39 protein-coding genes and 4 pseudogenes are annotated in these 52552 nt (G+C 62.0%); 22 read left to right on the top strand and 21 right to left on the bottom strand.

Features of this window, described 5'->3' with window-relative positions:
* The coding region (locus tag NP534_RS04980) for an AAA family ATPase (RefSeq protein ID WP_274097975.1) at positions 1–3496 on the bottom strand (3496 nt) is incomplete at its 3' end.
* A 308-nt stretch (positions 3497–3804) separates the two neighbouring features.
* On the opposite strand from NP534_RS04980, the gene NP534_RS04975 reads away from it, so the two are divergent.
* Together NP534_RS04975 and NP534_RS04970 are read left to right on the top strand one after the other, a co-directional pair.
* Positions 3805–5187, top strand: a complete 1383-nt coding sequence (locus NP534_RS04975) for a hypothetical protein (RefSeq protein WP_274097974.1) — start codon at positions 3805–3807, stop codon at positions 5185–5187.
* The gene (locus NP534_RS04970) at positions 5187–6542 is read left to right on the top strand and encodes an aminotransferase class I/II-fold pyridoxal phosphate-dependent enzyme (RefSeq protein WP_274097973.1); all 1356 of its coding nucleotides are present in this window, start codon (positions 5187–5189) and stop codon (positions 6540–6542) included. The genes NP534_RS04975 and NP534_RS04970 overlap by 1 nt, the downstream gene beginning before the upstream one ends.
* Before the next feature lie 61 nt (positions 6543–6603).
* Here the strand turns inward: NP534_RS04970 and NP534_RS04965 are convergent, their stop codons facing one another.
* Together NP534_RS04965 and NP534_RS04960 are read right to left on the bottom strand one after the other, a co-directional pair.
* A complete protein-coding gene (locus tag NP534_RS04965; RefSeq protein WP_274097972.1) occupies positions 6604–7905 on the bottom strand; it encodes an MFS transporter in 1302 nt (433 codons plus the stop codon).
* A gap of 66 nt (positions 7906–7971) precedes the next feature.
* Positions 7972–9285: an L-fuconate dehydratase gene (locus NP534_RS04960; RefSeq protein WP_274097971.1), complete on the bottom strand. Its 1314-nt coding sequence runs from the start codon at positions 9283–9285 to the stop codon at positions 7972–7974.
* Between the two features lie 101 nt (positions 9286–9386).
* On the opposite strand from NP534_RS04960, the gene NP534_RS04955 reads away from it, so the two are divergent.
* The 9 genes from NP534_RS04955 to NP534_RS04915 all read left to right on the top strand — a co-directional run bounded on the left by NP534_RS04955 (position 9387) and on the right by NP534_RS04915 (position 22449).
* The gene (locus tag NP534_RS04955; protein WP_274097970.1) at positions 9387–10334 is read left to right on the top strand and encodes a LysR family transcriptional regulator; all 948 of its coding nucleotides are present in this window, start codon (positions 9387–9389) and stop codon (positions 10332–10334) included.
* A 34-nt stretch (positions 10335–10368) separates the two neighbouring features.
* Complete coding sequence (locus NP534_RS04950; RefSeq protein ID WP_274097969.1) at positions 10369–11334, top strand: LysR family transcriptional regulator; 966 nt, start codon at positions 10369–10371, stop codon at positions 11332–11334.
* A 164-nt stretch (positions 11335–11498) separates the two neighbouring features.
* Positions 11499–13040, top strand: a complete 1542-nt coding sequence (locus NP534_RS04945) for a UxaA family hydrolase (protein WP_274097968.1) — start codon at positions 11499–11501, stop codon at positions 13038–13040.
* A gap of 35 nt (positions 13041–13075) precedes the next feature.
* Positions 13076–14656, top strand: coding sequence for an aldehyde dehydrogenase (NADP(+)) (locus NP534_RS04940; protein WP_274097967.1), 1581 nt, complete (start codon positions 13076–13078; stop codon positions 14654–14656).
* Between the two features lie 16 nt (positions 14657–14672).
* Positions 14673–15743 carry an Ldh family oxidoreductase gene (locus NP534_RS04935; protein WP_274097966.1) on the top strand — a complete coding sequence of 357 codons (1071 nt, stop codon included), beginning with the start codon at positions 14673–14675 and terminating at the stop codon, positions 15741–15743.
* 26 nt (positions 15744–15769) lie between these two features.
* Entirely contained in the window at positions 15770–16987 is a 1218-nt protein-coding gene (locus NP534_RS04930) for a fumarylacetoacetate hydrolase family protein (protein ID WP_274097977.1), read from the top strand.
* Between the two features lie 99 nt (positions 16988–17086).
* Complete coding sequence (locus tag NP534_RS04925) at positions 17087–18394, top strand: MFS transporter (RefSeq protein ID WP_050506068.1); 1308 nt, start codon at positions 17087–17089, stop codon at positions 18392–18394.
* A 147-nt stretch (positions 18395–18541) separates the two neighbouring features.
* Positions 18542–20191 carry a VRR-NUC domain-containing protein gene (locus NP534_RS04920; protein ID WP_274097965.1) on the top strand — a complete coding sequence of 550 codons (1650 nt, stop codon included), beginning with the start codon at positions 18542–18544 and terminating at the stop codon, positions 20189–20191.
* A complete protein-coding gene (locus tag NP534_RS04915) occupies positions 20188–22449 on the top strand; it encodes an ATP-dependent DNA helicase (RefSeq protein ID WP_274097964.1) in 2262 nt (753 codons plus the stop codon). Before NP534_RS04920 ends, NP534_RS04915 begins: the two co-directional genes overlap by 4 nt.
* 35 nt (positions 22450–22484) lie before the next feature.
* Here the strand turns inward: NP534_RS04915 and NP534_RS04910 are convergent.
* Positions 22485–22697 (bottom strand): annotated as a pseudogene (locus NP534_RS04910) (transposase); the annotation flags it as partial.
* On the opposite strand from NP534_RS04910, the pseudogene NP534_RS04905 reads away from it, so the two are divergent.
* Positions 22623–22922 (top strand): annotated as a pseudogene (locus NP534_RS04905) (transposase); the annotation flags it as partial. The pseudogenes NP534_RS04910 and NP534_RS04905 overlap by 75 nt on opposite strands.
* Before the next feature lie 387 nt (positions 22923–23309).
* Positions 23310–23699: pseudogene (locus tag NP534_RS04900) on the top strand (IS3 family transposase); the annotation flags it as partial.
* On the opposite strand, the gene NP534_RS04895 reads toward NP534_RS04900, so the two are convergent.
* The 12 genes and pseudogenes from NP534_RS04895 to tssB form a co-directional block, all read right to left on the bottom strand.
* Entirely contained in the window at positions 23676–24434 is a 759-nt protein-coding gene (locus tag NP534_RS04895) for a DUF2169 domain-containing protein (RefSeq protein WP_274097976.1), read from the bottom strand. The pseudogene NP534_RS04900 and the gene NP534_RS04895 overlap by 24 nt on opposite strands.
* A gap of 47 nt (positions 24435–24481) precedes the next feature.
* Positions 24482–26452, bottom strand: coding sequence for a type VI secretion system Vgr family protein (locus NP534_RS04890; RefSeq protein ID WP_274097963.1), 1971 nt, complete (start codon positions 26450–26452; stop codon positions 24482–24484).
* Positions 26453–26525: 73 nt separating this feature from the next.
* Complete coding sequence (locus tag NP534_RS04885; protein WP_274097962.1) at positions 26526–27041, bottom strand: Hcp family type VI secretion system effector; 516 nt, start codon at positions 27039–27041, stop codon at positions 26526–26528.
* Positions 27042–27173: 132 nt separating this feature from the next.
* Positions 27174–27890: pseudogene (icmH, locus tag NP534_RS04880) on the bottom strand (type IVB secretion system protein IcmH/DotU); the annotation flags it as partial.
* Positions 27891–28063: 173 nt separating this feature from the next.
* Positions 28064–29407, bottom strand: coding sequence for a type VI secretion system baseplate subunit TssK (gene tssK / locus NP534_RS04875; RefSeq protein WP_274097961.1), 1344 nt, complete (start codon positions 29405–29407; stop codon positions 28064–28066).
* Between the two features lie 46 nt (positions 29408–29453).
* Complete coding sequence (gene tssJ, locus NP534_RS04870) at positions 29454–30248, bottom strand: type VI secretion system lipoprotein TssJ (RefSeq protein ID WP_274097960.1); 795 nt, start codon at positions 30246–30248, stop codon at positions 29454–29456.
* On the bottom strand, positions 30245–30802 hold the full coding sequence (locus tag NP534_RS04865) for an FHA domain-containing protein (RefSeq protein WP_274097959.1): 558 nt from the start codon (positions 30800–30802) through the stop codon (positions 30245–30247). The genes tssJ and NP534_RS04865 overlap by 4 nt, the downstream gene beginning before the upstream one ends.
* Positions 30799–31815 (bottom strand): type VI secretion system baseplate subunit TssG, encoded by a 1017-nt coding sequence (gene tssG, locus NP534_RS04860; protein WP_274097958.1) that lies wholly within the window; start codon positions 31813–31815, stop codon positions 30799–30801. Before tssG ends, NP534_RS04865 begins: the two co-directional genes overlap by 4 nt.
* On the bottom strand, positions 31779–33545 hold the full coding sequence (tssF, locus tag NP534_RS04855; RefSeq protein ID WP_274097957.1) for a type VI secretion system baseplate subunit TssF: 1767 nt from the start codon (positions 33543–33545) through the stop codon (positions 31779–31781). Before tssF ends, tssG begins: the two co-directional genes overlap by 37 nt.
* Positions 33546–33548: 3 nt before the next feature.
* On the bottom strand, positions 33549–33959 hold the full coding sequence (tssE, locus tag NP534_RS04850) for a type VI secretion system baseplate subunit TssE (protein ID WP_033697204.1): 411 nt from the start codon (positions 33957–33959) through the stop codon (positions 33549–33551).
* The gene (gene tssC / locus NP534_RS04845; RefSeq protein ID WP_274097956.1) at positions 33956–35446 is read right to left on the bottom strand and encodes a type VI secretion system contractile sheath large subunit; all 1491 of its coding nucleotides are present in this window, start codon (positions 35444–35446) and stop codon (positions 33956–33958) included. The genes tssE and tssC overlap by 4 nt, the downstream gene beginning before the upstream one ends.
* 17 nt (positions 35447–35463) lie before the next feature.
* The gene (gene tssB, locus NP534_RS04840; RefSeq protein ID WP_274097955.1) at positions 35464–35967 is read right to left on the bottom strand and encodes a type VI secretion system contractile sheath small subunit; all 504 of its coding nucleotides are present in this window, start codon (positions 35965–35967) and stop codon (positions 35464–35466) included.
* Positions 35968–36309: 342 nt separating this feature from the next.
* Here tssB and vasI point away from each other — a divergent pair, with 342 nt between their 5' ends.
* From vasI to tssM, 3 genes are read left to right on the top strand one after another with little or no spacing between them, the layout of a single operon-like run.
* Positions 36310–36960, top strand: a complete 651-nt coding sequence (vasI, locus tag NP534_RS04835) for a type VI secretion system-associated protein VasI (protein WP_274097954.1) — start codon at positions 36310–36312, stop codon at positions 36958–36960.
* Positions 36948–38417, top strand: a complete 1470-nt coding sequence (gene tssA, locus NP534_RS04830) for a type VI secretion system protein TssA (RefSeq protein WP_274097953.1) — start codon at positions 36948–36950, stop codon at positions 38415–38417. The genes vasI and tssA overlap by 13 nt, the downstream gene beginning before the upstream one ends.
* Positions 38414–42013, top strand: a complete 3600-nt coding sequence (gene tssM, locus NP534_RS04825; RefSeq protein WP_274097952.1) for a type VI secretion system membrane subunit TssM — start codon at positions 38414–38416, stop codon at positions 42011–42013. The genes tssA and tssM overlap by 4 nt, the downstream gene beginning before the upstream one ends.
* A gap of 7 nt (positions 42014–42020) precedes the next feature.
* Here the strand turns inward: tssM and NP534_RS04820 are convergent, their stop codons facing one another.
* Positions 42021–42791 carry an NAD(P)-binding domain-containing protein gene (locus NP534_RS04820; protein WP_274097951.1) on the bottom strand — a complete coding sequence of 257 codons (771 nt, stop codon included), beginning with the start codon at positions 42789–42791 and terminating at the stop codon, positions 42021–42023.
* A 12-nt stretch (positions 42792–42803) separates the two neighbouring features.
* Positions 42804–44123: an NAD(P)/FAD-dependent oxidoreductase gene (locus tag NP534_RS04815; protein ID WP_274097950.1), complete on the bottom strand. Its 1320-nt coding sequence runs from the start codon at positions 44121–44123 to the stop codon at positions 42804–42806.
* A 191-nt stretch (positions 44124–44314) separates the two neighbouring features.
* Here NP534_RS04815 and NP534_RS04810 point away from each other — a divergent pair, with 191 nt between their 5' ends.
* Positions 44315–44944 (top strand): glutathione S-transferase family protein, encoded by a 630-nt coding sequence (locus tag NP534_RS04810; protein ID WP_274097949.1) that lies wholly within the window; start codon positions 44315–44317, stop codon positions 44942–44944.
* A 258-nt stretch (positions 44945–45202) separates the two neighbouring features.
* Here the strand turns inward: NP534_RS04810 and NP534_RS26770 are convergent, their stop codons facing one another.
* From NP534_RS26770 to NP534_RS04795, 3 genes are all read right to left on the bottom strand, one after another.
* Positions 45203–45412, bottom strand: coding sequence for a hypothetical protein (locus NP534_RS26770; RefSeq protein ID WP_443201072.1), 210 nt, complete (start codon positions 45410–45412; stop codon positions 45203–45205).
* 27 nt (positions 45413–45439) lie between these two features.
* Complete coding sequence (locus NP534_RS04800) at positions 45440–45586, bottom strand: hypothetical protein (RefSeq protein ID WP_274097978.1); 147 nt, start codon at positions 45584–45586, stop codon at positions 45440–45442.
* 198 nt (positions 45587–45784) lie between these two features.
* Positions 45785–46393 (bottom strand): TetR/AcrR family transcriptional regulator, encoded by a 609-nt coding sequence (locus tag NP534_RS04795; protein ID WP_274097948.1) that lies wholly within the window; start codon positions 46391–46393, stop codon positions 45785–45787.
* 84 nt (positions 46394–46477) lie between these two features.
* Between NP534_RS04795 and NP534_RS04790 the strand changes: the two genes are divergently transcribed.
* The 5 genes from NP534_RS04790 to NP534_RS04770 form a co-directional block, all read left to right on the top strand.
* Positions 46478–47227: an SDR family NAD(P)-dependent oxidoreductase gene (locus NP534_RS04790; protein WP_274097947.1), complete on the top strand. Its 750-nt coding sequence runs from the start codon at positions 46478–46480 to the stop codon at positions 47225–47227.
* Positions 47220–47975 (top strand): SDR family oxidoreductase, encoded by a 756-nt coding sequence (locus NP534_RS04785; protein ID WP_274097946.1) that lies wholly within the window; start codon positions 47220–47222, stop codon positions 47973–47975. Before NP534_RS04790 ends, NP534_RS04785 begins: the two co-directional genes overlap by 8 nt.
* 187 nt (positions 47976–48162) lie before the next feature.
* Complete coding sequence (locus NP534_RS04780; RefSeq protein ID WP_274097945.1) at positions 48163–50238, top strand: hydantoinase/oxoprolinase family protein; 2076 nt, start codon at positions 48163–48165, stop codon at positions 50236–50238.
* A 24-nt stretch (positions 50239–50262) separates the two neighbouring features.
* Complete coding sequence (locus NP534_RS04775) at positions 50263–51927, top strand: hydantoinase B/oxoprolinase family protein (RefSeq protein WP_274097944.1); 1665 nt, start codon at positions 50263–50265, stop codon at positions 51925–51927.
* Between the two features lie 3 nt (positions 51928–51930).
* Positions 51931–52552, top strand: a 622-nt coding sequence (locus NP534_RS04770; protein ID WP_274097943.1) for an aminotransferase class I/II-fold pyridoxal phosphate-dependent enzyme, incomplete at its 3' end; no start/stop codon positions are given.

Raw genomic sequence — 52552 nt, 5'->3', positions numbered from 1 at the left:
ACAAGCGCTGTCCTCGACAGCACCCATGTAGCCAGAACCTTTGAGTGTAAGAAATCTTCGTCAACCCGGTTGGGGTCAGTTCTTCTCGATAGTTTTCGCTACACCCTTGCCCTGCCCACTGGACGGCTGAATCTCTCAGCCGCGCAGCAGCATGTGCGTCTGTAGCATCTTCCTCAAATTCAAAAGGTAGATTCTTAGGGAAAGTGGAAAGCGCAGCCCGAAAACGAGCGCCTAACGGATCATTGCTGGTCATAGCAAACTCGAGAGCAAGTTGCCGTACATTGCGTTTGCGACTCTTACGTGTTTTCAAAAACGAAAAAGCTTGATCCTGATCGTCTGTCAATCGAGACTCCAGACGACTTCCGAAAAGGTCGATATCCAACGTGGGAAGTTGCACCACGCGCTTCAGGTCGTGATGCCAGAGCCGTTGACAGCAGACCAAAGGCAATGTGGTCTCGGATACATGGAGCGTTTCAAGTGCGATTGTCAAGGCTAAGCCAAGCGAAGCAACGCAATCAGAATCCTCTACGATCCTGCGGATGATATCGTCAGTCGGCTGACCAAGTTCAATTTGCTGGAATGCCCAGTAGCTGAGGGTGAGCAATGCGCCTTTCAGTGGTGCAGGACCCAGCTGGCCCTGAGACCAGCTGTAAACTGACCAGTCCCCCCAGAAGGTTTGTGAGCCCCAAGGGAATTTCACGATGATTGGAAGTGGCGTTTTGTGGTCGCCCCGTAATGCACAAACTTGTCGCCATCCCATCACGGCATGGTTAGCCATGTCATTTATCAGATTCAGCGCAAGCTCGGGGGTATTTACAAGCAGACTGGCAAAAGGCTCATGCTGCGGTGAAGAATCAGCGTAGTAGCGGTGGAATTTGACTACGCCTGTAGCGTCAAACTCCGGAAGCTGCTGGCCTAGTGGAAAGAAAAAATCGTTTAGCAGATGCTTTTGCTTGGCGGTGCGTTCTGATTCAGGAATTGCCCGAATGGCTTCTCTCCGTTCGGCGCTCAATCGACTTTCCTCCGCCTCACGTGCAAATCGATCACCGGGAAGTTCTTCCATAAGTTCAGATTTGGCCAACTGTACGAGACTCTCTGGTGCTACGGTCGCCATGAAGCGAGCGTAATCCATCAGGGTGGCGTAAACATCATCCTGAAGGTGCTCCGCGGCAGCCGCACGCCGAAAGAGCTCAATAGCAGGCTCAGAAAATGCGTTTGCACTGCGCAGAATCGTGCGCCGAAGGGTAGCGCCGAGCTGTTCCATGGCGTTCCAGCCAAGGCCCTCCCATTTGCGCTCGCTCTCACTATCAAGACTAGCGTTGTGATTTTCCAGCTGCAGCAGCCAAGAACTGCTTTGAGCAACGATTCCCCCTGTGTGTTTGTTCGCGTGGTTCGCCCACATGTTCATCCATACTTCAAAGACATCCATGACGTATGGAACCACTCGCCCTGGCACACTTTCCGCAACTGAGAGCAACCAATCAATCAAACGCCCCCAGCTTCTGATATCTGAGGGCCAGCCAATTAGGTGAGCTATACGGATAGAGTCCCCACCGTCCTGGGTACCACCCGCCTGCTCCAGAACTCGGGGATTGGGAATTGTGTGCTCCGCTTGAAACCACACCAGCAGCTTCTCCAACTGCTGGAAATCAAATCTTTGCATGGCAGAGGTAAACTCTGCCTGCGTGCTGGCTGCGGTAAAGGCTGTTGTGAAAGGGGGGGCAGTCAGCCAAGCTCTGCGCCACTGGGGGCGCAATGGTTGATTCTCTAGCCTTTCGTACTCTTGAGCCCATCGCCCTGGGCTATTCAGGCTTCGTTGGGCCAAAAGGCCTACAACACGGCCCAGTAATGGTGGCTCGCCGGCCTCGATCATTGCCGTGTGCCAATCCGCTCCAAGATCGATCAACAGCCGATAAAATGCCCACTCAAAGAAAATGTCGTGGGTGAAGGAAACAGCAGATCCATCGTCATGGTCACGGACGATGAGATCCCGCTTGAGCGAGGCCAGCTGGGAGGTGGTATTAGATTCCAGCCTGCGAAGCCTAATGCTTTTGCCTAACTCGCTAACTCCTTTTTCCGCCAAGTCGATGATGGCGCGTCGTCGCAGCTCGGCAGACTCAGGCGCAGCATCGTATCCAGCACGTGACCACCAGGCCCCGATTAAATCGATTTCTGTCTGTAGTGCAGAGCCATCCGTCCTCGCACTGTCATGTGCCAGAACCGCAGCAAAAAACGGCCGGCGGACAATTTCCTTTACTGCGGAGGTATTGCTAAGCAACGAGCGCAGTACAGGGATTTGAGCAGCAAGCTTATCGGCTTCCTCATCAGTGAATGGTCCGACAGTGACATCACCTATTCCATCACCGCGGTAGAAGCTACTCGGAAACCAAGCTCGGTAGGGTTCTAGGCCTTGGTCGCGCGAAGTTGCCAAGACTTTCCAATTACCGAGGCTTTCATTGCCTTCAATGACTCTCAACAGATCTATGATGAGTCCCTTGCGATCTGACGAGACACGGTCGATACCATCAATGAACAGAATTGGCGTTCCTACGCCGCCTATCTCCGCGAGGATGTCTTCTGCAGTGTGTTGAAGACCCAGTGTTGCAGAGAATGCTGACCAGCTGTTACCAATCAGTCTATCTGCCTTGAGAAAGAGGCATGGCCCCTTAGCTAACGCTGCTTTGGCACATTGTTTTAACGCTACCGACTTACCACAGCCAGGCAACCCCGTGATATTGACCAGTCGAAATTTCTCCAGATGCTCTGCGATCTGCTCGGTGATACCGCATCGTTCGACGTGGCAACCGCAAATTTCTTCTAGGATGTCTTCTAGGTTACTCTCGGAATATTGTTGGATTACCTTGAGATCCTCAGCGTAAGTGGGCGCGCAAGATAGGCGGACCACGCCTCGCAACTGTCGCACCAGCGTAGCACGTGTCCATTTTCTAGCATGGGCGGCTCCATCACTTGCGATCTGACATAGCCGATTGAACAGGAGCTCTGCCAAGCCCTTCTGACCGCTAGGGATCAGTCCCTGCAGCTGAGTGATGATGGCTCCCCTCATAATGCCGCCTTCGCTGAGCCCATCAATACGTAGCGCCACAAAATGTTGGTAGAACTCCATCTCGCTGTCGTCCGACGTCGTCTCAGTCAGTGGAAGCAACTCAAGGCGGAGATTGCGTTCAGGAGCTGCAACAGTACCCCCAGACTCGAAACGCTGTACGAAATCCTTTCCACAGACATCGGAACGAGCCCAGTCGATCAAGCGATTGATCGAGCGATAACTCGCCATGGCGACATGTTCAGTGACAAAACCATAGGCATCCCGCCCAACCTGGAAAGAGTGGAGTCGCCGAGTGGCGGCTGCAGCCGCCATCGTGCTGAGAAAATCAGAGTTGCTGGCCGCCGCTGTGAGACGCAGCGCGCGTTTAACTTGAAGGCCAAGTACCCGTCTGTGAAGAGATTTGAAGTTGAGCGCTTGCAGTGTTCCCTTCATTGTGTATTGACGCACTGGCTGAATGGTTTTTTTACCCTTATCTGTATCTTCTATTCGATGTGCAACTCTCGATAATGGCCTAGTGATAGTTTGCGCAAGGAGCGTGGAATGAGCATGGCTATGCCCGAGCCAGGGCAGTGTATGGCGGCAGCCGGTCATCAGTGCGGGGCATTTTTTTCGATGGCTTGGCGACAGAGCATGTCACATCGTTACTTCCCAAGACTTGTAGGAAAATTCTTCAGGATCGATGCACTACACGGTGTGCAGTTTGCCGTGTAATGGATGCATGAAGTTGATGAGGTGATTACGTGAGCGCTATTCACGAACAGGCTATGCACTATATCTACCAGCAAGTGCTGGAACGCTTGTTGAGCCATATGTCCCAGGCGCAGCGCGCGTCCGTGCAGTTGCTGATACAGCGGCTGCTGGTGGCTGCCGGTGGCCCCGAATACATCGGCACATTCCGTTTGCTGGTACTGCAGGGCAATGACCGCCGAAGTGCCCACCTGTTGGCCATTCTGCGCGCCGCCCAGTTGAGTATCGCCTTGCGCGCCCCGGTGACCTTCCAGTTGCGGGTACTGGTGGTCAACCTGCCGACTGCCGGCAATGCCGCGCTGGACAACCATGAGCGCAGCTTCAACGCCTTGTTCATGCAGGACGACCCGCGGGTACAACTGCAGATGACCGAAGGCTGCGAGGTGGTGCCGTTCAATCGTCGGCCCTCGGCGTCCACCGAGCGCTGGGCCCTGGCACGCAATGCCATGCTGATGTTCGGGCACGGGGTCGATGCCCGGCCCGAAGCCCTGCTGGGCAGCCGGCTGCATCTGGAACTGGCGGGTGCCGTGGGTGTTGCGCTGCAGGCGCAGTCGCGTGCGGATGTGCTGATTACCGCCGTACCTGCCCGGCAGCGACGCCGTTACCTGGCCTGGGCCCGGCGTAGCCTGTGCCAGGCAGGGGAGCGCGGGCCCCATCTGCTGCATCAGTGCCTGGCGACATTGGCCAGCGGGCTGGGCAGGTTGCAGGGGGTTGCCGGGTCACCCCTGGAGCCTGTGGGCGACCCCAGCCGCGTGGTCGCGGAGGATGCCACGTTGCGGGTCATCGCTATCGATGACTTGCTGCCGCATCTGCTTGAGCAAGAGCAGCTCGACCTCATGCTCGGCTGCCGCCTTGACCCTGACCAGGACGCCTGGCCGCTGGCGGCATTCATCGACCCTAGGGCCCTGGCACAGCTGCACGAACTGCGCGCCCGTTGCAGCGAGCCAATGGGCCATCGACAGGCGTTGCGGCTGGCCGGCCCTTGCGCTTTCGATGGGCAGCGCGAGCCAGCTTCGGGGCATCCGGGCAAAGCCTACGGCATCAGCCAGACCCAGCTGGTATGCCTGTTGTTCAGCCCCTTTGCCAGGCAGGGCAAGGGCCTTGAACGTTTTCTGCAATGCCGTCATCCCGACATGCAGGTGGCGTTGCCCTACCTGCATCGGGCCTTGCAAGGTAAACCGTGCCCCGATGCGGTGAAGGACTGGCTGGTGAATACCAGTGGCTTGGCACTTGTGCAACTGCGCGCGATTTATGAGGGGCGTCTGCAACCTGCGTCCAGGCGCTTGATGGCGAACCTGGCCCGGCGTGATGTGCACCTGAAATTGTTGCCGGCGCCGTTCGTAGCGGGACGACCTGGCCTAGAGGGCTTGCCCTGATGGGGCGATCGCTGCCGGGCGACTACGCCTATCGCAAGGTGTATCACTACCTCGAATCGCTGATCGACGAGGCCCAGGGGCTTGAGCCATGGCGCCTGCCCTCGTTGCGCACGCTGTCCCGGCGCTTGCGCGTATCGCTGGCCACTGTGCAGAGCGCCTACAGCTTGCTTGAAGAGGAGGGGCGGGTGCATTGCGTGCCGAGGTCGGGCTACTTCGTGCGCGTGGATGTGCAGGCGGGTGGCCCGCCGTTGCCAGCACCGAGCGGGCTAAGCAACGTACCGACGCAGCCCATGCTGGAACGTTCATTGTTTACCCACGAGCGGCGCCTGGCACGCCAGCGGGCTTGGGCGGCTGCCCCGCTGGAGGAGGTCGGCAGCGCGCGGCTGCGTAACGCGCTGGCCGAACGCTATACCCGCTCATCCAGCCATTACTGGCGTGCCGAAGAGGTGCATCTTGCCCCCGATGTACAGGCGTTGCTTGAGGTTGTGCTGGCGGCGCTGGCCCTGCGCGGGGGCACCGTGCTGGTGTACTCGCCGTGCTGCTGGCAAGTGCTGCGCGCGTTGCAGCGTTGCGGCATGCGCGTGCTTGAGGTGCCACTGAACGCGTGCGGCGCTGCAGACCTGCAGGCGCTGGCGCGTTTGCTCAGCGCGGAGCCGGTGGGCATGCTGATCATGCCGTCCTGCCTGAGCATGCCCCAGGGCCGGCTGATGTCGCAGCACGACCAGCAGCAGATAGGCCAACTGCTGGGCGACTACCCGGTGTGGTTGCTGGAGAACGACCTGGACAGCGAGTTGTGCTTCAGCGGGCCGCCGGCTGCGCGCTTGCGCGATTGGGTCGACCCGCGCTGGCTGTTGATGATGGGCTCGTTCGAGGCTGCGGTGGGCGGCGAAGCGCCCTACGCCTATGTGCTGGGGCGGCATGCAACGCTGACCGAGGCCTTCTCCCAGCGTGCGTTTCAGCTTGCGCCCTTGCGGTTGCAGGCGCTGGCGCTGATGCTCGGCAAAGGCGAAATCGAACGCCAGTCAGAAAAGCTGCGCGCAGAACTGCAATGGCGCATGGAGTGCCTAGGCCAACAACTCAGGTTGCAACTGGGTGAGCAAGTCTCCTTCCAGATGCCCGAGGGTGGCTGGACCCTGTGGCTGCGGTTACGCCGGCCAGTGCCGTTGGATGGCATCGTGGCGGCGCTGTCAGGCACCGCCTTGCGTGTGGTCCCGGGCGGGCAGCACAGCCTGCAGGTGCGTCATCAGCAATACCTGGCGCTGCGGTGGGTGGGGGAAGGGCTCGATGCGCTGCAACAGGCTCTGGAGAAGCTGGCGCAGGCGCTGGAGCTGCGTTGCGGCCGGCCAGTGGGATAGCAGTCGAGGGTGACTGGTAACAGGGGCCACTTTGCGGCCCCTGTTGCGGGTGCCCGTCTGCCTACTGTTCCTGCCCCTGGCGCAAGCGGGTGCTGATCAATGCCGCCAGTACCAGCATCGAGGCGATGATCCACAAGCCGTTGCGGGTGCTGCCGGTTGCCTGCTCGATCAGGCCCATCACCGACGGCCCGACGAAGCCGCCAAACAGGCCGCACGTGGTGACGAAGGCCAGGCCCGCCGCCAGCGCGTTGCCGCTCAAGCGGCTGGAGGGGAAGACGAAGATGATCGACTGCACCACGAACAGCATCAGCGCGGTCAGCGAAAACCCGATCAGGCCGATGAACGAACTGGACAGCGAGGCGAGCAGCAGCCCGGCCGACATGGTCAGCAACCCGAAGAACAGCAGGGTGCGGCAACGATTGGGCGAGGTCGCCAGGCGGGGGAATGTCGCAGCGCCAATGGCGGCGGCAATCCACGGCACGGAGGTCAGTAACCCGACCTGGAAGGGCGACAGCGCGGCATAGGTGCCGATGATGCCAGGCAAGAAGAAGATCACCGTGTAGATGGTGATCTGGTGCACGAAATACACCGCGATCGCCAACCAGATCTGCTTGTCGCGAAACATCTGCCCCAGCTTGCTGTGTTGCGGCGCCGCAGCCCGTTCGGCGTTCAGGCGGCGCTCGATGTCCTGGGCATCGGCGGCTGACAGCCAGGGCGCCGATGCCGGGCCATCGGGCAGTTTTTTCCACACCACGTAGGCCAGGGCCACCGCAGGCAGGCCTTCGAGCACGAACAGCCATTGCCAGCCGTGCCAGCCCAGCACGCCGTCCATTTCCAGCAGGGCGCCGCCCAGCGGCCCGCTGAGGATGTTGGCCACGCATACCCCCAGCAGGAAGTAGCCGGTGGCACGGGCACGCTGTTCGCGGTCGAACCAGTACGTCAGGTACAGCATGACACCAGGGAACAGGCCGGCCTCGGCCACCCCCAGCAGCAGGCGCATGATGTAGAACGAGGTTTCGCCCTGGACGAACGCCATGCCCGCCGAGAGCAGGCCCCAGGTAATCATGATGCGGGTGATCCAGAAGCGCGCGCCGACCCGGTGCATGATCAGGTTGCTCGGCACTTCGGCCAAGGCATAGGTCAGGAAGAACAAGCCCGCGCCCAGCCCGTAGGCCGCCGCCGACAGGCCCAGGTCGATGCCCATGCTGGCCTTGGCCAGGGCGATGTTGGTGCGGTCGAGAAAGCTCATCACGTAGACGACGATAAGCAGCGGCATCAGTTTGCGCAGCAACAGGCCGTTAAGGCGCTGTTCGGTAGCGACGGCAGGCGCGGCGGCCGCTGTCGTGCCAGTGAGGATTGTCATTGTTTTTTCCCCGTGAAAAGTGCTGGTGGTGTGCCGCGACAATGGCGGCACACCAAGGTGGGTAGGTCAGGAACGGTGGATGTCGAGCCACACCGCGCCATTGGGGTACTGGTAGCGCTCCAGGGTCTCAGCGTGCATTTCGATGCTGTAGCCCGGGCGCTGCGGTGGCATGTAGCGACCGCGACGGATCACCACCGGGTCGAGGAAGTGTTCGTGCAGGTGATCGACGTATTCCAGCACCCGGTTGTGCAGCGAGGCCGACACGGCGATGTAGTCGAACAAGGCAATGTTCTGCACATATTCGCACAGCCCGACCCCGCCGCCATGCGGGCAGACCGGCACATCGTACTTGGCGGCCATCAGCAGCACGATCAGCACCTCGTTGAGGCCACCCAGGCGGGCTGCGTCCAGCTGGCAGAAGTCCAGCGCGCCGGCCTGGAACATCTGCTTGAACATCACCCGGTTGTGGCAGTGCTCACCGGTAGCCACGCCAATCGGTGCGATGCGCTGGCGGATGGCGGCGTGGCCGAGGATGTCGTCCGGGCTGGTGGGTTCTTCGATCCACAGTGGCTCGAACGCCGCCAGGCGGCGCATGTTGGCCACCGACTCATCGACGCTCCAGACCTGGTTGGCGTCCATCATCAGGGTGCGTTCCCAGCCAATTTCGTCGCGCAGGATGCTGGCGCGGCGGATGTCTTCTTCAAGGTCAGCGCCGATTTTCTGCTTGATGTGGGTCCAGCCGTCCGCCACCGCCTCACGTGCCAGTTGGCGCATCTTCTCTTCGCTGTAGCCGAGCCAGCCGGGTGCGGTGGTGTAGCCGGGGTAGCCTTCGCGCAGCATTTGCGCTTCGCGCTGGGCCTTGCCTGGCGCCTGGCGGCGGAGCAGGGCGATGGCCTCTTCGGGGGTCAGCACGTCGGTCACGTAGCTGAAGTCCAGGCAACGTACCAGTTGCTCAGGGGTCATGTCGGCCAGCAGTTTCCACACCGGTTTGCCTTCGTGCTTGGCCCACAGGTCCCAAATGGCGTTGATGATGGCCGCCGTGGCCAGGTGGATCACGCCTTTTTCCGGGCCCAGCCAGCGCAGCTGGCTGTCGCCGACGGTGAAGCGGTGCCAGAACGCGCCCATGTCGGCGGTGATGTCTTCCAGGGTCTGGCCAACGATCATAGGTGCCAGCGACTGCACCGCCGCCGCGCAGATCTCGTTGCCGCGGCCGATGGTGAAGGTCAGGCCGTGGCCTTCCAGGGCAGCGGCGTCGGTGTGCAGCACGACGTAGGCGGCCGAGTAGTCAGGGGCGCTGTTCATGGCGTCGGAGCCGTCCAGCGACAGCGACGTCGGGAAGCGGATGTCACGAACGCTCAGGTGGGTAATGCGTATGCTCATGGCGGACTCTTGTTCTGGTCGGGCAGTGGGAGACCTGACTGTAGGTTGTCGAGCGATACAGGCATAATCGCCAATTCCTAAGTAGGGATATCGAAATTGATATGTCTCAGATGCCCCCGAACACGCCGCCGCTGACGCAATCTCTCGGCACATTGAAGATTTCCAGCCGCCAGATCACCTTGCTCAACGCACTGGGCGAATTTGGCAATCTGCGCCGCGCCGCTGCGGCCATGCACACCACGCAACCGGCGGCCAGCCTTCTGTTGCAGCAACTGGAAGAACGCCTGGGCGTGCGCCTGTTCGAGCGCCTGCCGCGCGGCATGCAGCCGACGCTGTATGGCGAGGTGATGATTCGCTATGCGCAGAACGCGCTGCACGAGTTCGAGCATGCCCAGGCCCAGATCGCCGAGCTGGCCCGCGGTGCCTCGGGCCTGGTCCGGGTGGGCAGTGTCATGGGGCCGGTGCCCGGCCTGCTGACCAAGGCGGTGCTGGCCTACAAGCGCGACCACCCAAAGGTGCGGATCTCCCTTGAAGTCGGGACCAGCGACACCTTGCTGCCGGCGCTGTTGCGCGGTGATTTCGACATGGTGGTCGGGCGCCTGCCAGACCAGAGCGACAGCCAGGACCTGAACATCGAACTGTTCGAAGGCGGTGAGCAGATGCGCGTGATCGCTCGCGCCGGGCACCCGTTGGCCAATGCCAAGGCATTGCAGCTGGCAGACCTGGTGGCCCTGACCTGGATCCTGCACCCCATCGGCAGCCCCATGCGCCGGCGGGTCGAGAGCGCCTTGCAGGCGGGCGGCATGGTGCAATCGCTGGACATCGTCGAAACCGCCTCGATCCTGGCCACCACCGCCATGCTCGAAGCCTCCGAAATGATTGCCGTGGTGCCCAACGATGTGGCCCAGCACTACGCGCGCTACGGCATGGTCGCCATCCTGCCGGTGGAGTTGCCGATCAGCATGGCCAACCTGGGCTTGCTGACCCTGCGCTCGCGGCCCAATTCCGTGGCCCTGGACCGCTTGCTGCAGTACCTGCGGGCGCAATAGCCATGCCTTCACACCTTTTCGAGGTTGCCCTCTGATGCCGTCGGACATTACCCATTCCAGCTTCTGCAACTGGGTCCGCTTCAAGCACCTGGTGCTGATCGACACCCTGGCACGCACCCGCAACATGCACGCCACCGCCACCCGCATGAACCTCAGCCAACCGGCCCTGAGCAAGATGCTGCGGGACCTGGAAGAGCAGTTCGGCTTCGCTTTGTTCGAGCGCCTGCCACGCAGCATGCCGCCTACCGAGCTTGGCGAGTACGTGGTGCGCTACGCCCAGGGGGTGCTGGCCGACTCGCAGCAGTTCGTCGACCAGGTCAACCGGCTGCGCAAAGGCGGGCATGGGTTTATCCGGGTTGGCGGTATCTTCGCGGCTACCCCCGTGGTGCTGCCCCAGGCGATTGCCGCCATCAAGGCGCGCAGCCCGTTGCTGTCGATCGAAGTGGTGGAGCACTCCAGTGACCATCTGCTGGCCATGCTGGAGCAGAACAAGCTCGACATCATGATCGGCCGCTTCACCGAGGAGCGCTTCAGCCAGTTGTTCGATTATCAGCCCCTGGAGCCCGAGCCCTTCAGCCTGGTGGTCAACAGCCACCACCCACTCAATGCCCTTGCCAGCACCCCGTTGGAGGCCCTGGGTGACTGGCCTTGGGTGCTGTACCCCGTGGGTACGCCGATCCGCAACCGCCTGGAGCAGGCGTTCAGGGTTGCCGGCATTGCCACGCCGGCGGACAGCGTCGAGACCATTTCGATGCCGATGTTCCTGCAGTTGCTGCAGTCCGGCCCGATGATCGCCATGCTGCCCAGGTCGATGGTCGCCGCGCAACTCAACAGCGGCCAGTTCAAGGAGTTGCAAAGCCCCTTGCACTTGCCGGCACTGGAATACGGCATCGTCACCCGCAAGGACGAGCCGCTGACCCCGTCGGCCCGGGAGTTCGTCGACATTCTGCTCGACTTCGCGCAGCAACGGCGTGACGCGCCAGGTGCGCCAAGCGATTGATAAATGACCGCTGAGAGGCGTTATCGATAACCCAGGGTTATCGCGTGATCGGATCATCTCATTGGGAATGTTGCGCAAGGCTTCTTACAGTGGTCGCAGATTCGCCCGGCATCGAACGGGCGTCGCCATAACAAGAAGTCAGCCGCACCGCCCTGAGAGGTCCCATGCAACTGATTGCCCGATCCGGTGACCTTGCCGTCATCCGCCTCAACCCGCTGGACAACGTCCTTATCGCCCGCCAGGCCTTGCCTGAAGGCCTGCACCTGGACGCCGAGGCGATCACCGTGCGCCAGGCGATCCCCTCGGGGCACAAAGTGGCCACGCAGCGTGTGGAACAGGGCCAGCCCCTGCGCCGCTATGGCCAGATCATCGGTTTTGCGTCCCAGCCCATCGACGCTGGCGACCATGTACACGTCCACAACGTGCAGATGGGCGATTTCGCCCGTGACTATGCCTTTGGCGTCGATGCCCGCAGCACGCCGAGCCGTGAGGCGGTGTTCGAGGGCATCGTGCGTGCCGACGGGCGGGTGGCCACCCGCAACTACATCGGCATTCTCACCTCGGTGAACTGCTCGGCGACCGTGGCACGGGCCGTGGCCGACCACTTTCGCCGCGATATTCACCCCGAAGCCCTGGCCGACTACCCCAATATCGATGGCGTGGTGGCATTGACCCACGGCGCCGGCTGCGCGGTCGACCCCTCTGGCGAGGCGCTGGGCTTGTTGCGTCGCACCCTGGCGGGTTACGCCGTACACGCCAATTTCGCTGCCGTGCTGATCATCGGCCTTGGCTGCGAAACCAACCAGATCGAAAGCCTGCTCGAAACTCAGGGGCTGACCACCAGCACCCAGTTGCGCGCCTTTACCATCCAAGGCATCGGTGGCACCTCGAAGACCATCGCCGCCGGCATCGAGCAGGTCAAGGGGCTACTGGCCGAGGCCAACCAGGTGGAGCGCGAGGCGGTCAGTGCGCGCCACCTGATCGTCGGCCTGCAATGTGGTGGGTCCGATGGCTACTCGGGGATCACCGCCAACCCGGCGTTGGGCAATGCCGTCGACCGCCTGGTGGCCGCCGGTGGTACGGCGATCCTTTCCGAAACACCTGAAATCTATGGCGCGGAGCACCTGTTGACCCGTCGCGCGGTCAGCCGTGAGGTGGGCGAGAAGCTGGTCGCCCGCATCCACTGGTGGGAAGACTACTGCCAGCGCATGAATGCCGAACTGAACAACAACCCTTCGGCCGGCAACAAGGCCGGTGGCCTCACCACCATCCTCGAGAAGTCGCTGGGCGCGGTGGCCAAGGCCGGTTCCAGCAACCTGGTCGATGTCTACCAGTACGCAGAAGCGGTGCGGGCCCAGGGCCTGGTGTTCATGGACACGCCAGGCTACGACCCGGTCTCGGCCACTGGCCAAGTCGCTGGCGGCGCCAACCTGATCGCCTTCACCACCGGCCGCGGCTCGGCCTACGGCTGCGCGCCGGCACCGTCCATCAAGCTGGCGACCAACAACCGGGTGTTCGAGCACCAGGAAGAAGACATGGACGTCAACTGCGGTGGCATCGCCGATGGCTCCACCAGCATCGAAGAACGCGGCGCGTACATCTTCGAACAGATGCTGCGCATCGCGTCCGGCGCGCGCAGCAAAAGCGAACAGCACGGCTACGGGCAGAACGAGTTCGTGCCCTGGCAGATCGGCGCCGTGACCTGATCGACAGCCCATTCCTGATTTTTGAGGCAACCCCTATGCACGTTAGCGGATACAACTTCATTGCCGGCCAGCGCAGCGCTCGGGGCCAGACCCTGGTCTACAGCGTCGATGCCCACACCGGTGAACGCCTGCCGGTCGCTTTCCACCAGGCTACCCTGGCCGAGGTCGATAACGCCGTGAATGCTGCCACTGCGGCCTTCCCGCTGTTTCGCAACCTGGCATCCGTGCGCCGCGCCGAGTTCCTGGAGGCCATTGCCGACGAGCTCGACGCCCTCGGCGAAGACTTCATCGCCTTGACCTGCCAGGAAACGGCCCTGCCAACGGCCCGTATCCTCGGCGAGCGCGGCCGTACCAGCGGGCAGATGCGCCTGTTCGCCCAGGTGCTGCGCCGGGGTGACTTCTATGGCGCCCGCATCGACCAGGCGCTGCCTGCCCGTACGCCTCTGCCACGCCCTGACTTGCGCCAGTACCGCATTGGCGTAGGCCCGGTGGCGGTATTTGGGGCCAGCAACTTCCCCCTGGCGTTCTCCACGGCGGGGGGGGACACCGCAGCGGCCCTGGCGGCCGGTTGCCCGGTCGTTTTCAAGGCCCACAGCGGCCATATGGCCACCGCCGAGCGGGTCGCCGAGGCCGTGACCCGGGCCGCTGAACGCACCGGCATGCCGGCCGGTGTGTTCAACATGATCTTCGGTGGCGGCGTTGGCGAGGCACTGGTCAAGCACCCTGGCATCCAGGCAGTGGGCTTCACCGGTTCGCTCAAGGGCGGGCGTGCGCTGTGCGACATGGCGGCGGCAAGGCCCCAGCCGATCCCGGTGTTCGCCGAAATGTCGAGTATCAACCCGGTGCTGGTACTGCCTCAGGCCTTGGCCAAACGTGGCGCGCAACTGGCCAAGGAACTCACCGCTTCGGTGGTGCAGGGCTGTGGCCAGTTCTGCACCAACCCGGGCCTGGTCCTGGGCATTCGCTCACCGGCGTTCAATGCTTTCATCGAGCAGTTGGCCGGGCACATGGCTGACCAAGCGCCACAGACCATGCTCAACGCCGGCACCTTGAACAGCTACGGCAAAGGCCTGCAGGCCTTGGCTGCCCACCCGGGGGTGAAGCGGTTGAGTGGCCTGGCGCAACAGGGTAACCAGGCCCAGCCGCACCTGTTCGAGGCCGCTGTCAGCCTGCTACTGGAGCAGGACGAGCTGCTTCAGGAAGAAGTGTTCGGCCCTTGCACGGTAGTGGTTCAGGTAGCCGACGACGCCGAGCTGCTGCGTGCGGTCGCGGCCTTGCGCGGGCAATTGACCGCCACGCTGCTGGCGGACGATGCGGACCTCGCGGGCTACGGCCATCTGCTCGGTGCGTTGGAAGAGAAAGTCGGTCGCGTTCTGCTCAACGGCTACCCCACCGGGGTCGAGGTGAGCGATGCGATGGTGCACGGTGGCCCGTATCCGGCCACTTCGGACGCCCGTGGTACCTCGGTCGGCACCCTGGCCATCGACCGCTTCCTGCGCCCGGTGTGCTACCAGAACGTGCCGGATGCCTTGCTGCCCGCCGCCTTGCAGAACGCCAACCCGCTGGGCATCCAGCGCCTGGTCGATGGCAAGCCAAGCCGCGCGGCCCTGAACTGATCGTGGAGTGCCAGGCATGACTCAAACCAGACGCTACGACGTGCAGGCAATCACTGCATTCGTCGAGCAACTGTTCGAAAAAGCAGGTGCCGATGCCGAGGTCGCCCAGGTGGTGACCCAGGTGCTGCTCGAAGGCGAATTGCTGGGCCATCGCACCCATGGCCTGAACCTGGTCAGCCGCTATATCGGCGGCATGCTCAGCGGGCAGGTCAAGGCGCAAGCCCAGGCGCTGGAGCAGGTGTCGGACAGCGGGGTCTCCAGCCTGTTCGACGGCCATTACCTGCTCGGCCCGTACTGCGTCAGCCGCGCCCTCGACTGCGCGGCCACAGGGGCCAGTGCACAGGGCATCGGCATTGCTGTGGTGCGCCGGGCCGCGCACATCGGCTGCCTGGCAGCGTACCTGAAACCCTACACCGACCGTGGCCTGGTGGCCCTGGTGTATTCGTCGGACCCGTCGGTGGGGCTGGTCTGTGCCCATGGCGGGGTCGACCCGGTGTTCACGCCCAACCCGATTGCCGCCGGCATACCGACCCAGGGCGAGCCGATCCTGCTGGATGTGAGCATGTCCACCGTGACCCTGGGCCTGGTCGGCCAGTGCCGTGATGCCGGCAGCAAGCTGCCGCAACCGGTGCTGATGAGTAACGACGGCCAACTGAGCGATGACCCGCGCGACTTCTTCAGCCAGCCGCAGGGCAGCATCCTGCCGCTGGGCGGCCAGGCCTTTGGTCACAAGGGCTTTGCCTTGGCGATTCTGGTCGAGGCGCTGACCTCGGGGCTGGCCGGCCATGGCCGCAAGGACGCCCCGGACCAGTGGGGCGCGTCGGCCACCGCCGTGGTCATCGACCCGCGCTTTTTCGGCGGCCTGCAAGCATTCACCGACGAAACCAGCTTCCTCGGCCAATTGGTCCTCGCCAGCCGCCCGGTAGACCCCGAACGCCCGGTACGCCTGCCAGGGCAGGCCGGCCTGGCCTTGCGCCGACACGCGCTGGAGGAGGGGGTGAGCCTGTCGGCGCACGTGCTCGATGACCTCGACCAGTTGGCTGGGCAGTTGCAACTGGCGCCACTTTCGCAGGCGCTGGCTCAATGAATGACAATGACAACAAGGGTACCCACATGACCGACCAATCGAATGCAACGCCACCGCTGCAACTAAGCCACGACATCGCCGTGTTCGACAGCGGCACCTGGGTCGGCCGGGTCTGGCTGCCCGATCAGGGCCCCGCCGTGGTGCTGGCCAAGGCGGGCGCCGTGCACGATATCAGCGCCCATGTAGCGACCGTTTCGGCCTTGCTCGAAGTGGCCGACCCGGTTGCTTATCTGCGCGCGCTGCCGTTGCCCGAGGCGTTGATCGCTCTGCCGGCGTTGCTGCGCAACAGCGACCCCAACCAGCGTGACGCACGTTTGCCCTGGCTGCTGGCGCCGATCGACCTGCAAGCGGTCAAGGCCGCCGGTGTGACCTTTGCCGCCAGCCTGCTGGAGCGGGTGGTGGAAGAGCAGGCCAAGGGCGACCCGGCCAAGGCCGATGCCATCCGCGACACCCTGGCCAGCCGCATCGGTGCGGACCTCTCGCAGATCATACCGGGTTCTGCCCAGGCCGAAGCGCTGCGCAAGGTGCTGGTGGAGCAGGGCCTGTGGTCGCAATACCTGGAAGTGGGCATTGGCCCGGACGCCGAAGTGTTCACCAAGGCGCAGCCGCTGTCGGCGGTCGGGCATGGCGCCGACATCGGCATCCACCCCAAGTCCAGCTGGAACAACCCGGAGCCGGAAGTGGTGCTGGCGGTATCGAGCGACGGCAGCATCAAGGGCGCCATGCTGGGTAACGATGTCAACCTGCGCGACTTCGAGGGGCGCAGTGCCTTGCTGCTGTCCAAGGCCAAGGACAACAACGCCTCCACCGCGCTGGGGCCATTGCTGCGCCTGTTTGATGAAAGCTTTGGCCTGGACGATGTGCGTAACGCCGAAGTGGACTTGCGTGTCGAAGGCCAGGACGGCTTCATCCTTTCTGGCCGCAGCTCCATGCGCCAGATCAGCCGTGACCCGCAAGACCTGGTGCAGCAGACCCTCAACGAAAACCACCAGTATCCCGACGGGCTGGTGCTGTTTCTCGGTACTCTGTTCGCCCCCAAGCAGGACCGCGACCAGCCCGGCAACGGCTTCACCCACAAGCCAGGCGACCTGGTCGCCATCAGCAACGCGCAACTGGGTACCTTGTGCAACCGTGTGACCACCAGCGACCAGGCGCCGCAATGGGGCTTCGGCCTGCGCGCGCTGATCGACAGCCTGAGCCGGCGCGGCCTGCTCGAAGCAGCGGTGACGGCACGCCAGCCTTGACGGCTGCCGTGCCCCAGGGATGAACGCAACAGGATAGATGGACCGCCAAGGCGCTGAAGGCGCTGCAACAATAATAATAAAGGCCACCCAATGAACCCTATGAAGAAGTATCAGCGCCTCACCGTTGTGTTCCTGCTGTTGATCGGCATCGTCAACTACCTGGACCGCAGCGCGCTGTCGATCGCCAACACCTCGATCCAGAAAGACATGATGATCAGCCCCTCGCAGATGGGCATTCTGTTGTCGGCGTTTTCCATCGCCTACGCCTTTGCCCAGTTGCCGATGGGCATGATCATCGACCGCCTGGGCAGCAAGATCGCCCTGGGCGCCTCGTTGCTGGCCTGGTCGGTGGCCCAGGCCACTTTCGGCATGGTCAACAGCTTTGCCGGCTTCATGGGCCTGCGTGTGTTGCTGGGGATTGGCGAGGCGCCGATGTTCCCGTCGGCGGCCAAGGCCTTGTCCGAATGGTTCGATGCCAATGAACGCGGTACCCCGACTGGCATCGTCTGGTCCTCGACCTGCCTGGGCCCATGCCTGGCGCCGCCCTTGCTGACCCTGTTCATGGTCAATTTCGGCTGGCGTGGCATGTTCATCATTACCGGCCTGATCGGCGTGGTGCTGGCGCTGTGCTGGCTGACCTTCTACAAGAGCAAGGCGCAGTACCTGGCTGAACTCGCCGCCGAAGGCAAACCGCTGCCGAACGCGCACAAGCAATCGCCAGCCACGGCCATCCCGCAGGCGGCGAAGCCTTCGTACTTCGCGGGCTGGCTCGACCTGTTCAAGCACCGCAGCACCTGGGGTGCGGTACTGGGCTTCATGGGCGTGATCTACATGCTCTGGTTGCACCTGACCTGGTTGCCCGGTTACTTCGAACGTGAGCACGGGCTGGACCTGTACAAGACTGCCTGGGTGGTGTCGCTGGCCTATGGCTTCGGCGCGGCGGGCACGATCGTAGCCGGGCGCTTCTGCGACCTGCTGGTCAAGCGGGGCATGAGCATCCTTGGCAGCCGCAAGTTCAGCGTCATCACCGGCCTGGTGCTGGCCGCGCTGTTCACCCTGCCGTTGTCCTACGTCAGCGGCCTGACCGGCTGCGTGATCCTGCTGTGCCTGGCGCTGTTCAGCATCAACATGGCCAGTGCCACCGCCTGGATGATCGTCAACACCATCGTCGACAGCCCACGGGTGGCGTCATTCGGCTCGATCCAGAACTTCGGCGGCTACATTGCAGGCTCCGTGGCACCGATCGTCACCGGCTTCAGCATTCAGTACTCGGGCTCGTTCAACACGGCGTTCATGATCAGCGCGATCGTGGCGCTGTGCTCGGCGGTGGCCTACTTCCTGCTGCTGAAGGCGCCGATCGGCAGTGCCAAGGTCGAGTCGGGGACGCTGGCGGGTGTGACCGAGTAATCGATCGGGCGTGCGCAGATCCCTGTGGGGCGGCCTTTCGCGACGCAAGTCCGCCCCCCATACAACATAACGGACCTACGGCTATTGCCAGGTCCGGCTATCTGTATGTATAACCAGTATCCATTCTCCACTGCCCGACCTCGCCCCGTGATTGCCCATTCCGTCGACGACCCGTTCTATTACCTGCACAACTTCCGCCAGGTGCTGTCATGGGTCGAACAGCGCTATGACGACCTGCTCGACGAGCAGGAGCTGGCGTTCATCCAGGCCTTTGCCCAATTGGACAGCTGCGCCCAGGCCCTGATGGTGCGTATGGTCATGCGCAAGGGCGAGCTGTTTCGCAGTGACAAGCTCGTGTACGCCGAAGTCGGCGATACCGAGCAGGCCTTGCAGCCGCTGCAGGCCTTGGGGTGGGTGCGGGAGCCTGCACAATTGGCGCTGGAACAGCTGTTCACCATGCTGCGCAAGGACGAGTTGGCGCAGTGCTTCGCCGGGCAGTTGAGCCGCCCACGGGCCGCCAAGCACGACCTGCTCGCACAGCTGCAACCCCTGGGGCTCGCGCCCCGGCCGTTGTCACAGTGGTTTGCCGACAGCGACGTGCGCGTCTTCCAGTGGTGCCTGCAACCGTTGTGTGACCGCATGCGCCTGTTGTTCTTCGGCAACCTGTACCAGGACTGGTCGGACTTCGTACTCGCCGACCTTGGCCTGTTGCGCTACGAGCGCGTGCCTTTCAGCAGCGATTCGCGGGCCCTGCGCCATCGCGCCGAGGTCGACCTGGCCATGGCCTTGCACCAGTGCGCCGAGCGGCTGGAGCAAGGTGACGAGCCGCTGTCGATCCTCAACGCGATGACAGGGCTGCACAGTGTCAACCCCTGGTTGGCCCGGCGCCATGCCCGCCTGCTGTTCGCCCTGGGCCAGCAATGCGAACGCCAGGGTGACTGGGACCAGGCCATGGCCGTGTATGGCCAGTGCAGCCATGCCCAGGCGCGTATCCGCCAGGTACGCGTGCTGGAGCGCAGCGAACAGTGGCCACAGGCACATGCGCTTGCCCTGCAACTGGCTGCGGCCCCGGCCAACGCGCTGGAGGTGCAGGCGCTCGAACGCATGCTGCCGCGCCTGGCGCGCAAGCTCGGCGGGCCGCCGCAACGGCGCCAGCGCGCTGCGCAACTGCAACTGATCGAGCTGGTGCTGCCCCGCGAGCACGCCGCCCTGGGCGTCGAGGAGGCCGTTCGCCAACACTTGGCCGAGGCCGGAGGGCAGGTTCATTACGTGGAAAACACGTTGTTCAACAGCCTGTTCGGCCTGTTGTGCTGGGAAGCGATTTTCGCGCCGGTACCGGGCGCGTTCTTCAACCCGTTTCAGGCCGCCCCCCAGGACTTGCACGACAGCGACTTCCAGCAACGGCGCAGTGCCCAGTTCGAGCGCTGCCTGGGGCGGTTAGACGATGGCAGCCATCGCCAGGCTATTCTCGACTGCTATGCCGCCAAGCAAGGCCTGCAGTCGCCGTTCGTGTTCTGGCCCATGCTCAGCGAAACCTTGCTTGAACAGGCGCTGGCCTGCCTGCCGCCCGCCCATCTGAAGCAATGCTTTCTGCGGCTGTTGCAGGACATCCGCAACAACCGCGCCGGCATGCCCGACCTGATCCAGTTCTGGCCCGAGCAGGGCGGTTATCGCATGGTCGAGGTCAAGGGGCCGGGCGACCGCCTGCAAGACAACCAGTCGCGCTGGCTGGAGTTCTGCCGTGCGCAGGGCCTGCCCGTTGCGGTGTGCCATGTGCGCTGGAGCGAGGCGGCGTGAGCTACAGCGTAGCCGTGCGCGCCTTGTGCGAGTTCAGTGCCAAGGTCGGCGACCTGGACCTGCGCTTCACCCCATCGCCCACCGCCCAGGAAGGCATGGAAGGGCATCGGCGGGTGGTGGCGCGGCGCGCCGCCGACTATGAGTCGGAAGTTGCCCTCGAAGGCCAGTTCGAAAGCCTCAGGGTGCGAGGCCGCGCCGACGGTTACGACCCCAGCTGCAATCGCCTGGAAGAGATCAAGACCTACCGCGGCGACCTCGCGCGCCAGCCGGCCAACCATCGTCAGCTGCACTGGGCGCAGGCCAAGGTCTATGCCTGGCTGATGTGCCAGGCGCGGCAATTGCCGGCCATCGATGTGGCTTTGGTGTACCTGGACGTGGACAGTGACGGCCAGACGCTGATCAGCCAGCACCACAGTGCTGCCGAGCTGCAAGCCTTCTTCGAGACCCAGTGCCGGCGCTTTCTGCGCTGGGCCGAGCATCAGCAACAGCGCCTGGCCGAGCGCGACCGCAGTCTGCAGGCCCTGGGCTTCCCCTATGCACAGTTTCGCCAGGGCCAGCGCCAGTTGGCCGAGACCCTGTACAAGGCGGTGAGCACAGGCCGCTGCCTGATGGCGCAGGCCAGTACCGGCATCGGCAAGACGCTGGGTACCTTGTTCCCGTTGCTCAAGGCGATGGTGCCGCAGCAACTCGACAAAGTGTTCTTCCTCACCGCCAAGACACCGGGCCGGGCGCTGGCGCTCGATGCCATGCGCCAGATTACCGATGCCACGCCGCAACCGGCCTTGCGCACCCTGGAGCTGATTGCCCGTGACAAGGCCTGCGAGCACCCCGACAAGGCCTGCCATGGCGAGTCCTGCCCCTTGGCGCAGGGTTTCTACGACCGCCTGCCCGCTGCCCGCGAGGCGGCGGCAGGGTTGCCCTTGCTGGACCGTGCCCAGCTGCGCGAAGTGGCCTTGGCGCATCAGGTATGCCCGTACTACTTAGGCCAGGAAATGGCCCGCTGGGTGGACCTGGTGGTGGCCGATTACAACTATTACTTCGATGCCCATGCCTTGCTGTTCAGCCTGGCCCAGGCCAACCAATGGCGGGTGGCGGTGCTGGTGGACGAAGCGCACAACCTGGTCGAGCGCGGTCGAGGCATGTACAGCGCCAGCCTGGATCAAGGCCAGTTGCTTGCCTTGCGCCAGAGCAAGCCACAAGGGTTGAGCAGTGCGCTGGACCGCCTCAACCGGCAGTGGAACGCGTTGTACAAAGAGCAGCGGGCGCCGTATCAGGCCAGCGAGCAGTTGCCGGATGCCTTCTTGCGTGCCTTGCAGCAATGCATCGGGCTGATTCAGGAGCGCTTGAATCAGGCACCTGCCGAGGTGGATGCGCAGGTGCTGCAGTTTTTCTACCAGGCGTTGCAATTCAGTCGGGTCGCTGAACTGTTCGACGAGTATTTCATCTTCGACATTACCGTGCGCGACAGCCTGCGCAAGCGGCGGCTGGCGACCCTGTGCCTGCGCAATATCACCCCGGCGCGGCTGTTGGCGCCTCGCATGCAGGCGGCGCGCAGCGTAACGCTGTTTTCCGCCACGCTGAGCCCACGGCATTTCTACAGTGACCTGCTCGGCATGCCGGCCGACACGGCCTGGCTGGAAGTGGCGGCGCCGTTCCGCGCCGAGCAGCTCGAAGTGCGCATCGCCAGCCAGGTGTCGACCCGTTATCGTGAGCGCCACGCCTCGCTGGCACCGATTGTCGAACTGATCGCCGAGCAGTATCAGCGCAAGCCCGGCAACTACCTGGCGTTTTTCAGCAGCTTCGAATACTTGCAGCAAGTGGCCGCTTTGTTGGCTGAGCGTTACGGCCACATTCCGCACTGGGCCCAAGCGGCGGGCATGGATGAAGCGGCGCGTCAGTCATTTCTCGATCGTTTTGTACTGGACGGCTGCGGCGTTGGCTTTGCGGTGCTGGGCGGGGCGTTTGGGGAAGGGGTGGATTTACCCGGCACACGGTTGATCGGGGCGTTTGTCGCCACGCTCGGCCTGCCTCAGGTCAACCCCGTCAACGAACAGTTCAAGCAGCGCCTGGGGCGCCAGTTTGGCGCCGGTTTTGACTATGCCTATCTGTACCCAGGCGTGCGCAAGGTCATTCAGGCGGCGGGCAGGGTCATACGCGGGGATCAGGACCAAGGCGTGCTGGTGCTGATCGACGAACGCTTCGCCGAGGCGCGGGTGCAGCAGATGTTTCCCGGATGGTGGCAGACGGCTATTAACTAGTGTGGTGTTTCAGAAATAACGCTCATAATTTCCATCCGCTTGATCCATTTCTCACTCAACGTAGAGAAAAAGCGCTCAACCCTATTCAACCAAGACGCCGACGTCGGTGTGAAATGGACCTGGTAGCGCGGGTGTGCTGCCAGCCAAGCTTTGATCTTGTCGGTCTTGTGAGTCGCATACTCGAGAAACACGAACTGGCTGCTGGCATCCTGGCCGTGATCAATGGCTATGTGGGTGATCAAGGCCTGTCGTTGCGCCAAGGTACCATCGTCGATGCCACGCTGATCAATGTGCCGAGTTCGACCAAGAACAAGGACGGCAAACGCGACCCAGAAATGCACCAGACCAAGAAGGGTAACCAGTACTACTTCGGCATGAAGGCGCACATCGGTGTCGATGATGAGTCGGGTCTGGTGCACAGCGTGGTGGGCACGGCGGCCAATGTGGCCTATATCACCCAGGTCGACAAACTTCCTGCGGAGGTTTCGAGATTGTAATTCTTCACTTCAATGCTACTTCCGGGTTTATATTGCTCTGGTCGAACACTTCCCTTTGTTCCGTAAGGGACTTCCATTCTATCTTTGAATGAAATTTGGGTGCGATAGTTGTCTCCCTCAAGTTTATTGGCTACATCGGTTTCTGAATCACGCCAGCTTGGACGTTCAGGTGGTGAAGGCTTGTTGTCGGCGGATCCTTTAATTTTCGCCCCGTCTCGGTAGGGGCCGTTTGGCTTGGCAGCGGGAGGGGAGGGTACCCTCTGTATTGATTTTTCCGCTGTCGTTAGCGTACTAGCGCTTCTCTTTATTGCTTTTCCCCGCCACCAATATCGCTCTAGGGGCGTCGAGGCATTTGTGGCCAAGAACCTGCTCGAACGCAACTTCGAGCCAACGGCCATCAATCAGGTTTGGTGCGGCGACGTTACCAGCCTGATGGTCGGGAAGCGTTGGTATCACTTGGCCGTAGTCATTGACCTGTTTGCCCGTCGGGTCGTTGGCTGGGCATTTTCTCTGGTCAATGATGCCAACCTGGTCACCAAGGCTCTGAGAATGGCAGTGGAAGTTCGGGGCGCCCCTGCGGGTTTGATGTTTCATTCGGATCAAGGCTGCCAATACACCAGTCAACGCTTCCAGTCTGAGCTGCTTGGACATGGCATAACCCAAAGCATGAGCCGCAGAGGCCAATGCTGGGACAACGCACCAATGGAGCGATTTTTCGGCACGCTCAAGTCAGAATGGGTGCCTGCCAAGGGCCGCCCCGGCACTTTCTCTGCTTTCAGCATGCAGCTGCACAACCTTTGCCCTGAGCGCATCACGCTCGGTATTAGGTTTTGAGCGGCGATACGCCCAGTCATAAAATGCGCTGCGGGAAACACCCAGAGCACTGCAAAGCAAGCTGGTATAGATAAGGCTGCTTCCGCCGAACGCATACTCCCACTGCAGCGGTACGGATAGAGCTGGCTCTGGATCGGTGAGGGACCAACCGAAGAACCTTTTTTCAAATCGACGTGGGCCACAGAAGCGAAGGTGCTTATCCAGGAAGACCTGTCGGCGCGGAGCAGTCGCCATGCGGTGCTCGGCTTCCCGCTTTGCGTCACGCCAGGCGTACAGCTGCTCTTGTGTCAGCGGAGCGCCCGGGCGCCATGGTTTTGGAGGGTCCACGTGCAGCACCGGCCGCAGTGCAGGGGCGGTCAGGCGGACCCCCGCCTCCCAGAATTCGGTCGGGTTGCCTCCGGGCGCATGCGCATGCCCATTGATGATTACATCGCAGCGAGGCTTGAACGGGGCGAGGTCACTTTCCTCACGAACGCTGCTGTGGCCCTCTTCACCCCAGTAGCGGTCGGCCCGGCAAAGCGGCAAGGGGTCTCGATCCATGACCGCAGCAGAGAATTGCCCTAGTGTCTCTCCTACCGGCTGAAGGCGATAGCCAACTTTCATGGCGATGACGGGATGTTCGGCGTGCTGCAGATCCAGTGCACTGAAGCACATGACGTCAAAGGGCGTCAGGTTGCGAAATTCCATCTTGGGTTACCCCTTCAGTTGAGATCGACATCCTTGCCGCTGATTTGCACAGGCCCTGTGGCACTGAAGTCAAAGTTGCTGCCGTTGATCAGCACGGTGCCGTCGGCCTTCATCACCAGCGTGGATTTGCCCACCGTGATGCTCAGTTCATCGCCGGCCGTGATGCTGAACCGGTTGCCGACTATCACCGACTTGTGAATGCCCACCTGCTCGCTTTGGCTGAGCCCGACGGTGGTATTCATTGCCGCGCCGACGCTGGTCTGGTACCCGGCCCCAATGGTCAGGGCCTTGGCCAGCGTGATGGTTTCCGTCTTGTTGGCGCCGATACTGATGGACTCGTTGTGGTCGACCCGTTCGCTGCGGTCATTGCCGACGAAGGTGGTCTCGTTATGCTTGACGACGTTGTTCTGGTCTTTCTCGGCGTGGATGAACACCTCTTGCCGCCCCAGCTCATCCTCAAACCGCAGCTCGTTGAACCCATCCCCCTTGTGGGTCTGGCTTTTGATGGTCATCCGGGTCTTGTGGTCGGGCAGGTCGTAGGGCGGCAGCTGGTTGCCGCAGTAGGTTCGCCCGGTGATCATCGGTTGGTCGGGGTCTCCGTTGACGTACTGGATGATCACGTCCTGGCCGATCCGCGGGATGGCCATCGCGCCCCAGCTGCCACCCGCCCAGGCTTGTGAAACCCTCACCCAGCAAGAGCTGAACTCGTTGTTCAGGCTTTCGCGGTCCCAGGGAAAGCTGACTTTCACCCGGCCCCACTCATCGCAATAGATCTCTTCTCCTTTCGGGCCGACCACGGTAGCCATGTGTGGGCCGTCAACGCGTGGTTTTGGCAGTGGGGTAGGGCGCCATTCAGTGCGACCGGGGATCAGCACTGCGGTCTGTTCGTAGCGCGTGCTTACATCGGAGCCGGTAGCTTCTTCCTGCAGGCTGGTGAACTGGCTCCCTTTATGGGTAACGGTGTTCACCCGCCAATGCGCATTGAGGTCGTCTCGGGGGTGTCCGGTCAGCGTGAAGCTCAGCCCTGGTTGTAGGCGAACATCGTCACCCTCAACTTCGGCGACTCGCACATCGTGGCGCAGCGCGGTGATGCGGTTTTCAGTGAACGGTTTGCCCACGGCATCGCGCTTGTAGCGGCCGGGGTAATCGAAATATTCGTACTCTTTGGACTGATGTTCCAGGAAGGGCCCGGCGGCTCTGTGCTCCTGGCGGTAGGCGGGGTTGGTAAAGGTGTAGTCACGCTGCACCTGGCGAGCGGTGCGCACCTGCTCGCTGTAGCGCAAGCGACGAAGGCAGGGTATGGGTTGATCGCCACCGCTGTTGGCTTGGTAAAGCACGCTATTTGGGTCTACAGGCTCGTCGCCATCAAAGAAGCCCTCGTCTTCCTCCTCGCCCTTGATGGTCCCATGGCTGATCAGCCCGAATGATTGCAGCCGATCGGTAATGATCAGCTTGTGCAGCTTTTCACTGTGCGCAAAGCGGTAGACGAAGCCTTCTTCAGCAGCCAGGCGGGCGATGAACGCCAGGTCCGTCTCACCGGCCTGAACGCAGAACTCGCGGACCTGATGGTCCATGCTGGCGCGCAGTTCGTACTGGTTGATGCCCTGGCGCTGGAGCATCAATTCAAGAATTTGCGGGACGGTCTTTTGTTGGAAGATGCGCCAGTTTGAGCGCAGATTGGCACGGGCCAGTTGAGGCTCGACCAGCGCGTCATAGTAGGTGCGGTAGAAGCCACTTTCAGCCTGGCTGAAACGACTGACCAGACCGTGCACGTAGCGCACTGGGCGTGCCCCTTCCCAGATGGTGAAGAGCACGGGTTTGTCGAGCAGGTGGCCGAAGTCGATATCGTTTTCAAAGCTGATCAATTTCAGCTCCAACTCGAAGGGCGTGCTGATCCCCTCACGGAGTTCGAACGACACCACTTCGAATTCAGCTTGGCCAACCAGGGGTTGGAAGCTGTAACGCAAGTCAGATTGGCTAGGCATGAGAAGTCCTTGTCCGCCGTCTGAGGTGACACAAAGTCCGGGCAGGTAACCCCGCCCGGAGCATTCGCAACTGTCAGGCGGCTGGTGCGCGCCAGTCATCCGAGCCAGCGGTACCGGCTACACCGTGTTCCCACATGATCTTCCTGTAGGCCAGTGCCACCTCGATCAGCTGCGTATAGTTTTCGTTCTCCTTGTCTTGAGCGTGGGGCAGGACGGTATTGATGCTAACGATGGTTGCATCCTCAAGCTTTGTCGTGAAAAAGTGCTCTTGTTTGCCTTCCGTCGAGGTGCGGTACCAATTGACTTCGACGGTCGGCAGCATTTCGCCGGTGGCCAGCGCTTGATACATCAGCGGCGTGGCTTTGTTGAGCGAACTGGTGAACTTGAACGGCTTGTGTACGCGCTGACCGCTGGGTTGGCCGCTTTGTGGATCCGTGGGCGTAGTGACCTCATGATTGATTTCCTGCACAAGGATTTCATCCTCATGGCCTTGTTGGTAAACATTACCAACGGAGTCGGCGGTGAATGCGCCAGCGGTAATGTTGCCTTGAGTTTGGCCAATGATCTTGATGTAAGCGGGTGTTGGCATGGCAGTCTCTCCTGCGTCCATGTGGATAAACACGCGCACTCGGGGTGGCGTGGCCATCGGGAACGATGGGCTTGTCAACGAAGCAAATGCCTCGTCAATTCGTTGAATTCAATTGCATCGGTTGCCGGCTGTTTACTGCTGCAAAATGCCGTTGAGCGACTCCAGCACTTCGGTGGTAATCAGGTGCAGGCGGTAGCTGTAGATGCCGTAGGCCACCGCCAGGGCAATGGCGGAAATCACCAGCGGGCTCCACCACGGCCATTGCCGGTTCATGCGGAAATTGCGTGGGGCGACGTTGGTGTAGGGATCGCCGACCGATTCCGGCACTGGGCCGCGCAGTTCGCGGATGATCCCGTGAAGTTGGTGAATAAGCCCATTCAGTGACTCTTCGCCTTTCGGCGCGATGGCGTACTTGCCCTTCAGGCCCAGGCATAACGCGAAGTACATGAACTCCAGCACGTCCTGGTAACGCTTGGGCTCCTGCATCAGGCGCGAGAGCACCGTGAAGATCTTCTCCCCACCCCAGGTTTCGTCGTGGAAGATGCTGAGCAGCGGTACCTGGCTCCAGCAGCTGGCCTTGCCCCAGGGCCTGTCCATGACTGCTTCATCGATGAACAGACACAGGCCGTAGGAATAGGCCAGCAACTGAGTGGGTTCGTAACCGTGCTGGCGTATCTCCTCGCGAATGTTGTCGATCTGGTTGCGTACCTGTTGGTGCACGTCCTTGATGTTGGGCAACGCGTCCAGGGTACGCAGGCGCATCACCAGGCCGAACAAAGGGGCTGCAGCATCCAGCATCAGGTTTGCAAAGCCGCCTCGCAGCTGGAAGTCTGGGTCGGCCGCATACCCTAGAAATTCGTTCTTTCCATTGCTGGCATTCTCATTGGCTTCCTCGTTTCTCCTCCCACTTTCTTCTGACTCAGAATGAGTGCGTGCTTGCGCTTCCTGAGCCTTGCTCTTGGCTCGTCGAATCGACGCCACGATGTTTTGACTGATATCGTCCTCATTGGCGTGGCCCTCTATCATTTTTGTTCCCCTCTAATTGCCCAGAACTGCAGCTCAAGCCCAGGGAACTCACCCGCAACATGGATACCGAAGCCATTGGAGGTCTTCATGCCTGCCCAGGTCGGGTCACGACGGTCCAGCTCGAAGTAGATGAAGCCTGCATGGAAAGGCAGGTCCCGCGGCGCCACAGGCAGCGGCACCAGCGGAATACCTGGCAGTTGCAGCGGCACGGCCTCGTTCAACGATTCCAGCGCAACGATCTTGCCCTTCTGCACGAACATCTGGCGCAACGTTTGCGGTGGCAGATTGGCGCGCACGGCCAGGATGAAATCGGCTTGGTCGATCAGGCGACGGTCTTCCAGTGTGGTCGTCATCACCCCGTACTCCAGCGTCTCCAGTGGCAGCGAAACGGCGCGGGGTTGCAGGACCGTGCTCAGTGCCCGGCGCAGGGTGTCTTCCAACGGCTTGAACGACGTGCGCAACGCCGTGTGGTGATAGGCAGGGTATTCCTGCGCCAGCCGGCTTTCGTCGGTAAACGTCACGAACTCGCCACAGGCTTGACTCATGCACAGATAAAGCTGCTCGGGGTGCGTTTGCCCCTGCCTGGCCAGGTGCTGGAAGCACGGCCACCAGCGGTTCATGGCCTGCAGCAGGTTGAAGTCGCGGATGTCGGCGATGCCGGATTGTCCTGAGGCGCCAATCCGGGCGGCGAGGTTGCGCGCCCGCTCGCGCAGGGAGTTGGTGATCTCCTCCAGAAAGCGTTGCAGCGCCGGCACGGCACGCACTGAAACACTGGTGGGATAAAACCCTTCATCCAGCTGCAAGCTGCCATCGGGGCGGCGCTCCAATATGCGTGCCATGGCCAGCCGTGTGTAAGCGCTGCTATCGTCAGCCTTGCGTTTGAGCTGCAGGTTTGGCACTGCCAAGTCAACCTGCACCAGGTCGCCGTCGGCGCTGTGAGTGTCCTTGATTTCCTCTGCGTGTGCGCGGTAACGGAAGTTGGCGGCATTGTCGGGCCAGCTCACCTCGCGGCCACCTTCGGTACGCAGCGGCAGGCACAGGAAAATCTCGCTGTCTTTGGCGCCGTCGTCCTCGATTTCCAGCGGTGGAGGGGGCGGCAGGTCAGCAGGAATATCAAACACCGTGCCGTCCGGCATGATGCCCCGCGCACGGGTGATGGCGATCTTGCCCAGGCTCAGGTACTCGTCATTCAACTGCAGTTCGCTGAAACCGTAAAAGGCGGCATTCAGGCTACCGAGGCGTTGGTGCAGGGCCGCTTCGCTGGCTCTGGCTGCTTGTTGGAAATGCTGCGGTTTGACGAACAGGCCTTCAGGCCACAAAACGGGATTACGTGAACTCATGAGCGCTCCGTGTCAGCGTGAGTAAGTGAGAAGGACTGGGTTGCCATCAGTCTTCTTCCTTGAGCAGGACCTGCGTGTCGTTGAGCAACACCGACAGGATGATCTGGTGGCCGCGAGGTGGTATGCGCAGCACCTGGCTCCAGGTGGCGTTTTCCTGGGTGCGGTAGTCGGCGATCACCGCAACGAAGCGCGTTTCGGGCTCGAGGGGCGCAAAGGGGATGAACTTGAACTGGCCAGGCCGCAGCAGGTAGTCGTCATCGCGGATGTAGGTGCTGCGCAGCGCCTTCGCCGGGTCCTTGTCCAGCAGTGCGTAGACGCTGTTGCGCAGCAGGGAGTCGTCGCGCAGCTGCAGGATCTTGATGGCCATGGGCGTAGCGACAGGCTCGCTGGCTACAGTGGTGGTATGGGGTAGGGTCAACACCACGGTCGGGTCTTCGTAGCGGCCGGGCGTACTTTCCTCCATGGGCGAACGCGCCAGCTCAGTGTCCTCGTCCACTGGCATTGCGACGGGCGACATTGCCGGGAACTGTTCCTGGAGGTATTCGAGCAGCGTCCCGACTTTCTCGGTCAAAGCGTAAGGGTCGCCAGCGCTTAAGCTGACGGCGTAGGGACTGGGTTCCAGAACGCCAGGCTGCTCAACTGGCACTTCGACGCTGTGAGGGTTGCCGTTGAGCGTCGGGCTGGCGTTGATGCTGAACGCGACTTGGGTGGGATGCTCTTTGATCGCCCCGACGGGCACCGAGGGATCCTTGATCACTTGGCCGATTTTGCTCAGAGCAGTGCAGCCCGAGAGTCCGATCAGTGCCGTCAGTAGAACGACCACGAATGAATGACGCATCATGGGCGTTCTCCTGCAATCAGCTGTTCCAGCGGGTCTTCCTGGGCAGGTCCTGTCACTGTGTTCAGTGCCGCCAAGGGATCGTTGCCGATACCTGGCGCGAAGGCCGAGCAGATGTCTGCGACAACCTGCGTGGCGCCTGAAGTCGGTTGCCGGGCGTTGGCTGGAACCTCTACTAGCCAGTGATCAAGGGTTCGCTGTTCAGGACTGAACAGGTCCTCCAGAGAGCGTGCATCGGCCTGCGCAAGTTGAACCTGTAGTCGATAGGCGCCAACGCGCAGTTGGTCACCCTCCAGCAGTCGCCTGGGGGCGAGCGCTCCCAAGCTGTCGTGGCTGTCGTTCAGGTAGGTCCGCTGACAGCGGTCAATGACGCAGAAGCTGCCCTCGATCCAGCGAATCTCGCAGTGAATCGCTGCAACGGTCTGCTCCCGATCGTTGATCCGCCAAGTGGCGCTGGCGCTGCCGATGGTGCCGCCTGTGCAATCGAACTGGTGTCGGCCAGTGACGTTGTGTTGCAACTGATCAAGGTTGGTGATGCTCAAGGTCAATGTGCTCATGAGCGCCCCCGGAATCGCACGACAGGGCTGATCTGGCCGTGGCGATCATCGACAAAGCTGGTCCAGCCCAAGTAGGCGCCTTTGGTAGGGTGCAGGCAGAAGGGCGACAATGCGTTCTGCTTCAGGCGCAGTTCCAGGTCGTAGGCCAGACCATCACGCAATAGGAAGTCGATCAGAGCACGCAAGCGATTGAAGTTGATGCCGCTGGGCAACAGGTCACGCAACTGTTCCTGATCAAGCTCGCTGATCACGATGGTGAACTTGCTGCTGCGGGTTCGCGTGCGGCTGCCGACCATGAACGAGCTGCCCAGTTCGCCGTTGCTGCGGCCAAGGCTCACCCGTTGCGTGACCATGGTAGGGACGGAGCGTGTTTCGAACTCGCGGATGTGCACCTGCTTCAAGTCGAAACAGTGGGCAATGATGCCGGCGACCGTGCCCGGTGCACGGCTGCGGCTGGCGATGACCCCAGCGAAACTGAGCAACCGGCTCCAGGGCAGCGGGGTGTCGCCGCGCAGCTGTTTGTCGTTCAAGCCGAGCAGGGCAAAGATGTACTGCGAGAAGCCATCGGTCGCGCCCGGCTGGAAGCGGATGTAATAGCGGTACTTGCGCCAGATGCGGTGCAACAGGCTCAGCAGGTAGTGGTTGAAGAAGTCGAAGAAGGCTGGCCGCACACCGATGCCGTGGGCATGCTCGTACGACACTTCTTCCAGGTAATAGGTTGGCAAGGGCGAGTCTGTGCCGTGCAGCCCCATGAACGTGGTGCACACGCGGTAGCGGTCTTCTGCTCCAGGCATGCGTTCGGCCTTGTACACGTCGGACACGGGAAAGGTCAGCCGCGGGTCGCTGGCAAGCCGCACGCGCCGGCGTACGGTGGGGGCTGGCCAACGCGGTTCCAGGTCATCCCCGTGCAAGCCGTGCAGGCGTTCCAGCAACTGGAAGAAGTTGTACTGGTGCGCCTCGGCGAGCAGCTTGTCGGCTAGATCAGCGGTTGTTTGCCGGTCTGGATGGGCCATGTGTAGTGCTCGTTATTGGTGGTGTTGATCACTTCCAGTTGGTGGAAGGAGTTGATGCTGGCGTACAGGGCAAAAAAGTGTGCGAGCACGCAACCGAACAGGTACAGGTCGCCTTCGCAGAGGAATGCGCTTTGATCCAGCTTCAGCCGTGTGCGCAAGCCGCGAATGGGCTGGCCCTTGATCAGCCAATCCAGGGGTTCTGTTTGAACATCGCGGATGCCATCGAGGCGTTTGCGGGTGGTGCGGGTTTGCTGAATGTCATGCAGGGCAGCGAAGTCATAGGCGTTGATGACCGCTTTCAGCGGCTCGGCCGAGAGCAGCGACAGGTAGTTGAGCGACATGTTGGAAATCAGGGCCCACTGCAACTGGCCGTCCAGTACCGGCCGGTAGGGGCGGGTGGGAGGACAGAGGTTGGTGTAGGTGGCCAAGGGCGGCGTGACCTCGGAAGTCACATTGATGTCGTCGACGGTTAACGCCAGCGGCAGGTCGCGGTTAGTACAGGTCAGGTCGATGGACGCAGTTTCCAGCTCGCCGATGTAGGCATTGGCGTCGGCACGTACAAATGCGATGCGGTGCGTGACGCTATCGCCCCGCAATGAGTCTTCGATGCTGTAGCGGTAGTACAGCGCGGTGCGACCTTGCACATGCTCGATTTCATGGGCGAACGACTCGAACGGGCGGAAGGTTCGCAGGTGCTGGCCGGTGCTGCCGTCGGTCGTGGAGCGGGTGCTGATGACCTGATCGACACTGAAGATTTCATAGGCGTGCGGCTGCTCGCCTCGGGGTATAAGCTCGACCTGGGCGTGCCGGCTGGACAGGTCGATAGGCTCTGCGCTGTGGCTGAACAGGTTTACCGCAGGGGTGCAGAACAGGCTGAAGTCGGTGCTGCCGACACGCAGTGAATCAGGTAACTGGCGGGTGAAGTGAAATTCGAGGACGACCTGCTGAGTCGCCTGGTCGGGCCAGACCTTCTCCAGCCCGGTTACGTTGAAGAAGTGGAAACGCTCGGGAAATATGAAGTACTCCTGCAGAATCCGGTAGCCGTCGAAGACGTTCTGTGGGTAAGGCAGCAGCGCTTCGTCTGGATTGAAGCCGGGGAAGACGATGCTGTCGGCCGGCAGCCGGCGGACCTCGCCATTGACTGTCACTGCTACATGCTTGAGGTATTGAGCGATCCACAGGTACAGCGTGCGGGCAGTCTGGATATCACCGCTCAGATGAAACTCAAGGCTCGCGCAGTCCAGGGTGTTCAATGGGCGCTCGACCAAGGTTCGCAAGTCGAGCCGAACCACCGAACTGTCCAGTGTCTGGGTTGCACCCACCGCGTCGATCTCGAATGGATGGATGTCCACCGCCGTGCAGGTGCGAAACTCGCAGGGCACTCCGTCCACGGGTTTGGAAAAGAGCCGTGAACCCCGTGGGATACGATGCGACTGGCTGAGGGACTGCTTGCGCGGCGTAAACTGAATGATCGTGGCGCTTGGCAGAGGCCGCAGGTAATTGGGCCAGAGTAGCTGCAGCATCGGGTGCGTCAGCTCCGGCAGATCGTCTTCCAGCTTGAGCCGCAGCTTGGCCGTGAGGAACGCAAAGGCTTCCATCAGGCGTTCGACATCCGGGTCGCTGCCACCCTTGCCGAGCAGCCGGGCAAGCTGTGGGTTGTCCTGCGCGAAGTCGTTCCCCAATTCATGCAGGTAACGCAACTCTTCGCTGAATCGATCCTTGAGTGACATGGTTCACCTTACGCGGGTGTGGCGGGTGTGGCCGTTGACCAGCAGCTCCAGCTGCAGCTGCTCCGTGTGGTTGTTGACCTGCACGAGGCAGTCCAGCCTGAAATGCAGTTCCAGCGGGGCATGACAATCGGGCATGGCCTTGAGCGTTCGCACGTGCACACGCGGCTCAAAGCGCTGAAGGGTGCGGCGGATGTCTGCGCCCACTTGCTTCAGGAGGTCGCCACTGCTGACGTCGTGCCCGTTGAAGTCACGCAGGCCCAGCTCAGGGCTGCTTTGTGAGCAACCCTGGCGAGCGTTGAGCAACGTTTCCAGGTGGCACTTGATGGCGGCGAACTTCTGGGAAGCGTTCTCCTGCAGGGAGGGTTCGCGGCTAACTGACTGATCCACCTTCAAACGACTGAAAAGACCACTCATTGCGTGTCGAGCCGCCCGACCAGGGAGATCTCGAAGTTGGCACCCATGTATTTGAAGTGTGGGCGCACGGCGAGCGAGACCTGGTACCAGCCCGGGTCACCGGCGACATCCGAGACTTCAACCCTGGCTGCACGCAGCGGGCGGCGGCTGCGCACATCGGCGGAAGGGTTTTCCTGGTCGGCGACGTATTGCTTGATCCATTTGTTGAGCTCGGATTCAAGGTCCCGCCGTTCCTTCCAGCTGCCGATCTGTTCGCGCTGCAGCACCTTGATGTAATGGGCAAGCCGGTTGACGATGAACAGGTAGGGCAACTGGGTGCCAAGCTTGTAGTTGGTCTGGGCCTGCAAGCCCTCAGCGGTTTTCGGAAAGTGCTTGGGTTTCTGCACCGAGTTGGCGGAGAAGAACGCCGCGTTATCGCTGTCTTTGCGCATGGTCAGGGCGATGAAGCCTTCTTCAGCCAGCTCGAATTCCTTGCGATCGGAGATCAGCACTTCGGTCGGGATCTTGGCCTGCAACTGGCCCAGGGATTCGTACAAATGAACCGGCAGGTCTTCGACGGCGCCACCCGACTGTGGGCCGATGATATTCGGGCACCAGCGGTAGCGGGCAAAGCTGTCGTTGATACAACTGGCCAGCAGGAACGCGGAACTGCCCCAGAGATAGTTATCATGCCGGCCGTCGATGTTCTCGTCGTAGTTGAAGCTGCTGATCGGCTGGTCCTGATGGTGGTAGACGGAGCGAAGCATGAACCGCGGCCCGGTCAGGGCCACGTGACGAGCGTCCTCGCTTTCACGGAAAGCCCGCCACTTGGCATGCCGAGGCCCTGCAAAAATATCTTTGATTTCCTTGAGATTGGGCAGCTCTTCGAAACTGCTCAAGTTAAAGAATTCGGGGGACGGCGCTGCGAGAAAGGGCGCATGTGACATGGCGCCCACCGAGGCCATGTAGCTCAGCAGTTTGATGTCCGGTGAGGACGGGCCGAAGTTATAGTCACTCACCATGGCCGCAACCGGTTCGCCACCGAATTGCCCGTAACCGGCGGTGTAAACGTGTTTGTACATGCCACTGGATGTGATATCAGCCGCATGTTCGAAGTCATCGAGCAAATCGGCTTTGCTGACATGCAACACTTCGAGCTTGATGTTTTCGCGGAAGTCCGTGCGGTCGACCAGAAGTTTCAGGCCGCGCCATGAAGACTCAAGCTGCTGGAACGCGGGCTGATGCACGATGGCGTCCATCTGCTTGCTGAGCACCCGGTCCAGTTCCGCAATCATCTGGTCGACGCGGTGCTTATTGATAAGTTGCTCTGGGTCATGGTTTTTGAGGATGTCGGCAATAAAGGCAGATACACCCTGCCGGGCGACCTGATAGCCCTCTTGCGCAGGCACCAGTTTGGTTTGCGCCATGATCTGGTCGAGCAGCGTGGTAGGGCTCAATGTTTCTGCAGGGGTATCAACGGCGACAGTAGTGCTGTTGTGCTTTGGCATGGGTTCGCTCCGTTGTCTCAGTCTTCTTTTGGCGCCTCAAGCACCAGGTCCAGTTCTTTGGCGAGCTGCTTGCGGGTTTGCTCATTGCTCAACAGGTGTTGCAGTTGCTTGCGGAATGTCGGCACGTTGCCCAGCGGGCCCTTCAGGGCGACCAGCGCCTCGCGCAGCTCCAATAGCTTGTTCAGTTCGGGTACCTGTCGAGCGATCTGGTCCGGCCCGAAGTCATGGATGGACTTGAACTGCAGGCTGACCGCCAGCTCGGCGTCGGGGGCGGTGCTGAGCAGGGAGGGCACTGACATATCCAGGCGCACATCGGCGTCGCTCAGGACGTTGTTGAAGCTGTGTTTATCAATGCGCATGACCGCGCGGTCTTCTAGCGCCCGGCTGTCATCCAAGCCGAAATCGCCCAGTACGAGCATCTTGTGGGGCAGCTCTACTTCGGCCTGTTCGTCACCGGTGGCAGGAACATACTTGATGTTTATGCGCTCTTTAGGCGCTACAGAGCCTTTATTTTTTGACATTGGCGTTTAACTCGCTGGTTGTTTTTGATCGTTTTTCGCAAGGTCCGTATTGTTGCGCGTTTAATCGCGATACTTATTTTGTAGGAAATTTCCCAAGTTTCAATGGTTGGCTCTTGTATAGTTGTTGGTGGCTTATAAAAACCATGCAATAAATAATGTCTCTTGGTCGAGCAGGAAAATGTAAGCGAATATTTGTTTGTATGCAGTTGGTTCTATGTACTAGGCTCGTGGTGATTTTATTTGGGTTGGCTGTGTGTGAGTGCGTTTATTGGTGCGTGCTTGTAGGAAAAGTGTGCGCGGCCATGTAGGGCATTTGTACTGTTTGTAGAGAGTGAACTTGGAATGATAATTCGCTGTGCATATGTCGCCGGTCTTTCGTTTGTGTTTTTTCTGCAGCCGGTGCTGGCAAGCCCTATTCAGGACTGCCCCGCGATCGTGTCTAACATCGAGCGGTTGGCCTGTTTCGACCAGGCTGCCGGCACACCTGCGCACAAGGCGAAAAAACAGTGGTCAGCACCGGAGCTGGAGGCAACCAGCGTGTTACGGGTGATGGCAAATGAGGCCACACGTACGGCAGATGACCTGACGTTTCGCATTGGCAGCCAAAGCGAGGGCAGTGAACGCGCACCTGAATGGGTCATTTCGGCCCCCGCCATTGCCTCAGGCGATGACCCTTCCTATCTGGCCATCAGTTGCATACAGAACATCTCCCGCCTGCAGTTGATTGCCAGGCAGCCCATCGGCGCCAGCTGGGTGACTGTGCGGCTGAAGGGGGAAGGCGGGTCTACGAATGCGACGCCCTGGCAGGTGATGGAGAACGGGCAAGTGCTCGACGCGGGGCGAGGTTTGCCGGCGATCGAGCAGATCAAGCAGCTGATAGGGGCGCAGCGCATCGAAGTTGTGAGTGATCTCAACGAAGTCGATGGGCTGATTTTTGATGCGCAAGGCCTGGACCCTTTGATCCGCCAGGTGCGAAGCACATGCCGGTGGTAGCGCAGGTGCCTGCGCAGCACATCACTGGGTTGCTCGCACCGATTGATCCGGCGGTCCCTGCTGGGCTGTTCGATGTGGAGGACGAAACCTACCAGGCCATTGACCAGGAGATGGTCAAGCTGGGCGGGCTGCAGGAAGCCTCGATCGACTGGGTTTACATTGAAGAGGCGTCCCGGCTTTACCTGAGCCAGCAATGCAAGCACCTGCGCATCGTCTCTCACCTCAGTGTTGCGTGGTTGCGCAGTGGCTGCTGGGAGCGCTGGGGCTACACGTTGGCGTTGTTGGCCGGCATGGTCGAACACTACTGGGAACCCGCCCATCCAAAGCCCGGCCCTAAGGGTTTCCTGGGCAAACGCAAGCTGGCGGCCTTGATGCTCAACCGCTTGATCGAAGCGTTGCCGCGCCTTGACCGCTTCACCTATACGCCGGCGCATGCGGCGGCGGCGCAGCAAGCGTTGACGTGCCTGCAACAGCAGCAGGGCGTCGCCCAACTGGACGCGAGCCTGCTGGGCGACCTGCAGCGCTTGCTTGGTAAACACTCGGCGCTTGCCGACGGCGTCGGCGAGCCTGCTGCGCCCAAGGCGCCTGCGGCAAGCATTGATGTTGCGCCGCTGGCCGAAGTCATCGCCACGCCCATGCCGCGTGTGTCGATGGGCAACGAACGAGAGACACGGCGGGCCGTGTTGACCATGGCCGAGCTCATCAATCAACAGGACCCGTACGACCCTACCGGTTATCAGTTACGTCGTTTTGGCTTGTGGGCGCACCTCCAGGCAGCACCCCAAGCGAGGCAGGGCGGCAACCGTACTGAACTGATGGCGGTTCCGGTGGATATAGCAGGGGCCTACGAAGACGCTATCGCCGGCACGGTGATTGACCCGGGGTTGCTGCAGCGGATCGAAAAGAGTGTGGCGGCATGCCCCTTCTGGATTCGCGGCAGTTTTCTGGCCGCGACTACCGCTTCGCGGCTGGCGATGGGCGAGGTCGCTGAGGCGATCCGCGCGACCACCGCGCGGTTCGTACAGCGTATGCCCGCCCTGCAGCAGTTGGGCTTCAGCGACGGCAGGGTATTTGTCGATGACCAATGCCTGGCTTGGCTCAAGGGCGGTCAGGGGCAGGGCGAGCAGGGTGCCCCCACTCATGAGTTCAGCGGCTTGCGCGAGGAGTTGGTCAGCCAACTGGAAAGCGGCGGCGTAGAGCCGGTTCTGCTCCGCTTGCAAGCGCTGCAGGCGGATTTTCGTGCCCCTCGTGATCGCTGCCATACCACCGTGATTGCTGCTGACTTGCTGGCGGCGCGGGGCGTGTCCTGGCTGGCCCAGGACCTGTGCGCCGGTGTGGCCCGCACGATGCAGCAAACCACCGCCGACGCCTGGGAGCCCGAGGTGTTCCAGCGGCTCCAGCAGTACGCCACAGCCCCAGCGTTGGCCAACCAGAACAAGGACCAGGAGCCCTCATGAATCAACTATGGAAGCAACTCAAACGCTGGGGCTTGCCGGTGGCTACGCGCATTGGCCTGGCACTGCCGCTGCTGTTGGCTATTGGCGCTGCGCTGATGTTGGTTGCCATCTGGTGGCTTGGCCCGCACTGGACATGGCGTGAACAACAGCCACTGGCGAGCGTGGCCCATCGCAGTCTGGCGAGCCTGGTGCTCGTGCTGGTGCCCTTGGTGTGCTGGCTGGTCATACTGCGTGCGCGCTTTCGCCGTCTGCAAGCTGAGCAGGCTCTGGCAATGGCTGCCGAGTCGGACCCTGCGCTGCCCTTCGTCCACGCCCAAGAGAAGGCGTTGAACCAGGGCCTTGCACGGTATCTGGACAATGCAGGCGGTCGACGGGGTTTGTATCGGTTGCCGTGGTATCTGGTGCTGGGCGATGAGCATGCCGGGAAAAGCAGCTTCATCGATTGCACCGATCAGAGTTTTTCCCTGACGCGTATCGACAAGGCCCAGGCACGCGGCCGGCAGGCTGAAACGCTTGCTTACCCGGTGGGGTGGTGGATCAGTAATGACGCGGTGATCATCGACCCACCCGGCGCCTTCATCAGTCAGGGCGCGCTGGCAAGCTCACCGAACAGTGAGCCCGCGGTATCTGAAGGCACCCAGGGCAAGTTGTGGAGCCATCTGCTGGGCTGGTTGCTGCGCAATAGAAGCCAGAGAGCGCTCAATGGCTTGTTGCTGGTTGTCGACCTGCCCGGGCTGTTGCATGGGTCACCTGAGCAACGCACGGCATTGGCCCATGTGTTGCGCACACGCTTGCACGAGGTAAGCAGTCAGCTGGGTTCGCGCTTGCCACTGTATGTGGTACTCAGCAAATTCGATCTGCTCGATGGTTTTGATCCTTTCTACAGCAAGCTCTCAGCGGCCAGCCGCGCAAACATGTTGGGGGTCACGTTCAAGCTGGATGCGGTCGAAGCGTTCGACGCCTGGCTGGACGAATACGCTGAACACTACGATCGCTTGATTTGCCAGTTGTTCGAGCAGGTCGTGGACCGTATCGATTCAGTGGGCAGTGCACCCCTGCGCGCACGGCTGTTTTCCTTGCATGCGCAGTTGATCGGGCTGCGGCCGATATTGCTAGGGTTTCTACGCGAGGCCTTGGCAAGTGACCGTTTCACCACCCCGGCCTTGGTCCGTGGTGTGTATTGGTCATCCGTCACGCAGCAAGGCGAAATGCGTAACGCATTCATCCGAGAAGCGGCTCAGCCCTATAAAACGAAGCTTCCCTTGCGTGAAGGTAAGGCGCCAGGCAAGGCGCTGGTCTACTTCGTCCAACGGGCTTTTGCGCGGGTGATCTACCAGGAGGCCGGCCTTGCCGGGGACAATGTCAAGGTGGCTCGCAGCAAGCGCCAATTGCTGTGGGTGGGTTCTGGCGTAGGCCTGCTTGCGTTCTGCATCGCCATTGCCAGTTGGCAACGCTACTTCGATATCAATGGCACCAAGGCCGCCGGGGTGCTTGCCAAGAGCCAGGAGTACAGCCATCACGAAGTGGATCAGCGCCTGGACCCGACCGGCCGCAATTTGCTGGAGCCACTGGACCAGATCCGTGACGCGGTATCGGTGTTTGGCGATTACCGTGCTGCGTGGCCTGGTGTGGCGGATTTGGGCCTTTATCAGGGCCGCGCCATCGGGCCCCGGGTGGACGAAGCCTACCTGAGCTTGCTCTCCAAGCGCTTCTTGCCGGCCTTGGCCAGCGGCGTGGTCGATGCCATGAACGCGGCGCCCCCCGGCAGCGAGCAGCAAATGGCGGCGCTCAGGGTTTACCGTATGCTCGAAGACCGCAAGAGCCGCCGGCCTGAATGGGTCGAGGAGTGGATGGCACGGCAGTGGCAACAGGCGTTTCCCGGCCAGGGGCAGCTGCAGCGCGACCTCATGCAGCACCTGGAATATGCCTTGGCGTATGCCGATGCAGATCTGCCGCAGTTCCGCCAGCGGGTCAGTGAAGTGCAGCAGGCATTGCGCAAGGTGCCATTGCCACAGCGGGTGTATGCGGGCCTCAAGCAACAGGCCCAGGAGCAGCTACACACCGGCTTGGACCTGCGTCACCAGGTGGGCCCGGCGTTCGATGTGGTTTACCAGCCGTCTGCAGGGGCCGGACGGGAGGATAACCTTCTGCTGGCCCCCATGCTGACCGCCAAAGGCTACACGGCGTATTTTGAACCGCGCAGCCAGCGGTTCGCCGAGATGGCGATGATCGACCAGTGGGCACTCGGCGAACGCGCTCAACTTGACTATTCGGACGCCGACCGGGAGGCGCTGAGCGAACGCTTGCGCAATCTGTACAGCACCGACTACATCGACAGCTGGCGGCGTGCCCTGAATGCGTTTGCGGTGGCTGACTTTCGCGACCTGGATCATGCTGTCGCGATCCTGCAACAGCTGACCGGGCCTGCGGCGCCGCTGCAGCGGCTGCTGGATACCGTGCGCGAAAACACGTCGCTGGCCTCGGCAGCAGGCATTGAAGCGCCGAGTGAGGCTGCTGCGCTGCGGCCTGCAAGTCGCCCACCCGCGCAACAACAGACGTTAGCGATTCAGCGGGCATTCGCGGGCCTCAGTGCCATGTTGCAGGCAACAGGCGATAAACCGAGTTACTACGATGAAACGCTCGCCGCCATTGCCGCCGTCCACGACTATGCCAAGGCGGTGCAGGACAGCCCCGACCGAGGTAAGGCAGCCCTGCAAGCGGTGCATCAGCGCTTCTCGATGACGGGGCATGACCCGATCGGTACCTTGCAGCGTGTTGCTACGGGGTTGCCGGAACCCCTCAACTTCCAGGTAAGAAAAGTCGCGGATCAAACCGCGCGGGTGTTGAACGTGGAAGCGTTGCGTGAACTGGAGCGACGCTGGGACGTTGAAGTGTACAGCTTCTTCCAGCAACGCCTGGCGGGGCGCTACCCCTTCGTGGTGAAAGCGCCCGATGCCTCTCTGGAAGACTTCGAGGCGTTCTTTGGGCCGAAGGGTCGCCTGCAACAGTTCAATGATCAGTACCTGAAGGTGTTCCTGAACGACAACCTCGAAGCCCTGCAGTCAGGTCAGGGGCAGTCCTTGATCCGCAGCGACGTGATCGAACAGTTGGCGCTGGCAGACCGCATCCGCGAGACCTTCTTCGACCAGCGCGGCAACCTGAGTGTGCAATTCAGCATCGAGCCGTTGGGGCTCAGCGCCAATCAGCGCACCAGTCTGCTGGACCTGGATGGCCAGTTGATTGCTTACACCCATGGTCCAAGCCAGATCAGCGGGGTTGTCTGGCCCAATACCCTGGGGCGCAAAGTGCGCAGCAACCTTACGTTGCTCCGGCAGAACGGCAATAGCAGCAGCCTGGAGTACCGCGGGCCTTGGTCGATGTTCCGCTTGCTTAGCCGCGGCTCGCTCAATGGGCGCACCGCAACCAGCGTGGACCTGAGCTTCAGGACCGGAGACGGCGTGATGCGCTATCGGCTGAATGCTGAAAAAGCCTTCAACCCGATTACCCAACAGCCTTTCAAAGGCTTCCGCTTGCCGCGTGGCTTGTTGCAGCTGCCACCCAAGGTTGCACTGGCCGGGCAAGCGGACGGTACGTAAGAGGACGTTACCTAGACCGCGTCAACAACCCATCCAGCACCACCTCGCAGGCCGCGCCCCAGCTGGCACTCACTGGCTGATGCATCAGTACCGCCAGCCCATCGGCGGTAAAGGTGCCTGGCGTGGCAATCGCCTGCCCCAACGCCTTCAGCGTGTGCTCGGGCTGGCGCTGGGCACTGGTCACACAGTCGTGCAGGTTGCCCAGCACCAGAGCACGCGCTTCGGCAGCCGGCAGACCCTTGTCGGTCAGCCACTGCTGCAAATCGTGCAACAGGAAGTAGAACCAGCCATTCATGCACGCGGCAACCGTGGCCAGCTCGAACGCGGCTTCATCCTGCAGCACCACCAGGTTGCCCAGCGCGCCCAGGCCCTGCTCGGTAGGCACGTCCGGCGGGCAGACCACCACGGTGGCCTGGTTGTGTTGCGCCGCGTAAGACAGCATCACGCGCACGCAGTGGGCCGCAGGGAAGGCCGCTTGCAACTGTGCCAGGCCCACACCCGCCGCCAACGACAGCAAGCGTTGCCCGCGGCGCAGGCGCACCTCGCTGGCGATTTGTGCCAGCGCTGCCGGGCGCACGCCCAGCATCACCAGCTCGGCCTGATCGACCACCGCCTGGTTGCTCGGCAGTACCTGGCAACCTTGCGTGTGGGCCAGCGCTTCGGCGCGCTGGGCGTTGCGTGGCGACAGCAGGATCGCGCCGTCGAAACCACTGCGGCGCAGGCCCATCACCACTTTTTCGGTCAGCTCGCCGACCCCGAGAATACCCAGACTATGCATGATGCCTCCTTGTCAGCTTTCCAGGCCGGCACGGCGCTGGCCCCAGTGCAGATTCAGGTTCACGCCCATGCTCAGCAGCGGCTCCGGTGGGTTGCGGTTAGGCCCCGCCGAGCCCAGCAGGAAGTCGATCAGTTCGTCGCGCTCACCGCTCAGCCAGTCGGCCAGCAAGGTACCGGTAGCGGTGCCCCGGGTAATCCCCAGGCCGTTGCAGCACAGCGCTGCATGGACATTGGGTGCCAGTGTGCCGAAGTGCGACAGGTGGTTGCGCGACAGGCACATCGCGCCGCCCCAGGTGAACTCGAACGGCGTACCCGAGAGCATCGGGAAGCGCCGTTCGAACGACGCCCGGTGCTGCCGAACGGCCCGCTGCAAGTGGCGCTGACTGGCACGGCCATCGGCGTTGAAGCTGAAGCTGTTGCGCACCAGCAGGCGCTGGTCCGGGGTGCGCCGCAGGGTGCTGCCGAACGGGTCGGCGGGGATGATGCCCCAGCTTGCCTTGCCGCCCAGGCGTGCCTGCTCGTCGTCGCTCAGGGGGCGGGTCATGCTGGCGTAGGTGAAGATCGGCAGCAGCCGGCCCGGCAAAAAGCCGAAGTACGAGGCGAAGGCGTTGTTGGTCAGCAGCAATTGGTCGGCAACAATTTCGCCGTGGGCGTGCTTGAGGGTGATGCGCGAGCCCTGTTCAAGGCGGGTGATGGTGGTGTGTTCGTACAGCGTCACGTTGCCGGGCAGGCTTTGCGCCAGGCCTTTGGCCAGGGCGGCCGGCTGCAGCAACTGGGTGCCGGGCGTGTACAGCGCCTTGCGGTAGAACGACGTGCCGAAGTGTGCCGGCAGGTCACGGGCATCGATCATCTGGTAGGGCTGGCCGAGTTTTTCCAGGCCGCTGCGGTAGGCCTCCAGCACGGCCAAGCCCTTGTCTTCGACGGCGGCCTGGTACTTGCCGTCCGGGCGTAACTGGCAGTCGATGCCGTGTTGGCCGATCAGCTTGTGCAGTATCGACTGCGCGCGCAGGTTCAGCTTGAGGTTCATTCGCGCAGTGGCCAGCTCACCGATGTAGTCAGGCGCACCGATGTCGTGGGGCAGGTCGATGGCAAAGCCCGAATTGCGTCCCGAGGCGCCGAAGCCGACTTCCTGGGCTTCCACCAGGATGATCTCGTCGTCGGGGTGATGCAGCGCCAGTTGCCGTGCTGCCGCAAGGCCGGTGAAGCCGGCACCGAGCACCACCCAGCGCGCTTCGCTCCGCCCCCGATGCGCGGCGCAGGGCTGGCGCCGGGGGCTGAGGTGGAACCAGCCGCAACCGTTGTCGTCCGCAGGGGTAGAGGTGTTTCTGTACATGGGGTTTATCCGTGTTGTTTTCCTCACTGTCGCACGACGCACGCGGCGGGCATATAACGGGAGTGACGGGTCGTGGGAGGTTTTGAATTGACCTTTGCGAGTTGCTCGTGATTTGCTCGGTTGGCCGGTGATTGGCCGGTGCAACGGCCCCCAGCAGCCAACGATCATTCAAAGGAAACTGAAGGTCTGCCATGTCCGAATACAAACTTCACTGCTTCGCAGAATCCGGTAATGCCTACAAAGCCGCCCTCATGCTCGAACTCACCGGCCAGGCCTGGCAGCCGGTGTTCGTCGACTTCTTCAACGGCCAGACCCGCGAGCAATCCTGGCGCGATGACGTGAACGAGCAGGGCGAGGTGCCGGTGCTGGAGCACGCTGGCAAGTCGCTCACCCAATCTGCGCTGATCCTCGAATACCTGGCCGAACAGACCGGCCAGTTTGGCCCGCGTGATGAGGACGAGAAACGTGAAATCTGGCGCTGGATGCTGTTCGACAACCACAAGTTCACCAGCTACTACGCGGCGCTGCGGTTCATCTACTGCTTGAAAAAGATGGGCGAAACGGAGGTGACCAAGTTCTTGCGTGATCGCGCCACGGCGGCCTATCGCATCGTCGATGCGCACTTGGCCAAAACCCCCTTCATGGTCGGCGGGCGGTTGACCATCGCCGACCTGTCGCTGGCGGGGTATGTGTTCATGCCTGAAGACACCGGTATCGCGCTGGCCGAATTCACCCATATCGAGGCCTGGAAAGCGCGTATCAAGGGCACACCCGGTTGGAAGCACCCGTACGACCTGATGCCGCGCACAGCGACCGTTTAGGCGCCATTCGGATGACCGGTCGGCGACAAGCCGGGCGGCATGACTACGCTCAGGACGTAAGAAACATTTTGCAATAACTGGCCAGCTGGCCCTGAAGGACCTCGTTCATCCGCTGCAGATGGAAGGCCGCACTGGTTGCAGGTCGCCCCACGGGGGGCCGGAACTCACGGGGTGCCCTGTGCAACCCCGTGCTACTCCAAGCGGAGGCACATCATGCTCAAGAAATGCTTGTTGGCTTTGGCGATCGGCGCGGTTTTGTCAGCGTCGGCAGTTTTGGTGCCGGACTCCATGGGCGGTGCGTCCAGTGCGTATGCGAAGGATGGCGGCGGTGGAGGTGGCGGTCATGGTGGCGGTGGCGGTGGCGGCGGCAGTGGTGGCGGTGGCCATGGCGGCGGAGGCGGAGGTCACGGTGGTGGAGGTGGCGGCGGCAGTGGCGGCGGTGGCCATGGCGGCAGTGGCAGTGGACACAGTGGCGACGGCGGCGGGCATGCCAGCTCAGGTCGCGGTGACAGCGGACGGAACGGGGCCGATGATGGGGCTAACCATGAGGCCAACCATGAGGCCAACCACAATGTGGGTGAGGCCCACGGTGTAGGGCATGGCGCGGACGACGGTCCCGACCATGATGTCGGAGACGATCATGGAGGTGACCGCACGTAGCTTTTGAGTTGCCAGTACTGGCCTCTTCGCGGGTACTGGCAACGCACCTCTCAGATCGACAGCCGCACCACCCTGTTATCCATGCACCTGGTTGTAATGGCAGAACCGGTAAGCCGAACGCAGCAAGGCGTTTTCGACCCTTTCGTACAAATCCCCCTCACTCGGGGCGACCTCCATTGTTTATTGGTTTGTGTGCAGGAGCACATGCTTGGGCTGTTTACCGGTACCGACAATGCCCTGCACGAACGTCACCAGCTGCTCGCGCGCCATCATCACGGCGCCCCATTGCGCCTGCCCGCACAGCAAGCCCAGCACCGCATGCGCGATCGACCGTGCGCGCGGTGCAGGCAAGCCGCATTCGGCGGCGACAATGTCGCTGAGCAGCCCGCAATATTCAGCCTTCAATTGTTCCACCAGCAACACCTGCTCTTCGCTCAGGTTGACCGCCTCTCGCGTCAGTAGCACCAGTTTGTCAGGGTTCACCTGGCTGTAGGCGATGAATGCCTGGACGAAACACTGCAAGTGTTCACTGGTGGTGCGGGCACCTTTGAGGCACTGTCGGGTTTCGTACAGCAGGTCGGTCAGGCTCGACTCGATCAACTCGAACAGCAGCCCTTGCTTGCTCTCGATATGGTGGTAGAGCGACCCGGCACGCAAGCCCAGGTGGCTGGCCAGGTCGCGCAGGCCGATGGCCTGGTAGCCACGGCTTGCGAACAACGTGCTGGCCGCCTCCAGCAGGCGATCCCGTGCGTGCGGGGCGTGAATGTGCGAGAGGCTGGAGGTGGGCATGGCGGGACCTTTCGGCGAATTGATGTTTGACCAAATGTAAGACAACAGGCATCTTACGTAAAGACTCAATCACGGAGGTGTTTTGTGGATAATCAAACGGTGGTGATCGTAGGTGGCGCTTCGGGTCTGGGCCTGGAAACAGCCCGGCTGATGGTCAAGCGTGGCGCCGGCAAGATCGGCCTGATCGACCGCAATGAGCAACTGTTGGTACAAGCAGCCGAGGTGTTGCGTGGGCAGGGTGTAGAGGTGGCGATCGCGGTCGGTGACATTGCCCGCAAGGACACTGCCCATGCCGCGTTTGCCGAGATTGTCGCAGGCCTGGGCCGGGTCCATTGCCTGGTCAACAGCGCGGCCATCTACCCGCGCCAGGACATCTTCGAAATTACCGACGACGAGTGGGACCTGGAGAACGCCGTCAACATCAAGGGCACCTACCACATGATGGTCGCCGCCGTGCGCCACATGCAGCAGTACGTCCAGGCGCCGGCGGTGACCGGGCGCATCGTCAACGTCACCTCCGTGGACGCCTTCAAGGCACACCCACAAAACGCCCATTACGCGGCAACCAAGGCGGCGGTGGTGAGCCTGACCAAATCCTTCGCCCAGGCCTGCGCCAAGGACCAGATCCTGGTCAACTCGGTGGCCCCGGCCGGCTTTGCCACCGAGCGCGCCAAGCAGCTGGGCTTCCTCGGTGAGCTGGCCGCCGCCAACCCGCTGGGCCGGGCTGCGGAGCCGGCAGAGATCGCCGAATGGATCGTGATGATGGGCAGCAGCCGCAACAGCTATGCCACCGGCGAAAACGTGATTGTCAGCGGGGGTTACATTTATGCCTGAAGTCGCTTTCCCCGAGGGCTACCAGCGCGCGCTGGTGACCGGGGCCACCAGTGGTATCGGCAAAGCGATCGTGCTGGCGCTGCGCGATGCCGGCCTGCAGGTGATCGCAGTGGGGCGCAGCCCCGAAGCATTGGCCGAACTTGCCAGCGAGCCGGGCGTGACGACCCTGCAGGCGGATGTGCGTGACTATCGGGCGTTGAGCGCTGCGCTGGGGGGGCAGGCGGTGGATGTACTGGTGAACAACGCCGGCATTCTCTCGACCCGCGCTGCGTTCCAGGCGATTGACGAGGCCGAGATCGACAACATGCTCGACATCAACCTGAAGGCGCCGCTGCACCTGACGCGTCAGGTGTTGCCGGGCATGCTCGGGCGGGGCAGGGGGCATCTGTTTTTCATCGGCTCCAGCGCAGGCCGCGCACCGCACCCGGGGGCGGCGGTGTATGGCGCTTCCAAGGCCGGGGTGAGTCTGTTCTGCGATGCCTTGCGTTGCGACCTGTTGGGCAGCGGGGTACGGGTGACCGAGATTGCCCCGGGGCGGGTGCAGACCCAGCTGTACAAGACGGCGATGGGCATGCAGGCGGCTGGCAGCGAGTTATATGAAGGTTATGAGTCGATTCAGCCGGAGGATATCGCCCAGTTGCTGCTGGCGGCATTGAAGATGCCGCGTCAGGTGGATGTGTCGCGGCTTGAGGTGTTCCCCACGGCGCAGGCGGTGGGTGGCGGGCGGATGGTCAAGACTGCGGGTTGAGTGCAGGGATGGATTAGGGTTTTGGCACTCGATCTCCCAGGCGCCAAAACCCCCAAACCCTGCACCTCACACCAGCAGAAAAATTCAGACATACAGATGCTTGACCACCTGTAAGACAACATATAACTTACATCAAGACCGCTTCAGCAGGTCGAGACAACTACAAAGCATTGCAGGGGATATGACGATGACTGCGACATCATGCCGGGTCGGCGTGGACATAGGCGGGACCTTCACCGATATCGCGCTGGATGTGAACGGCGTGCTGCATTCGACCAAGATCCTGACCGACTACGAGCTGCCCGAGCGGGCCATCCTCACCGGCGTGCGCCAGGTGGTGGAGCAGGCGGGCCTTGCACTTTCGGACATCGATCAGCTGATCCATGGCACCACCCTGGCCACCAACGCCCTGATTGAACGCCGCGGCGCACGCACTGCCTTCATCACCACCGAAGGCTTTCGCGACACCCTGGAGATGCGTACCGAAAACCGTTTCGAGCAGTACGACATCAACATCGTCCTGCCACCGCCGCTGATCGACCGTGAACACCGCTATACCCTGCGCGAACGCCTGGACGTCAAAGGCCGGGTGCTGATCGCCCCCGAGCAGGCCGAAATCGACACGCTGGTCGAGCGCATCGCCGAAGGCAACTACGAAAGCGTCGCCATCGGCTTCATCCACAGCTACGTCAATGGCGCCCACGAGCGGCAATTGCGCGATGCCCTGCAGGCGCGCCTGCCACAGGTATCGATCTCGATCTCCAGCGAAGTCTCGCCACAGATGCGCGAGTTCGAGCGCTTCAACACCGTCTGTGCCAACGCCTACGTCAAACCGCTGATCAAGTCGTACCTGGACCGCCTGGTGGTCACCCTCAAGCAACAGGGTGCCCACTGCCCGGTGTTCATGATCCACTCCGGCGGCGGCATCATCTCGGTACAGAGCGCGGCCGAGTTCCCGGTGCGCCTGGTCGAGTCCGGCCCTGCTGGCGGCGCGATCTTCGCCGCTGACATCGCCCGCCGCTATCAGCTGCAAAACGTGCTGTCGTTCGACATGGGCGGCACCACAGCGAAGATCTGCCTGATCGAAGACCAGGTGCCGAAAACCGCCAAAACCTTCGAAGTGGCGCGTACCTACCGCTTCAAGAAGGGCAGCGGCATGCCGATTTCCATCCCGGTGGTGGAGATGGTCGAGATCGGTGCCGGCGGTGGCTCGATCGCCAGCATCGACAGCATGCGCCAGATTCGCGTGGGCCCGCACAGTGCGGCCTCCGAACCAGGGCCTGCCTGCTACAACCGTGGCGGCCTGGCGCCGACCATCACTGACGCCAACCTGCTGCTGGGGCGCCTTGATGGCGACAACTTCGCCGGCGGCGCGCTCCGCCTTTCCAGCGAAAAGGCCGCCGAGGCGATGGCGCGAGTGATTGGCAACCCGCTGAGCATGAGTGCCAATACCGCAGCCTTTGGCGTCTGCGAAGTGGTCGATGAAAACATGGCCAATGCTGGCCGTGTGCATGCGGTAGAGAGCGGCAAGGATATCGCCGACTACACCATGATCACCTTTGGCGGTGGCGGCCCGCTGCACGCGGCGCGCCTCTGCGAGAAAATGGGCGTATCGCGCTTCATCGTACCGGCTGGCGCCGGCGTGGGTTCGGCCATTGGCTTCCTGCGTGCGCCGTTCGGCTACGAGGCGGTGCGCAGTGCGTTCGTGCGCCTGTCCGAGTTCGACGCTACGGCAGTCAACGGCCTGATCGAAGAAATGAAGGCCGAGTCGCTGAGTTTCCTGCGCCAGGGCATGCCCGAGGGCGAGCCTGAAATGGACTGCACAGCGTTCATGCGCTACGTCGGCCAGGGCTGGGAAATCCCCGTGGCGCTGCCGTTCAAGGCTTTCACAGCAGCTGACACTGCCCAGTTCAAGGCCTTGTTCGAAGAGGCCTACACGCGCTTCTTCGGTCGCCCGATCGAAGGCCCGGATATCGAGATCGTCAGCTGGTCGGTCCGCGCCAGTTCGCCGCTGCCACCGGTGGCCCATATCGAAGAAGTCGGCGCTGCCTACCGCGCCACTGAGGTGTCACGCCGCGAAGTGTTCGATGTCGCGGCGGGTGGCTTGGTCGAGGCGGGCATCTACCCGCGCGAAGCACTGCAAGTCGGCGCTCGCGTCGATGGCCCGGCGATCATCGTCGAGCGCGAGACCTCGACCTTCGTCACCTCCCAATTCATCGCCACGGTCCAGCCCGACGGCTGCCTGCTGGTTGCCCGTCGCTAACGCCCTATATCGGAGGCAAGCACCATGAGCGAAACCCTGATCGACATTCAAATGCAGGTGATGTGGAACCGCCTGGTCTCGGTGGTCGAAGAGCAGGCCCTGACCCTGATCCGCACCGCATTCTCCACCAGTGTGCGCGAGGCGGGCGACTTGTCTGCCGGTGTCTTCGACCGCGCCGGCAACATGCTGGCCCAGGCGGTCACTGGTACGCCCGGCCACGTCAACACCATGGCCGAGGCCGTGGTGCACTTCATCAACGATATCGGCGAGGACAACATCTTCGAGGGCGACGTCTACGTGACCAACGACCCGTGGAAGGGTACCGGCCACCTGCACGACATCACCATTGTTTCGCCGTCCTTTTACAAGGGCCGGCTGATCGGCTACTTCGCCAGCACCGCCCACGTGGTCGACATCGGTGGCCGCGGCTTCGGCCCGGACGCCCGCGAGGTGTACGAGGAAGGCCTGTTCATCCCGATCATGAAGCTGTTCGAGCGCGGCAAGGTCAACCGTGACCTGATCAACATCCTGCGTAACAACGTGCGCGAGAACGATCGCGTGGTGGGTGACTTCTACGCCCTGTCGGCGTGCAACGAAACCGGCCACAAGCGCCTGCTCGACATGCTCGACGAGTTCAAGCTCGACGACCTGGAGCACATTGGCGGCTTCATTCTCGAACACAGCCGCCGTGCCACCCTGGCGTGCTTCAAGTCGCTGCCCCATGGCACCTACAGCAACAGCATGATCCTCGATGGCTACGACGTACCGGTGACCCTCGCGGTGACTCTCACCGTCGGCCCTGATGGCATCAAGAGTGACTTCACCGGCACCTCGGGCATGAGCCAGTTCGGCATCAACGTGCCGCTGGGCTATGCCAAAGCCTACGCCTGCTATGGCCTGAAGTGCATCGTCGCGCCGGAAATCCCCAACAACACAGCTTCGCTGGCGCCGTTCGAGGTCACCGCCCCCGAGGGCTGCATCCTCAATGCCAAGCACCCGGCGCCGGTGTCCGTGCGCCACGTGCTCGGCCACTTCGTGCCCGACCTGGTGCTGGGTGCGCTGCACAAGTGCCTGCCTGGCCAAGTACCGGCCGAGGGCGCCAGTGCGCTGTGGAACCTGCACCTGAGCGTGCGCCCACTGCCGGGCAACCCGAAGGGCCGCAACGCCGAAATGCTGATGTTCAACAGCGGCGGCATGGGTGCCCGCTCGGCGATGGATGGCCTGAGTGCCACGGCGTTCCCCAGCGGCGTGCACACCATGCCGGTGGAAGCCACCGAGCATGCAGGGCCCGTGGTGGTCTGGCGCAAGGAGTTGCGCGAAGGCTCCGGCGGTGCCGGCCAGCTGCGCGGCGGCCTGGGCCAGGAAATTGAAGTGTCGGCGGCAGACGGCTACAGCTTCCGTTTCAGCGCCATGTTCGACCGTATCCAGCATGCCGCCCGTGGCCTTGAAGGTGGCCAAGCCGGTGCCGAAGGTTTCGTCGGCCTGGATGACGGCACCCTGTTGCGCGGCAAGGGCCAGCAATTTGTCCCGGCTGAGCGCCGCCTGGTGCTGCGCCTGCCCGGTGGCGGCGGTTACGGCGACCCACGCCAGCGCGACCGTCAGCAGGTCGAGCGTGACGTGCGTTTTGGCTACATAAGCGCCGAGCAGGCGCGCAACGACTACGGCTTCGACGCCGCACAGGAGCGCTAGACAATGGACGTGCAAAGCAGCCGCGTACGCGCCGTCAAGAGTTCGCCGAGCATGGCCGTGTCGGTACTGGCCAAGCAGATGCTGGCCAACGGCGAGCCGGTGATCAACCTCAGCCTCGGCGAGCCGGACTACAACGTACCGGCCCATGTCATCGAGGCCGCGCACCAGGCGATGCTGGCAGGCAACAACCACTACACCGGGCCCAATGGCCTGGAGGCGTTGCGCCAGGCGATCGTCGACAAATTCGCCCGGGAAAACCAGCTGGTCTACGGCTTGGACGAGATCTGCGTGGGCAACGGCGCCAAGCAGCTGTTGTTCAACGCCTTCCTTGCCACCCTGGAGCCGGGTGACGAGGTGATCACCCCGGCGCCGTACTGGGTGTCGTACACCGACATGGCGATGCTCAACGGCGGCGTGCCCAAGGTTATCCCATGCGATGCCGGGCAGGGTTTCAAGCTCAAACCCGAGCAGCTGGAGGCAGCCATCACCCCGCGCACCCGCTGGCTGATGCTGAATTCGCCGAACAACCCCAGCGGGGCGATCTTCACCCGTGAGGAATTCGCGGCGCTGGGCCAGGTACTGGCGCGTCACCCGCACGTGCTGGTGATATCCGATGAGATCTACG

The sequence above is a fragment of the Pseudomonas sp. 39004 genome, assembly GCF_028682155.1.
Lineage (GTDB): Bacteria > Pseudomonadota > Gammaproteobacteria > Pseudomonadales > Pseudomonadaceae > Aquipseudomonas > Aquipseudomonas capeferrum.
This window is presented reverse-complemented; position numbering and strand designations above follow the sequence as displayed.

Coding starts and splice junctions, on each gene's coding strand:
- NP534_RS04970 (WP_274097973.1), top strand. CDS start 5,187: ATGGGGCGATCGCTGCCGGGCGACTACGCCTATCGCAAGGTGTATCAC.
- NP534_RS04965 (WP_274097972.1), bottom strand. CDS start 7,905: ATGACAATCCTCACTGGCACGACAGCGGCCGCCGCGCCTGCCGTCGCT.
- NP534_RS04960 (WP_274097971.1), bottom strand. CDS start 9,285: ATGAGCATACGCATTACCCACCTGAGCGTTCGTGACATCCGCTTCCCG.
- NP534_RS04955 (WP_274097970.1), top strand. CDS start 9,387: ATGTCTCAGATGCCCCCGAACACGCCGCCGCTGACGCAATCTCTCGGC.
- NP534_RS04950 (WP_274097969.1), top strand. CDS start 10,369: ATGCCGTCGGACATTACCCATTCCAGCTTCTGCAACTGGGTCCGCTTC.
- NP534_RS04945 (WP_274097968.1), top strand. CDS start 11,499: ATGCAACTGATTGCCCGATCCGGTGACCTTGCCGTCATCCGCCTCAAC.
- NP534_RS04940 (WP_274097967.1), top strand. CDS start 13,076: ATGCACGTTAGCGGATACAACTTCATTGCCGGCCAGCGCAGCGCTCGG.
- NP534_RS04935 (WP_274097966.1), top strand. CDS start 14,673: ATGACTCAAACCAGACGCTACGACGTGCAGGCAATCACTGCATTCGTC.
- NP534_RS04930 (WP_274097977.1), top strand. CDS start 15,770: ATGACCGACCAATCGAATGCAACGCCACCGCTGCAACTAAGCCACGAC.
- NP534_RS04925 (WP_050506068.1), top strand. CDS start 17,087: ATGAAGAAGTATCAGCGCCTCACCGTTGTGTTCCTGCTGTTGATCGGC.
- NP534_RS04895 (WP_274097976.1), bottom strand. CDS start 24,434: ATGTGCTTCAGTGCACTGGATCTGCAGCACGCCGAACATCCCGTCATC.
- NP534_RS04890 (WP_274097963.1), bottom strand. CDS start 26,452: ATGCCTAGCCAATCTGACTTGCGTTACAGCTTCCAACCCCTGGTTGGC.
- NP534_RS04885 (WP_274097962.1), bottom strand. CDS start 27,041: ATGCCAACACCCGCTTACATCAAGATCATTGGCCAAACTCAAGGCAAC.
- tssK (WP_274097961.1), bottom strand. CDS start 29,407: ATGAGTTCACGTAATCCCGTTTTGTGGCCTGAAGGCCTGTTCGTCAAA.
- tssJ (WP_274097960.1), bottom strand. CDS start 30,248: ATGATGCGTCATTCATTCGTGGTCGTTCTACTGACGGCACTGATCGGA.
- NP534_RS04865 (WP_274097959.1), bottom strand. CDS start 30,802: ATGAGCACATTGACCTTGAGCATCACCAACCTTGATCAGTTGCAACAC.
- tssG (WP_274097958.1), bottom strand. CDS start 31,815: ATGGCCCATCCAGACCGGCAAACAACCGCTGATCTAGCCGACAAGCTG.
- tssF (WP_274097957.1), bottom strand. CDS start 33,545: ATGTCACTCAAGGATCGATTCAGCGAAGAGTTGCGTTACCTGCATGAA.
- tssE (WP_033697204.1), bottom strand. CDS start 33,959: ATGAGTGGTCTTTTCAGTCGTTTGAAGGTGGATCAGTCAGTTAGCCGC.
- tssC (WP_274097956.1), bottom strand. CDS start 35,446: ATGCCAAAGCACAACAGCACTACTGTCGCCGTTGATACCCCTGCAGAA.
- tssB (WP_274097955.1), bottom strand. CDS start 35,967: ATGTCAAAAAATAAAGGCTCTGTAGCGCCTAAAGAGCGCATAAACATC.
- vasI (WP_274097954.1), top strand. CDS start 36,310: ATGATAATTCGCTGTGCATATGTCGCCGGTCTTTCGTTTGTGTTTTTT.
- tssA (WP_274097953.1), top strand. CDS start 36,948: ATGCCGGTGGTAGCGCAGGTGCCTGCGCAGCACATCACTGGGTTGCTC.
- tssM (WP_274097952.1), top strand. CDS start 38,414: ATGAATCAACTATGGAAGCAACTCAAACGCTGGGGCTTGCCGGTGGCT.
- NP534_RS04820 (WP_274097951.1), bottom strand. CDS start 42,791: ATGCATAGTCTGGGTATTCTCGGGGTCGGCGAGCTGACCGAAAAAGTG.
- NP534_RS04815 (WP_274097950.1), bottom strand. CDS start 44,123: ATGTACAGAAACACCTCTACCCCTGCGGACGACAACGGTTGCGGCTGG.
- NP534_RS04810 (WP_274097949.1), top strand. CDS start 44,315: ATGTCCGAATACAAACTTCACTGCTTCGCAGAATCCGGTAATGCCTAC.
- NP534_RS04800 (WP_274097978.1), bottom strand. CDS start 45,586: ATGATCGTCTCCGACATCATGGTCGGGACCGTCGTCCGCGCCATGCCC.
- NP534_RS04795 (WP_274097948.1), bottom strand. CDS start 46,393: ATGCCCACCTCCAGCCTCTCGCACATTCACGCCCCGCACGCACGGGAT.
- NP534_RS04785 (WP_274097946.1), top strand. CDS start 47,220: ATGCCTGAAGTCGCTTTCCCCGAGGGCTACCAGCGCGCGCTGGTGACC.
- NP534_RS04780 (WP_274097945.1), top strand. CDS start 48,163: ATGACTGCGACATCATGCCGGGTCGGCGTGGACATAGGCGGGACCTTC.
- NP534_RS04775 (WP_274097944.1), top strand. CDS start 50,263: ATGAGCGAAACCCTGATCGACATTCAAATGCAGGTGATGTGGAACCGC.